Origin of the sequence: Candidimonas sp. SYP-B2681 (genome assembly GCF_003971065.1) — a bacterium.
In the GTDB taxonomy this organism is placed as follows: domain Bacteria; phylum Pseudomonadota; class Gammaproteobacteria; order Burkholderiales; family Burkholderiaceae_B; genus Pollutimonas.
The window spans coordinates 340,573-398,243 of sequence record NZ_RYDV01000001.1; the positions used below are offsets into that span (position 1 = coordinate 340,573).

Consider the following 57,671-nt stretch of genomic DNA (forward strand, 5'->3'; position numbering starts at 1 on the left):
CATACCGGGCCGACCATCACCATCAGCTTCGAGTCCGCGGATGGGCTGGAAGTGGGGCAGACCAAGGTACGATACAAAGACGTCGTTATAGGCTTGGTCACCGACATAAGAGTGGCCTCGGATCGTTCCAGGGTTTTGGTTGACGCAGAGCTTAACCGCGAGGGAGCGACTTATGTAACCCAGGAAGGAGCTCGCTTCTGGGTGGTGCGTCCTCGTCTGGGCATCAGCGGCGTATCGGGTCTGGGCACCTTATTATCGGGCGCCTACATTAGTGTGGATGCGGCCGAATCGAAGAATGGCGATGAACCGGTGTACGAGTTTACCGGCCTGGAGAAACCCCCCGAGATTACCAGCGGGCGTCCTGGAACGCGTTTTACCCTGCTAGCCGCCGATTTGGGTTCCCTGGAAATCGGCTCGCCGGTCTACTACAGGCGTATACAGGTGGGACGCGTCATTGGTTACGATCTTGATGAGGGAGGCAGGGCTGTCGCCATTCAAATTTTCATTGACGGTCCGAACGACAAGTTTGTCACATCGGATACCCGGTTCTGGAACGCGAGCGGCATTAATCTGTCGTTGAACGCTGATGGCTTCAATGTTCAGACGGGTTCGCTTGTGTCCGTCATGGCCGGCGGTATCGCGTTCGCATCGGTGGACGAAGATAACGTTACAGCTGCTGAGCCAGACAGCAGATTCAAGCTCGCTTCTACGCAATCCCAGGCAATGGCCGATCCCGATGGGCCGCCATTTTCCATACAAATGCATTTCCGGCAGTCGATCCGAGGCCTAAAGGTGGGCGCACCTATTGATTTTCGCGGGTTGGAGCTCGGCAGGGTGGTCGATATTGACCTCGAGTTCGATTCGAAAAACAAACAGTTCTATGCGCTGGTCAAAGGCGAGCTTTATCCGATGCGCTTCGGTGCCGCGTACGAAAACCTTGTCAAACAGGACGCGTCTGGGAATACAGGGGCCAGCCTGATGACCATTATGGTCAAGAATGGGCTGCGCGCCCAAATGCGAACTGCGAATCTGCTTACCGGCCAGCAATATGTAGCGCTTGAATTTTTTCCGGATGCCAAACCTGTAGCTTTTAATCGCGACGCCGTGCCACTGATCATGCCGACCATCGCAGGCGACTTTGATCGACTGCAGCAACAGATCAGCAGCATCGTCACGAAAATTGATGCGATCCCGTTCGATGGCATAAGCAATGACCTGCGAGTCAGTCTCAAATCGGTGACCAAACTCGTCGATGGCCTGGATGGAAAGGTAGCCCCGCAAGTGAACGCAATGTTGAAGGCTGCCCAGAAGTCATTAGGTAGCATCGACAAACTGCTTGCCGAAGGCTCGCCTATGAATGACAACATGGATCGTACCCTGCGCGAAATTAGTACCGCGGCAAAATCGTTACGCGCCTTGGCGGACTATTTACAAACCCATCCCACGGCGCTATTACGGGGCCCTTCCCGTGATGTTCTTTCTGTCACCCCTTAGGAAACCCCATGCAGCTTGGCAGGTTTTTTTGTATCGTAACGCTAGGTGGGATCTTGGCGGCCTGCGCCACGGCTCCTGTCCAGTATTACACGCTGGCTACGCCTTCGGCCTCCCAGCCGGTCGCGTTGCACACCAAAGCGGCGCCGCAGTACGCCATCAGCGTTCAACCGGTCGGTCTCCCAGAGCAGGTGGATCGTCCTCAAATCGTGATAAGTGACCCGGCGGCCGCCCAAGTCATCCCTTTGAATGGATCCCTTTGGGCGTCTCCTTTGTCTGACGAAATTCGTAATGCCTTATCAAATGAATTGACTCGTAGCCTAGGCGTTTTGGACATTGCAAGCGGAAGCCCTGACACCCTGCCAGTCTGGAGGGTCGATATGCAGGTTCAACGGTTCGAGTCGCTTTATAATCAGCATGCGGTCTTGGAAGCGACTTGGCGTTTAACGCCGGTTAACCAGGCGAATCAGAAGACCAAGATTTGCCGAGGTCAGACGGAAGTTGCGGTTGAGCCCGGTATGTCGGCCATGGTCGTTGGACACCAATTGGCGCTTCGCCGTCTGGCGACGATAATTGCTGATCAGTTATCTGGCCGGCCCGTTACGAAAGACGTGAATGTTGAAATGAAGGGTTGTACCTTTTAGAGCTCAGAACAGCCAAGGGTTAACCATAGTGCAAAGAAGGGTGCAACCTCTTTAATATCTGTGACCGTGCTTCACACAGACGAAATGGTAGACGCTGCGTTATCCAGCGCGCATTTCCCGAAACGGCTTACAAGGTATCGCGATGGCTACGACTACATTGGGTGTCAAAGTTGACGAGACGCTGCGCGAGCGGCTCAAGGTTGTGGCGAATCAGTTGGGTTGTACGCCCCATTGGTTGCACAAACAAGCGGTTCTCGCCTATGTCGATGCGATCGAGCGGGGGCATTTGCCCGCCGAAATCTCTCACTTCGTCCCTTCGGACGGCGAATCGCCCGCAGAAGACGCTTTCGTGTCCGAGCATGCCTTGCCTTTTTACGATTTTGCGCAAGATATTCAGCCCCAGTCCGTGCTGCGTGCGGCTATTACTTCAGCCTACCGACGGCCCGAGCCGGAATGCGTGCCGATGCTCATCGGTCTTGCACGGACGGCGCAACCGGAAGAAGTGCAAGCGCTGGCGCGCCGTCTCGTGGAAGCCCTTCGCGGAAAGCGCAAAGGCGGTGGCGTTGAAGCCTTGATTCAAGAGTTTTCATTGTCGAGTCAGGAAGGTGTCGCCTTGATGTGTCTCGCCGAGGCTCTGCTACGCATTCCTGATCGCGCGACTCGCGACGCCCTGATACGCGACAAAATTAGTCACGGTGATTGGCGCTCCCACATGGGGGAATCTCCATCTCTGTTCGTTAATGCGGCAACATGGGGGCTGATGCTGACTGGCAAGCTGGTCAGCGTGAACAGCGAACATTCCTTGTCCAAAGCTCTGACGCGTTTGATTGGCAAAGGTGGTGAACCCCTGATCCGCAAAGGCGTGAATATCGCCATGCGCATGATGGGCGAACAGTTCGTCGCCGGGCAGACAATCTCTGCCGCCTTGGCCAACAGCCGCAAGCTTGAAGAGAAAGGCTTTCGGTATTCATACGATATGCTGGGCGAAGCGGCAACTACCGCGGACGACGCCGAGCGATATTACGTCTCTTATGAACAGGCGATTCACGCCATCGGTAAGGCTGCACAAGGCCGTGGCATCTACGAAGGACCGGGAATCTCGATCAAGCTTTCTGCCTTGCATCCTCGCTATTCGCGGGCGCAGCGGGAGCGGGTCATGGCTGAACTTTTGCCACGCATGACGGCCTTGGCCAAATTGGCCCGCCGCTACGACATAGGGTTAAATATCGATGCAGAAGAAGCAGATCGCCTTGAAATTTCACTGGATCTGCTCGAGGCCTTGTGTTTCGATCCTGAGCTTGCGGGCTGGAATGGCATTGGGTTCGTCATTCAGGCCTACCAAAAGCGCGCGCCTTTTGTTATTGACTATGTCATAGATCTCGCTCAGCGCAGTGGACATCGATTAATGGTGCGGCTGGTGAAAGGGGCCTACTGGGATTCCGAGATCAAGCGCGCACAAATTGATGGATTAGAGGGTTATCCCGTCTATACACGCAAGCTTTACACCGATGTTTCGTATCTGGCGAGTGCCCGTAAATTGCTCAACGCAGCCCAAGCGGTGTACCCGCAGTTTGCCACCCATAACGCCCATACGCTCGCCGCTATTTACTATATGGCCGGACATAATTATTACCCGGGCCAGTATGAATTCCAGTGTCTGCACGGTATGGGTGAACCCTTGTACGACGAAGTGACAGGCCCGCTCGCCCAGGGCAAACTGAATCGCCCTTGTCGAATTTATGCCCCAGTGGGTACGCATGAAACGCTGCTCGCCTATCTGGTACGGCGTCTATTGGAAAACGGAGCCAATACGTCGTTCGTAAACCAGATCGGGGACGAAACGATTCCTGTCGATATTTTGATCGCGGATCCGGTTCAGTCCGCTCTTCGTATACAGCCATTGGGAGCGCCCCACGACAAGATTCCCTTGCCACGTCAGCTGTACCAGCAGGTGGACGGCCGTGTAAATTCAGCGGGACTGGATCTCTCCAACGAACACCGCCTAGGCTCTTTATCGGCGGCCCTTCTTAATAGCGTTGACCACGTGTGGCGCGCAGCGCCAATGCTCGGCACGAACGATATCGCCTGGGATGACGTCCGGGCCAAGGCCGTGCGAAACCCAGCTGACCATCGCGACGTGGTGGGGCATGTAATAGAAGCGGACCAGAATGACGTGGAAAATGCCTTGGCAGTGGCGCTGCATGCGGCACCGATCTGGCAAGCCACACCGGTGGCCGAGCGCGCGCAATGTCTTATCCGGGCTGCGCAATTGCTGGAAGACGAAATGCAGCCCTTGTTGGGCTTGATCGTTCGCGAGGCAGGCAAGTCGCTTTCAAACGCCATCGCCGAGGTCCGGGAAGCGGTCGATTTCTTGCGCTATTATGCGGCCCAAATCCAGCAATCATTTTCCAATGACACGCATAGGCCCCTTGGGCCAGTGCTATGTATCAGTCCTTGGAATTTTCCCCTGGCCATTTTTACCGGGCAGGTGGCGGCCGCGCTGGCGGCGGGCAATCCGGTACTCGCCAAACCGGCGGAACAAACCAGTTTGATAGCGGCGGTGGCGGTATCCATTCTGCGCCGTGCTGGTGTGCCTGCGGGGGCGGTTCAGCTACTGCCCGGCCAGGGCGACACGGTAGGCAGGGCCCTCGTAGCCAGTTCGAGCGTGCGTGGGGTGATGTTCACCGGCTCCACCGATGTCGCCCATTCTATCTCGCGAACACTCGCTGAGCGCCTCGATAATGCGGGCCATCCCGTTCCGCTTATCGCCGAAACCGGTGGCCAGAACGCGATGATCGTAGACTCTTCGGCACTGGCCGAGCAAGTGGTATTCGATGTCTTGACCTCGGCCTTCGATTCGGCAGGGCAGCGTTGTTCGGCGCTGCGGCTTCTGTGCGTCCAGGAAGACTGCGCCGATCACATCCTGACCATGTTGCGCGGTGCCATGAAAGAGCTGCGCGTGGGCAGGACCGATATCTTGTCAGCCGATGTCGGACCCGTCATTGATCACGAAGCGCAGGCTAGTATCAGTTCGCATATTCATGCCATGCGCGATGCAGGACATGCAGTTGAGCAGCTTACTCTGGATGGGCACTGTCAGCATGGTTCATTTGTTCCTCCGACGATTATCGAGATTACCGATGCCGCTGCGTTGACCAAAGAAATATTCGGCCCTGTCTTGCATGTGTTGCGCTACCAACGCGACGATCTGGATCGCTTGGTCGATTCGATTAATGCAACGGGCTACGGTTTGACATTCGGCGTTCATACACGCCTGGACGAGACCGTCTCCCGCGTATCGGAACGAATCCATGCAGGCAATATTTATGTGAACCGCAATATTGTGGGTGCGGTCGTCGGAGTGCAGCCATTTGGGGGAGAAGGGCTATCGGGTACCGGCCCGAAGGCCGGGGGACCTTTATATTTGTTGCGCTTGCTGGCCCAACGGCCACCGGGCCTACCAGCTTGGTGCAATACCGATAGTGATCAGACGCCTACGCTGGTACTGCAAGGTCCCACCGGTGAAAGTAACGCCTATCACCTTAAGCCTCGGGGCACCGTGTTATGCATTGCGGCGACTGTAGTGGGCGCCACCGTTCAATATGACGCGTGTCGGCGCACCGGCAATCGCATGACATTGATCGATACACTGGCAGGGCGGGATTTCATCGCCTCGCTTAGTGCCGCTGAGCAAAAAACGATTCAGTTGGCGGGGCCTGATGAAGTGGAGCGGGGCGACTACCAAGCGGTATTGTTCGAGGGCGATAGCGATGCCTTGCGCGACGTAAACCGAGCGGTTGCCGCGCGTCCGGGAGCGATTATTTCGGTACAAGGCTTAAGCAGCGACGAACTGGCTGCCGGTGGCACATATCATCCAGAGCGGCTTTTTCGTGAAGTTTCGGTAAGTGTGAACACGGCAGCCGCAGGCGGGAATGCCAGCTTGATGATGGTCGGCTAAGCTCCTGATAAGAAGACATATTGCGTATCTTTAAGGGTTACAACCAATTAGAATCGGGTTGCACTTTTGGTTTAATTCCGGTGTTACTCGCGCTCGAGGCAATTCGCTTTCTTATATATCGGAGATAGACATGCAGTCCATTAAGGGATTCAAGCTTCTGGCAGCAACGGCCTCCGTCATGGCAGGCTTCGCAGTTGGTGCGGCGCACGCCGCTGAAACGGTCGTTAAGTTGGGTTTTGCCGCGCCGCTAACGGGGCCGCAATCGCATTATGGCGAGGACATGAGAAACGGCCTCACGCTCGCTCTCGAAGAGGCTAACAAACAGAACATTCAGCTAGATGGTAAGACTGCCAAATTTGAACTGATTGCGCGCGACGACCAAGCCGACCCGCGTATTGCTGTGCAAGTCGCACAACAAATTGTCGATGATGGCGTACAAGGTGTACTGGGCCATTTCAATTCGGGCACGACCATCCCGGCATCGAGCGTTTATAACGGCGCTGGACTGCCACAAATTGCCATGGCTACTTCCCCTGAATATACCGCCCAAGGTTACAACACGACGTTTCGCATGATGACCAGCGACACACAACAAGGGGCTGCGGTCGGCGAATTCATGGTCAAGGATCTCGGCGCCAAGACTGTGGCCTTAATCGACGACCGTACCGCCTATGGGCAAGGTCTGGCTGATCAGGTGGCCAAAGCCGTCGAGGCAGCGGGCGGCAAGGTTATCGCACGAGAATACACCACCGACAAGGCCAATGATTTCACCTCGATCCTGACCAATATCAAGGCCAAGGCACCGGCGGCTATTTTCTTCGGCGGCCTCGATGCCCAATCTGGTCCTATGCGCCGACAAATGGCGACGCTGGATATCAAGTCGCCCTTCGTTTCCGGCGAAATGACGCGAAGCGATACGTTTCTGAAACTGGCCGGCGATGCGGCCAACGGCGCATATGCCTCCCTCGCCGGCGTGCCGCTCAAGCAGATGGCAGCCGGCGAAAAATTTGAAGCCGATTACAAGGCGCGCTTCAAGACTAACCCTGGGGTTTATGCACCGTATGCTTATGACGGCGCCTGGAACATGATCACCGCGATGAAACAAGCAGGGTCCGCAAAGCCTGACGCTTATCTGCCCAAACTAGCCTCATTGTCGCGTGCCGGCGCGACCAGCGAGAACATCGCTTATGACAACAAAGGCGACCTGAAGGAAATATCGGTAACGATCTACGAGGTCAAGAATGGTAAATGGGAAATGGTTAAAACCATGATCAGCAAGGCCAACTAAGGAAAACTCATCTTTAGTTTTCCCGGGCCGGCTGTTGCCGGCCCTATCTCTCGAGTCATAGAGCATGGATATCCTCGTACAACAGCTGATCAACGGCATCACGGTGGGAAGCGTCTACGCTTTGGTTGCCCTCGGCTACACCATGGTTTATGGCATCATCGGCCTCATCAACTTTGCTCATGGCGACGTCGTCATGGTTGGGGCGATGGTCGCAACCACCATTGTGGTCACGCTTATCGGCGCAGAGCCGGGCAGTATCTCGGCCTGGCTCGCCATTGTCATTGCCTTGCTCGTTTCGATTCCGGTGTGCATGGTCTTAGGATGGCTGGCCGAACGCTTTGCCTATCGGCCATTGCGCCGTGCGCCCCGCCTGGCGGCGTTGATCACGGCCATTGGTGTTTCGATCATCATCCAGAACATTGCAATGATGGTTTGGGGTCGCAACTATCTCAGTTTTCCCCACATTATTGAGCCCATCATTTTCCCGATAGGTGGTGCGCGCATCAGCCTGCTTCAAGTCATTATTATTCTAACGGCCACTGCGATCATGGCTGGGCTGTTGTTAGTCGTGCACCGCACCCGTCTGGGTACTGCCATGCGCGCCACCGCACAAAACCGCGAAATAGCGGGTTTGATGGGTGTCAATATCAATACTGTCATTGCCGCGGCCTTTCTCATTGGTTCAGCACTTGCCGCAGTCGCGGGAGTCATGGTCACGACCTATTACGGCGTGGCGCAATACACCATGGGCTTCCTGTTGGGACTGAAAGCCTTCACGGCCGCGGTGCTTGGTGGAATCGGTAACCTGGGCGGCGCCATGTTGGGCGGTTTGCTGCTCGGCGTCATCGAATCGCTTGGTGCAGGCTATATCGGCGACCTCACCAATGGTGTTTTTGGCAGCAATTACCAAGACGTCTTCTCGTTTATTGTGTTGATAATGGTGCTGGTGTTCCGCCCATCTGGTTTACTGGGTGAACGGGTAGGAGACCGCGCATGAGCCTTTCCGCTGCTCGCTCTGATGTGTCGTTGAATGTCTGGCTCGGCATCGCCCTTTTCGGGACGGTTCTGGCAGTGCTTCCCTTTGTACTGGGAATGGTCGGGCAAAGCTGGGTGCGCACGATCAATTTTGCCTTGCTCTATGTCATGCTGGCATTGGGGCTGAATATTGTTGTTGGCTTTGCGGGTTTACTCGACCTTGGGTACATCGCATTTTATGCCGTCGGCGCCTACGTATGGGCGCTGTTGGCGTCGCCGCATTTCGGTTTGCATTTGCCATTCTGGGTAGTGTTGCCCGCCGGGGTGATGTTGGCTGCTTTCTTTGGCACGATCCTGGGCGCACCGACCCTTAAATTGCGTGGCGACTACCTTGCCATCGTGACCTTGGGTTTTGGCGAAATTGTACGTATTTTCATGAACAACTTGAATGCGCCCATCAATATCACCAATGGTCCGCAGGGCATCAATCGTATTGACACCTTTTCGGCGGGTGGCTTTTATTTCGGCCGGACCCAGGAAATTCTCGGGTTTCGTATAACCGGCCCCGAGAAATACTATTACCTGCTACTCCTGCTGACGATCATCATCGTTGTTATCTGCGCTCGGCTGCAAAACTCACGCATTGGGCGGGCCTGGGAGGCCGTGCGGGAAGATGAAATCGCCGCCAAGGCGATGGGTATCAATACCCGTAATATCAAGCTGCTGGCCTTCTCCATGGGTGCTAGCTTTGGCGGGGTCGCTGGCGCGATGTTCGCGTCGATGCAAGGCTTCGTCAGCCCTGAAAGCTTCAGCCTGACTGAGTCCATTACGGTGCTATGCATGGTGGTACTCGGAGGCATGGGACACATTCCCGGCGTCATATTGGGCGCTATCCTGCTTTCGGTATTCCCGGAACTTTTGCGCGCCGCAGTAGTGCCCTTGCAAAAAACGTTATTCGGGGACGTTATTCTCGACCCCGAAGGTATACGCATGCTGTTGTTTGGTTTTGCCCTGGTGCTGGTTATGATCTTCCGCCCAGCTGGGCTGTGGCCCTCCGCCGTGCGGCATCGCGAGCTTACCAGTAAGGTCAAGGGGGGGCAGGCATGATTTCCGCCGCGGTAAATTCCGATTCCCGTTCAATGCCGGAACTATTACTGGTAGCCAATAAGCTAAATAAACGCTTTGGTGGCTTGCACGCTTTGTCTGACGTCAGCTTTTCAATTTGCAAAGGCGATATCTACGGTCTTATAGGGCCCAATGGTGCCGGGAAGACAACCCTTTTCAACGTCCTGACCAGCCTGTATGTACCTGAGTCCGGCACATGCAATTTCATGGGCCATCAGCTTACCCGGCTAAAGCCTCATCAAATCGCTATTGTCGGCCTTGCCCGAACATTCCAGAATATTCGATTGTTTACCAATCTTAGTGCGATCGAAAACGTCATGATAGGCCGGCACATACGAACCAAGGCCGGCTTATGGGGCGCTATCACGCGCAATAAACGGACACGTGCTGAAGAAACGTCCATTGAGCAACGGGCGCAAGAACTTCTTGATTATGTCGGCATCGGCCACCGCGCTAACGATGTTGCGCAGTCTTTGCCTTACGGGGATCAGCGCCGCCTTGAAATCGCGCGGGCTTTGGCCACCGACCCAAGGCTGCTGGCCCTGGACGAACCGGCGGCGGGCATGAACGCCTCCGAGACAATGGTGCTGCGCCGCCTGATCGAAAAGATTCGGAATGACGGCGTTACCGTCCTTCTTATCGAGCATGACATGAAGCTGGTCATGGGTTTGTGCAACCGGGTATTGGTGCTGGACTATGGGAAAGTGCTGGCTGAAGGGAAGCCGGCCGACGTGCAACGCAATCCCAAGGTGATAGAGGCCTATCTGGGCGCGGGTGCAGCGGCACAGACCACTGCAAAAGTGCCATCTGGCATGTCGGATCTGAAACCCGGGGAGGTCCAATGAGCACCGGCGACAATTTACTTGAAATACGAAAGCTGGAAGTCACTTACGGCGGCATACGTGCAGTCCGTTCGATCGATTTGGCCGTCGGCCAAGGCGAGCTGGTCAGCTTGATCGGGGCGAACGGCGCTGGAAAAAGCACTACGTTGCGGGCTATTTGCAGTCTTGTCCCGATTGCTGCGGGCGAAATTCTTTATGACGGGAAATCGATCGCCGGTACGCCTTCTTACATGCTCGTGCGCAATGGCCTAGTCATGGTGCCCGAAGGGCGCGGAATTTTTGGCCAGCTGACGATAGAAGAAAATCTTCTGATGGGTGGTTACAGTCGTAAAGACACTGCAGCCATCCAGCAAGATACCGAACACGTCTTCACACTGTTTCCTCGACTGGCAGAGCGGCGCCGTCAGTCGGCAGGTACTTTGTCAGGAGGCGAGCAGCAAATGCTTGCCATGGGTCGCGCCATGATCTCGCGTCCACGTCTCTTGTTGCTCGACGAGCCATCGATGGGGCTAGCTCCGTTAATGGTCGAAAAGGTTTTCGAGGTAATACGCACCGTTGCTTCGCAGGGCGTGACGATTTTGTTGATAGAACAAAATGCCAAGCTGGCGTTGGAAACGAGCAATCGGGGCTATGTGATGGAGTCCGGCCAGCTTATTCTACAAGGGCCGTCGAGTCAGTTGCTCGACGACCCGAAGGTGCGTGCCGCATACCTTGGCGAGGAAGAGGGCGCTTCGGCGTGAATCGCTTTGCTGCGGGGGCCGATAACCTTCGGTCAAGCCCGTCCTGTGCTGCCAAAGCCATTGGCGCCCCGCTCTGTCTGAGTGGAGAACTCGTCGACATAGCGCAGTGCAACCTGAACCACCGGCTGAAACATCAACTGAGCAATTCGGTCACCCGGCTGAACTTCGAAAGGCTCATTTCCGAAATTTGCCAAGATGACACCAATCTCGCCATGGTAGTCCGCGTCCACGACGCCAGGAGCGTTTAAAACGGCCACTTGATGCTTGAGCGCTAACCCCGAACGCGAGGCAACCAGGGCAACCAACGACGGGTCCATCATGTTGATAGCCAGGCCGGTTTTGATGAGGGCGTTCTTGCCAGGAGCGATAGTGATGGGCGCCTCGATACAGGCACGGAGATCCATGGCTGCCGAGCCGGCGGTCGCATAGGTCGGCAAGTCAATCTTGTCGCCCAACAACGGGTTAACGATACGGGTTTCAATGCTACGAAACATGTTTGTTCCTCAAAAAAATGTTAGCTGGAACTCTGTATAGCTTCTGAGAACTTAGCTCTCGACTTCTATTGAAGCCGACGATATAGGCAACGACATCATATGCTTTATCCACAGCTATCTTTTGCTTGACGCTACAACGGCAAGGCCGCATGGACGGACAATTGAGAATCTGAATCGGCCAGACTTTTATAGACAGTTCGTTGCCTCAGAAAAGTGTTGCCGTTCGTAGTTTACCGGCGAAAGGTTCGCGGCATGACCATGCCGACGAATCGGGTTGTAGAACATTTCGTTGTAGTCAAAGATATTCTGGCGTGCCAGCTCCCGGGTTTTATAGATTTGCGTTTAATGCGTTCGCGTTTGAGCAATTGGAAAAAAGCTTTCTGCCACCGCATTGTCATGACAGTTGCCTCGACGGCTCATACTCGGTTGTAAATTATGGGTAGCCAGAAACGCTGCCCATTCGTAGCTCGTAAATTGGCTGCCCTGGTCGGAATGCACCATGACGCTTTGCTTGGGCTTGCGCCGCCACACTGCCGCCAACAAGGCTTGCAAAACCAAGTCTTTGCTCATGCGCGAATCCATCGACCAACCTACGACTTGGCGAGAGAACAAGTCGACAACAACCGCCAAATACAACCAGCCTTCGTACGTGCGGATGTACGTAATATCAGTCACCCAGGCGATGTTAGGTGCGGCGACATCGAATTGACGGTCAAGGATAGTGGCTGCCACGTTATGCGGCGCGCCACCATAAAAGCCCGGTCGACGACGGTACCCGACCTGAGCACGCCAGCCGCGGCTGCGCATCAAACGCGCAACGCGATGACGGCTACAGGATTCGCCGAAGGCGCGTAAATCATGATTGACCTTGCGGTATCCATACACCCGCCCGCTCTCTAGCCAGGAAGGCTTCACCAAGGCCGACAACCGTTGGTCTTCATGATAGCGCTGACTATGAGCGTTACGCCTCAAGGCGTAATAACCGCTGGGGGTGAATTTCCAGAACGTCGCAAAGCCGGCGCACAGGATATTGAGTCGAATATTGCTGGATAAACGCGTACTTTAGCCGGACTCCTTGGCAAAGTACGCGGCGGCCTTTTTTAAGATGTCTCGCTCTTCTGTGAGTCGTTTCACCTCGGACCGCAATCGCCGCAACTCGACGGCTTCGTTCGATTCTTGCTGGCGTTGTTCGGCAGGCTTGCCGTACCGCTTCACCCATGCATACAGGCTGTGGGTCGAAACTCCCTGGCGCGATACTCTAGATTGCAGCAGTCCTCAAATCGGCAGACAATGAAAAATTAATTCTGATAGCGTCTGAGCCAGGATCACGTACCTAACTGCTAAAGAAAATAGTCGCGAGGCCTAAACGGAAATAGTGCTCCTCCTCCTTCCTCCTATTACCTGTATAGCAAAACGCATCGAGGGTTGAACAATAAACTGGCATTTGATTTTTTCGTGTTTGTCCTTGGCAGGCCTAACTGTTGCGATCGCCTTTTTCGCGGTCAGGGAGGGCTACAGGGAACGCGAAGAACCGGTGCGGCCAAAATCGAGATTGAGAAAGCCTATCGCGCTAGACAACTGTAATGGACTGCCTGTGGGGGTCCCATTCAGAGACAATCCGCGGTGCCCAGATAGCAGTAAATTTTCATATCCTCAATTTAGGAGGTTAGTCATGAAAGGACGTGCCACTATTCTCGCCACAATATTAAGCTTGGCGGTCGTTGCCCAAACGGCGGTAGCAGCAGAACCTTTTCTTCCTGCCGGATTCCAGACGCGCATGATCGCAACGCCGGATGGAGCGAATATCTTTGTTCGATCAGGCGGTAAAGGCCCTGCTGTCGTGCTCATCCATGGATTTGGCGATACCGGTGACATGTGGGGGCCACTTGCACAAGAGTTGGCTAAGACACATACCGTGATCGTGCCCGATTTACGAGGAATGGGTAAATCCTCGCAACCGGCCGGGGGGTATGACAAGAAATCACAGGCGGGCGATATACGGGCGGTTATAACTACGCTTGGACAAGACCATTCCGCTGTGGTCGGTCACGACATTGGCACCATGGTGGCCTATGCTTATGCGGTGCAATACCCGGACAAAGTGGATAAGTTGGTTGTGATGGACGCGCCCATCCCCGGTGTTGCACCGTGGGATCAGATTATTCTGAGCCCACCGCTGTGGCACTTTAACTTTGGCGGCCCTAACGCCGAGCGTCTGGTGGCCGGACGGGAGCGTATTTATCTTGACCGCTTCTGGAACGAATTTGCGGGTGATCCTTCCAAGATTGACGAAGCAACGCGGGGCTATTACTCAAAACAATATGCACAGCCAGGTGCTATGCGCGCCGCCTTTGCTCAATTTAACGCAATCGCCATCAAAGATGTTGCGGACAACCGAGTTTCGTCACAGACCAAACTCACCATGCCTGTGCTTGCCATCGGCGGCGAAAAATCCTTTGGCGCAACCATGGCTGTGGTGATGCGAAACGCGGCCACCAGCGTCCAGGAAGCCGTTGTACCTAAGGCGGGTCATTGGCTCATGGAGGAAAGTCCTGATGCGACCATCACCCTCGTCCGAGATTTTCTCGATAGCGGTCAATAGCTGTTAATTAGAGGAGCGCGGTCACATTGAATGACGGCCCTGGATGCTGAACGACACGTTGTGTGCGGTGCCAGCATCTCGCGGATGAAGGCGGTCGTTTGTGGTCCTTTATGGTTGACATGTACTATCCTCGGGTCGGTACTTAACACTATCTAGAAGGTTTGAATCATGGATGATCGTCTGGCCAAGCTTGTGCCGGAACTGCTTGTTACCGATCTATCAGCCAGCCTAAATTTCTGGGTCCGGATCTGCCGCTTCTCCATTCTGTATAGCCGCGAGGAAGACGGGTTTGTTTATCTAGACTTGGCCGGAGCCCAGGTGATGCTTGTGGAGAAGCGTGGAGATAGGTATTGGATAACGGGGCCACTAAGTCAGCCGCTTGGCAGGGGAGTCAATTTCGAGATTAAAGTTTCCTCACTAGATCCGTTTGTTTCAGGCCTTACGAGTGCTAGATGGCCCCTGTTCCGGGAACCCGAAGAGGAGTGGTATCGCAGCAATGATGTCGAAATTGGTGTGCGACAGTTTCTCGTCCAGGATCCAGACGGTTATCTGATTCGTTTCTCTGCGCGGATCGGCGAGCGGCAATACTCAGACTGAGCTACGTCGCGTACGCGGTAGGGTGGGTGCGGTGAGAACCTGCCGAGCGGCACGGCGCGCATCATTCATCGCAGTTAGAGCCCCGGGTATGCCGGGGATTGCCCCAAGCGCGGCCACTGCATCCGGCGCGCTCGGCTGTGCGTTTGGTACCCTACTTTAATGGACGTTTCATGCGAACTTTGGATCAGATCGCATCTGTACTACGCAAGCAACTAAGGTATCGGCGGATTATGTTCCGTAAAGCATCAAGTCGCCAAATGCAGCCTTTATGCTTTATTTCCCAACGTCCGGATGCACATATTCAATAAGTGCAGCCATGGGGCACAATGGGAACACGCGGATGCATTCAATCGCCTGATGCTGGCTTTCCTGGCAGATTGTGGTATGCGGCCAAGCTAAGGCTGTGGGATCCACAAAACGCTCCGACGAGTGCCATGTAGTCTGAGTCACCTTTCTGATCGAACCTAGATTCTTACGCAACTAGGAGTGCCCTCTGCGGTCTAACCTCACTATTCTGGGTTTGACTTCGAATTTGGGGAGAACAGCATGAGTATCGCCACCAAGCCAATTGACTCCTTTACAGACCTGATGACGGCCCTTGCGCAATGCGGGCCATGCAACCTGCAACTACAGACCTCACTCCTGAGTCCTTATTCGATTACCCTGCCGCCGGGCTTTTCGCTCACGGGCAAGGACAAAGACAGTTGCATCTTGAGTTTTGGCCACGGAGATGGCATCGGATTGACTGCCGATAACCGAGTTGAGAGCCTGACGGTCATGACCACTCCGGCAGCCCGCGCCATTTACGCGCAGACGGGCCTCTCCGACATGGGCGACATCACCCTCAGCGATCTGGACATTACCGGGCAGGTGTCCTTCATCATCCGGGGCGGCACCAGCAAGCTGAATCTGGCCGTAGACAAGCTCCATATTGCGGCGTGTGATTGCCGTCACTACAGCGAGCAGCCGCAGAAGTATGGTGTCAATGTCTACCAGGGCGCTCTGACCGTCTACAACTTCAACGGCGACCCAAACTCGGCTATTCATGCTTCCCTGACCAATATCACGGCGGGAAGCCGGAATGCCCCGGTCATCGGCTCGGGGATCTTCGTGAGCGGGTTCAGCGATAACGGCGGGTGGGTTCAGCTCGACAAGCTCACCACTGGCGCGGTCTATTCGAACGGCATGCTGCCATACGGTACGGCCGACATCATCACCGCCGGCATATTCATCGTCTACGGCGTTAAAGCGAAGCTGGTGGAGCACTTCGGAGAAATTGTCACTTACGGCGTAAACGACATGGTTCTGGACACCTGGGGTACGGTGGAGCATTGGCTCGTACATGCGCCGGTCGTCTCTTATGGCCCTAGCGGGATTGGATTCGTGAACTTCGGGACGGTGGAGAACTTTCTGGCGGAGAAGGAAGTCGTCACACATGGTCTGGGAGCGCGGGGATTCAATCAGTACGACGGCACTGTCCGGAGCATCCGCTTCTCTTCCATCGAAACCTTTGGCAATGGCTCCGTCGGCATTCAGGTAAGCAAGCCGGTCGGCACGATCGTGGTTGATAAAGGCATCACCACCCATGGTTCGGTAGGTAACACCTTGGTCAAGGGTGTCAACATGCTGCTTCCGGCCCAAGCCTTCAGCGTCAAGCCGGGCGGAGTGGTCGATAAACTGGTGGTGGGCGGCGACCTGACAACGCATGGTGCCAATGTCACTACTTTTGCAGTAGAAGGTGGAAAGGTCAACGCAGTGGACATCAAGGGGCAGGTTCTGGCTCGCGGACAAGGGTCCAATGCCGTACTGGTCAATAACAAGGGTTCCACGCCCTTGACTAACGTGCGAGCCAGAGCAGAGGCGGGCAAGAACTTGGTCGTTGCTGACGGAGAGGTTACCGACCGCACAGGCTTATCCGCTTAAAGTGGCGATTTCTCAGTAGCTAGGTTCGGGATGGCACGGTTGAGCCGCTCCCAACACCTTCACCACCCGAGCTAGTGCGGTCTCGGTGCTGGCGCGCATGTCCATCGGCTCGACTGCCAGCCAGAGTTGTTCGATACGAATCATCGGCGGTTCCAACCTCATTCCTATGCTGTTCATGTCGACGCGTAGGCCAAAAATTTTATTAATCGTCTCATACTCTATTGATTTAATAAGAAAAATGTTTTTTGGCCTTTTAACGCTTCACTTCTCGCCGTTTAGCCCTTTTATGTTTTATCAGCTTCTGGCGTCAGGCTCGTTTTGCTCGGGGCAGGTGAGTTTTTTGGCACATCGGAGGCCGGCTTACGCCTTATTTGTCGCCACTTTATGTTTAACGGCACAAAGAATTTTCAGTGCGATTTTTCTCATGATCCAAAGCTGCTGTAAAGATCGAACCCTACGGTAAACCCGTGGTGGTCCGCTGTGTTGATAAGGAATAAAACGGGCGTAGCCAGCTTTAGATTGGCTTGTTCGGAAGCCGCGCTGCAATGGCAGCGATGAGTTGGCGGGCGGCATCTATCTTTGGAAGTGCCGGCAGGCTTCTATGCCCCGCATCGTCGAACAAGACCAGTTCAGTACTGTCGGCGTTCATGGCGTGTTGGGCCAAGTTTCCGACCAGCAATGGCACACCTTTGCGTTTGCGCTTGGCTTCGGCATATTCCAGCAGATTTTCCGTTTCAGCCGCGAAACCTACGCACCACGGCCCCGCAGGCATTCGCGCTACTTCGGCCAGAATATCCGGGTTGGGGGCGAATTCGAGTTGTGGTGCGCCGGCCGATGGGGTTTTTTTCAGCTTACTGTCGCTTGCATTAACCACCCTCCAGTCGGCAACTGCCGCCACCGAAACAAACACGTCGGCATTCGCTATTTCAGCCATTACCGCAGCATGCATATCGGCGGCACTCTCAACGTTCACCCGGGTTACGCCGTACGGAGTGGGCAGGGCAGTAGCGCCAGAAATCAGCAGGACGTGTGCCCCTGCTTCGCGGGCTGCTTGCGCAACGGCATACCCCATTTTTCCGGACGAACGATTAGTGATGACTCGTACCGGATCGATTTTTTCCGAGGTAGGGCCTGCGGTGATGATAATGCGTTTACCGGACAGCACTTTGGGCTGGAAGAAGGCAATGAGCTCGGCAAGCAATTCGTGTGGCTCCAGCATGCGGCCGCTGCCCACTTCGCCGCAAGCCTGATCTCCTTCGGCAGGACCGAGCAGGCTTGCGCCGTCTGCCTGAAGCTGTGCTGCGTTACGCTGTGTTGCCGGATGCAGCCACATCTCGCGGTTCATAGCGGGAGCGATCAGCAAAGGGCAGTTGCCCTTGGCTACGCACAGTGTAGAAAGCAAATCGTCAGCCAAGCCGTGGGCCAATTTCGCCATGAAATCGGTGCTGGCCGGGGCGACCAGAATGGCGTCCGCCCCGCGGGTAAGATTGATATGCGCCATATTATTGGGCATACGGTTATCCCATGTATCCAGAAATACCGGCCGACCGGAGAGCGCTTGCATTGTCACAGGCGTAATAAAGCGGGTTGCGGCTTCGGTCATGACGATGTCCAGCACGGCCCCTTCGTCCTGAGCGCGGCGCACGAGCTCAGCGATTTTGTAGCAGGCGATACCCCCGGTAAGCCCCAGGACAATACGTTTTTGTGCAAGTTCTAGCATGGATGAATTGGCTCTAGGTGGTCCCGTTTCTTGGTCGCCGCTCGTTTGCCAGCTTACGAGCGGAAAAGGCATTGCGCGTTATGCAAACCACTTCTATTTTTTGATATACGAAAAGTAGAAATAAGGTCAGATGGATTTTTCGGGTTTGCGCCTGTCACGACGTAAACGCAGCAGTTCGTCTAACACTAGCAGAATAGCGCCACACGTTATGGCAATATCCGCCACATTGAACGCTGGAAAATACCAACTATTCCAATAAAACAGCAAAAAATCAATCACATGTCCGTGTTGTATGCGGTCGATAACATTACCGATGGCACCGCCAAGTATGCACATCAGAGAAGCACAAAACAGCGTCTGAGTCGGGCTGCGGCGCAACAGGTGAATGATCAGCCCAGTGGCGCCAAGAGCAACGGCGGTGAAGAACCAGCGCTGCCAGCCCTCACCGTCTGCCAGAAAACTGAAGGCGGCACCCGGGTTGTATAACAACGTAAAGTCGAAAAATGGCAGTACAGGCCAGCGCTGGCCGTACTGCAACTGGGTATCGAAATAGATTTTGCTAAGCTGATCCAGAACGATGATGACGAACGCGCCCAGGATCCAACCCCAAAAACGAAAGGCGGGCCGGGCCTGAGCGGGTACGGCGGTCTCTGACTTATGCATGCTGGCGCTGTTCGCCTTTGCCGAAAAGATTATCCACACAACGTCCGCAAATGGCTGGATGTTGCGTGTCTATGCCGACGTCCTCTCGATGATGCCAACAGCGATCACATTTTTGGTGAGTCGTAGGGCTGACTTCGATGCGCAGAGCGCCTTCGGCTTTGTGCAGTGTGGCACGTGACACGATCAGGACAAAGCGCAGATCGTCTTCCAGCGTCGCCAGTAGCCTGTGGTCTTCCCTGTTGGCGTACACGTCAAGCTCAGCCGCCAGTGAAGAGCCGATCTCGCCAGCGGTACGAAGCTCTTCTATCTTGCGCATAACCTCTGCACGAATCTCTCGCACTCGGTCCCATTTTTCGCGCAGCAAATCAGCATCGACCTGGTCTGGCAGAGCGTGGAACAGCTCGGTGAAAATGCTGGGCACTTCGCGGCCGATATGCAAGTCTTTCCAGGCTTCTTCGGCGGTGAACGATACGATAGGCGCCAGGAGCTTGATCAGCGCATGCGTAATATGATGGATCGCAGTTTGTGCGGAGCGGCGCGCCACGCTGTCTTTGCCCGCCGTGTATAGGCGGTCTTTCAGCACATCCAGGTAGAAGGCGCCAAGATCCTCGGAACAAAAGATTTGCAGGCGCGACACGATGGGATGGAATTCATAGCGTTTGTAATTCGCCAGAGTTTCGGCTTGCATGGCGGCAGTCATCGCCATGGCATAGCGATCGATCTCGAACATATGCTCCAGTTCAACGGCATCGCTGGCCGGATTGAAGTCTTGCAGATTACCCAGGAGAAATTTCAGCGTATTGCGGATGCGCCGGTAGCCTTCAACGACTCGCTTAAGAATTTCATCCGAAATGGACAGTTCGCCCGAGTAGTCGGTGGCGGCGGTCCACAAGCGCAGGATTTCCGCGCCGAGCGAATCGGATACTTTTTGCGGGGCCATGACGTTGCCAACGGATTTGCTCATTTTGCGGCCTTGGCCATCCACCACAAAGCCGTGTGTCAACAAGGCTTTGTAGGGCGGGCGGCCGTAAAGCATGCAACTGGTCAGAAGGGACGAGTGGAACCAGCCGCGATGCTGGTCTGATCCTTCAAGGTACAAGTCGGCCGGCCATGCGAGGTCGTCGGAGTGTGAGCCTTTTGCCGTGTGGTCCTGGCCACCCAGCACAGTGACGTGCGTTGTACCCGAATCGAACCAGACGTCCAGCGTGTCACGATTTTTTTCGTATTGGTCGGCCTCGTCGCCTAACAATTCCGCAATATCCAACGACTGCCATGCCTCAATACCGTGCTGTTCAATGCGCAAGGCGATCTGTTCCATCAGTTCGACGGTGCGTGGATGAAGTTCGCCGGTTTCCTTATGCACAAAGAAGGCCATGGGTACACCCCATTGGCGTTGGCGGGACAAGGTCCAGTCGGGGCGGTTGGCTATCATCGCATGCAGGCGAGCACGTCCCCAGGCCGGGTAGAAGTCGGTTTTATCTATGCCTTCGAGCGCCGTTTCACGCAGCGTTCGGCCGGTTTCAGGCTGGCGGTCCATTCCGGCGAACCATTGGCTGGTCGCGCGGTAAATCACGGGCGTCTTGTGACGCCAGCAATGCATGTAACTATGCACGTGTTGCTCAGTGTGCAGCAGGCTGCCAACATTATTCAGGGCCTCGACGATAAGCGGGTTGGCCTTCCAGATAACTAATCCGCCGAAAAGGGGCAAGCTCTCGACGTAATGGCCGTCTCCCATGACGGGATTTATGATCTGGTCGTCGGTGAGTCCGTGCGCTTTGCACGAGTTAAAGTCCTCAATGCCGTAGGCGGGCGAGGAGTGCACGACGCCTGTGCCGGTGTCGAGCGTGACGTAATCGCCCAGATAGACCGGAGACATGCGCTGGTAGCCTTCGTGTGCATCGTAGAGCGGGTGCTTGAATTCCAGATTTGTAAGGGCGTCGCCCTTGGCGGTGGCGATGATTTTGCCGCTAAGCTTCCAGTGAGCCAGGCACGATTCCACCAGATCCTTGGCCAATAACAACACTGAACCTGTGCTGCGTGGTTGGTCCAGCCTGACCAATGCATAGTCGATATCGGGATGGACATTCAAGGCCTGGTTGGCGGGCAGAGTCCAGGGAGTCGTGGTCCAGATGACGATGGCACCGTCGTCGACCTTAGGAAGGCCAAAAGCGTGCGCCAATTTTTCCTTGTCGCCAAACCTGAACGCCACATGTACCGAGGGATCTTTGCGATCTGCATATTCGACTTCTGCTTCGGCCAAGGCGGAGCCGCAGTCGAAACACCAGTTCACTGGCTTGAGACCACGAAATACATAACCTTTCTCAAGAATGCGGGCAAGGGCGCGCAACTCGTCGGCCTCATTGCTGAAGTTCATCGTCAGGTAAGGATTTTCCCAATCGGCCAATACGCCAAGCCGCTTAAAATCTTTGCGTTGGCGGTCGATCTGCTCGTGAGCATAGGCCCGCGCCTTGGACTGAACCTCGGCGATAGGCAGATGCTTGCCGTATTTTTTCTCGATCTGAATTTCGATCGGCATGCCGTGGCAATCCCAGCCCGGTACATACACCGCGTCATAGCCGGCCATGGCGCGGCTCTTGACGATAATATCCTTAAGCACCTTGTTGACTGCATGGCCAATATGAATATCGCCGTTGGCATACGGAGGGCCATCATGGAGTATGAATTTTGGGCGGCCTTTGCTGGCCTCGCGTATGGCCGCGTATACCTTTTTTTCTTCCCATTCGGCAATCCAGCCTGGTTCACGTTTGGCAAGGTCTCCTCGCATTGGAAAAGGAGTTTCGGGCAGGTTTAAGGTGTTTCTATAGTCCATGGAGGGCGAAATAGTCGCGAGCGCTTTGTACATCGTTGTCGATGGCAGCGATCATTGTGGGAAGGTCGGGAAATTTTTCTTCTTCCCGCAGATATTCTAGAAATTCAATACATGTGAGTTTACCGTATGCGTTCAGCGCGCAGTTCAGCAGGTGAACTTCCAGCATCAGGCGGCCGCCGTGCGAAATGGTTGGCCTCACGCCCAGGCTGGCAACACCCTTGACCGGGTCGGGGCTTAGGCCGTGGGCTCGCACGACATAAACACCTGAGCGGGCCGCGCACTGCAGCGGTACACGCACGTTGAGCGTGGGATAACCGATCGTGCGCCCCAGTTTCTGACCATGAATCACATGACCACTGATACGGTAACCATGACCCAGCAAATGCTCGGCGCGGCTGAGGTTACCTACGGCCAATGCGGTGCGGACCTCGGAACTTGAAATACGGTGACCGTGCTCATCGGCAACGTCGGCAATGGTTTCAACGTCGAAGCCGTATTGTCGCCCGGCACGCCGCAGAAGTTCAATGTCGCCGCTGCGCTTATGGCCGTAGCGGAAATCCTCTCCCACCAGCAGCCAACGAGTGTTCAGGCCGCGTACCAGCAATTGTTCGATAAAGTCTTCCGCTGACATGTCGGCCAGCGATTGATTGAAGCGCTTGAGCACTACCTGGCTAACCTGATGCTTCCTTAGTGCCTGGACCTTGTCGCGCAGGCTGCTGATCTGGGTCGGGATCAGTTCCGGCCGTTGGCCGCGGCGCGCAAAGTAGGCACGGGGATGGGGGTCAAAGGTCATGACGGTGGTCGCCAGGCCGCGTTCCAAGGCGGTTTTATGCACGCGCGCCAAGATAGCCTGATGCCCGCGATGGACACCGTCAAAGTTGCCAATAGTCACTGCGCTGGGGCATTGAGTATCAAAGCGGGGAAGGGTGCGATAAATTCGTAGAGATGCTTTCACATCCGGGAGTTTACAATTTTGCGTCGACTTACTCAGGAATTAATGTGTTGTGTGCTTCTACTAGCTCTGCTTGCCGCCTTGTCGTGTTGATTTCCGGCCGCGGTTCGAATATGCAGGCGATTGTGAATATGGTGCGTGGTCAGGCGCTACCGGTTGAAATTTGTGCCGTCGTGGCGAACAAGGTCGATGCTGCCGGCCTTGAATGGGCACAATCCCAAGGCATAGAAACGAAATCTGTCGCGCACCGCGACTTTTCGTCCAGGGAGGCGTTCGACGAAGCACTCGCTGCAGCGATCGACGCCTATCAGCCCGACTACGTGTTGCTTGCAGGCTTCATGCGCGTCTTGACACCCGGCTTTGTAGAGCATTTCAATGGGAAACTGATTAATATCCATCCTTCGCTGCTTCCGGCTTTCCCGGGGTTACATACGCACCAGCAGGCATTGGCGATGGGCGTGCAGTGGCATGGTTGCACGGTGCACTTCGTGACGCCGGTGCTGGATCATGGGCCCATCATCGCCCAGGGCGTGGTGCCTGTGCTCTTCGGCGATACACCCAGCACATTAGCAGAGCGCGTATTGCAGGTAGAACATCGCTTGTACGCGGACGTGGTACGCTGGCTGGCCGAAGGCCGCGTTTCGCTGGACACCATGCAACGCGTGCAGGTACATGGCATTGCCAGCCGCTCCTTCGTTCTGACGTCTACGGGCGTCGAGCCATCACAAAGGTAAACATGAATAGTACAGACAAGCCTCGTCGCACTCCGGGCAAGAGACCCGAGTTTGGCAGGCAGCAACACGAACGGGGCGGTGCCCGTTCCGGACACCACGATCGTCGCAGTCCCGCCACCAGTCGCGATCATGGCGCTGCAACAGGCCAGACTGAAGGCAACACCTATGTAAGGCCGCCCTATGTAATGGCGGCAGTTCGCATCGACCAGGTGCGCACCGTGTTAGGCGAGATACTGCAGTGGAAATTTCCTGCCGATGCCGTGTTGTCACGTTGGCTGCGGGCCAATCCGAAGCTCGGTGGCCGCGATCGGGGTGAAGTTGCCGAAGCGGTGTTCGATGTACTGCGTCATCTGCGACGCTATCGTCAGTTTGCCGAGAGTGGCAGCGGTCCGGCTGCGCGCCGTTTAGCCATACTGGGTTTGGCGTCTGTCTTTGATAAATCGGTACTTGATGCCGCGCTGTCAGAAACCGAACAACACTGGCTCGAACATGTCCAGCGTATCGATATAAACAGTTTGGCACGCGCGGTGCGTGACAGCCTGCCCGACTGGCTCGACGAACGCATGGCCAAACTCGACGATCCAGATGCGCTGATACAAGCGTTGAACACAGCAGCTCCGCTCGACCTGCGTGTCAACCCCTTGAAGGCAGATCGGGACGAGATGCTTGCGCTCCTGCGCACTGGCGCCGGCTTGCGCTACGATCCCCAACCTACGCCGTATTCGCCCTGGGGCATACGCATGCAGGGTCGGCCGCCAATAAATCGATGGCCAATGTTCGAGAAGGGCGAAATCGAAGTGCAGGACGAGGGCAGCCAGATACTGGTCGCGCTGGTCGGCCCTAAACGCGGCGAGATGGTGATTGATTATTGCGCCGGAGCAGGTGGAAAAACGCTATTGCTCGGAGCCTTGATGCGTTCCACCGGCCGTCTGTATGCCTTCGATGTATCGGCAGCGCGGCTGGCCCGGGCCAAGCCGCGTTTCGCCCGTAGCGGTTTGTCGAATATTGTGCCCGTCGTGATCAATCCCGATAACGATCAACGCGTGAAGCGCTTACGAGGCAAGGCCCACCGCGTACTGGTCGATGCGCCGTGCAGCGGGCTGGGCACCTTACGGCGTAATCCCGACCTGAAATGGCGCCAGCATCCCGAGTCGCTTCAAGAGCTGTGCGAAATGCAAGCCAGCATTCTGCGCCAAGCCGCTAAATGTGTTGCGCCGGGCGGACGTCTTGTGTATGCAACGTGCAGCGTTCTGCCGGAGGAAAACGAAGACCAGATTTCGGCGTTTTTAGCGGATAATCCAGACTTTACGCTGCTCGATGCCAGCAAGATCGTCGTAGATCGTTGTAAAAATCTGACACTTGACGGCCCTTATCTCAGTATGCGGCCTGATCGGCATGGCACAGATGGCTTTTTTGCCGCAGCAATGGAGCGCAGTAAAGCCACCGCGCCCGATAAGCCAGTAAAGCCAGCTAGAAAAGAGTCCGTTGACGCTGAGCAAACGGCAGATATAGCCGATAACGCCACTGAAATGGGGCAATCGCCGATAGACACCGGGGACGCTCCAGCTGACTGATCGTTAAATTTAGCTGCGCTACCACCCCCGGGGACCGAGCCCTGGGGTGCTGATATTTAAGGTAGGACCACTCGGGAAAGGGCGGTAACGCCTTGTTTATACTTGGTTTGCCTCTAAACTAAATTGAAATTTAGCTGTCATATGAAGTCCAAGTCGGCTACACTTTTCAAGTCTTAACATGAGGCCTTAATTAGGTTTATGGACCATATACTCACTTTCTTATCAGGCGGTTTCCTGCAGCTTTCGTGGTGGCAGGTCGTACTGGTAACGCTTGTTATCACCCACATTACTATTGTGGGCGTCACGGTGTTTCTACACCGTAGCCAAACTCACCGCGGTCTGGATCTCCATCCCGCCGTAATGCATTTCTTTCGTTTCTGGTTGTGGCTTACCACTGGTATGGTCACGAAAGAATGGGTTGCCATACACCGCAAGCACCACGCCCACGTTGAGCGCGAAGGCGATCCCCACTCGCCAATGGTATTCGGTATTGGCAAGGTGTTTTTTCGCGGCGCCGAACTTTATCGCCAGGAAGCAAATATCCCCGACACGCTCAAGCGTTTCGGTCATGGCACGCCCGACGACTGGATCGAACGCAATCTTTACACGCGCCATAGCTTGATGGGCATCCTTATTATGCTGGGTATAGACTTGGCATTATTTGGCGTGCTTGGCCTTACCGTATGGGCAGTGCAGATGGCTTGGATACCTTTCTGGGCTGCCGGTGTGGTCAACGGCCTTGGCCACTTCGTAGGCTATCGTAACTACGCCAGTCCTGATACCAGCACGAATGTATTTCCGTGGGGCATCATCATCGGTGGTGAAGAGCTTCATAACAACCACCATGCTTACGGTACGTCGGCGAAGTTTTCGGCCAAATGGTACGAATTCGATATTGGCTGGGGCTATATCAAGATCCTGAGCTTTTTCCGGCTGGCTACGGTTCGCCGCGTTGCGCCGAAGCTTAAACTTGAAGCGCCAAAAAGCGCCGTTGACGCTAGCACTTTGCAGGGCGTTATTACGCACCGCTATGAAATTCTGAATCGCTACACCGACATGCTCAAGAAAGCCGCCAGCGATGAGCTTGCCAAGCTGAAACCCAGTCGCAAGGCCGACAGTGCCGACTGCCGGTGGGCCTTGCTCAGCAACTGCAAAGACTGGTTAACCCGCAGTCATGACTCCCTCGAGCCCGCCCAGCGTGCTCAGCTGGAAACCGTCCTGGCCGAAAACCAGTCGTTATCCACCTTGGTCCAGATGCGGCTCGAACTGACTCGTTTGTGGGAAAGCTCCAGCGCAAGCAGCGAACAACTGCTGGCCGATTTGCAGGCATGGTGCCAGCGGGCCCAACAAAGCGGCATTGAAGGTCTTGAGCAGTTTGCCAACCGGTTGCGCCGCTACGCGGCATGATCACCAGTCTAAATCCTGAACAGCAAGCTGCAGTAACGCTACCTCCGCAACACGCACTGGTGCTCGCCGGTGCGGGTAGTGGCAAGACTCGAGTCCTTACTACACGCATGGCCTGGCTGATTCAAACCGGCCAGGCCAGTCCATTTGGACTGCTTGCAGTCACCTTCACCAATAAGTCGGCGCGCGAGATGCTCACGCGCTTGTCGGCGTTGCTGCCCATCAACACCCGCGGAATGTGGGTGGGGACATTCCACGGTCTATGTAATCGTTTGCTGCGCGCTCATCATCGCGACGCCGGCTTGATTCAGACCTTCCAAATATTGGATAGCGCCGATCAACTGGCTGCCATCAAACGCCTTATTAAGGGCGCCGGCATTGACGACGAAAAATTTCCGCCCCGAGACGTACAGCGTTTCATCAATGGCGCCAAGGAAGACGGCCAGCGTCCGCAAGATGTCGTGGTCAGTGATCCGCATCGCCGCCGATTGGTCGAAATCTATCAGCTATACCAGGACCAGTGTGAGCGTGAGGGGGTTGTCGACTTCGCTGAATTATTGCTGCGCGCCTACGAGCTGCTGCAGCGTAATGCGCCCGTTCGCGAGCATTATCAACGCCGCTTCCAGCATATTCTCGTCGATGAGTTTCAGGATACCAACACGCTGCAATATCGATGGCTGACCCTGCTCGCAGGGGGCGGCGCATCTATGTTTGCGGTTGGGGATGACGATCAGTCAATTTATGCTTTTCGCGGCGCCAACGTCGGAAATATGGCGGACTTTGAACGCGACTATGCACGAGGCAACGTAATCCGACTCGAGCAAAACTATCGCTCTTACGGTCACATACTGGATGCCGCCAACGCCTTGATTGCCTGCAATACCGAGCGGTTAGGCAAGAACCTATGGACCGAACAAGGCGAAGGCGAGCCAATACGAGTCGTGGAACAGGCGTCAGATTTGCTGGAGGCACGATGGATCGTTGACGAGATCAAGGCACTGATCAACGATGGCCGCATGCGTCATGAAATTGCTGTGCTATATCGTAGCAATGCCCAGTCACGAATTATCGAGCACGCCCTATTTTCCGCCGGTGTTGCGTACAAGGTGTACGGCGGCTTGCGTTTTTTTGAACGTCAGGAAGTCAAACACGCCTTAGCTTACCTGCGCCTGATGGACAATCCGCACGACGATACGTCCTGGCTACGGGTGGTCAACTTCCCGGTACGGGGTATCGGAGCTCGAACGCTCGAACAATTAGCCGATACGGCGCGCCAGTACGGCATCAGCCTGTTTCGGGCGGTGCCTTACATGACGGGAAAAGGCGGCACGAATCTGGCTCGCTTTGCCGAACTCATTCAGCAAATGGCTCACGAGGCGCAGGTATTGTCCTTACCCGAATTGATTGAGCACGTGGTGCATCAAAGCGGTCTGTTAGCACACTATCAAAATGACCGCGAGGGAGCCGACCGCCTCGAGAACCTCCATGAACTCGTCAACGCCGCTGCCGCTTTTGTGGCAGAAGAAAACTTCGAAGGTTTGCCAGCTGGCCGGATTGCTGACGATCGTGATGTCGGAGCCGGCGCAAGTGCCACCCTGGATACCGATACATCTGCAAGTATCGGCCCGATTGATAGTGGCAATACTGATCTATCAGACGAAGCCTTCCCGATTGCAACTACCGTCATGTCGCCCCTGGCGGCTTTCCTGACCCATGCTTCGCTCGAAGCCGGCGACAACCAGGCCCAGGCTGGGCAGGATGCCGTGCAACTTATGACCGTGCATGCTGCCAAGGGCTTGGAGTTCGATTCGGTTTTCATTACGGGCGTCGAAGAGGGATTGTTTCCGCACGAAAACAGTTTGCTTGAAGCTTCCGGTGTGGAAGAAGAGCGGCGACTCATGTATGTGGCCATAACTCGTGCCCGCGAACGCTTATATTTAACGCTTGCGCAAAGCCGTATGCTGCACGGTCAAACCCGTTACGCCATGCGTTCCCGGTTTCTCGAGGAAATCCCCGAGCAGCATCTGAAGTGGCTAACGCCACGTGAAGCACGTCAGGCGATTCGCGAGAACAGCTGGAGCGGTGCTTTCCGGCGAGGTGATTCGTACAACCGTCCAGATGGCGGCAGCACACCGCCAAAAATGCCTCGCAGCCTTTCGACGGGCGTTACGGTGGGCGAGCTACACTTTCGCATCGGCTCCGGCGTGCGGCACGCAAAATTCGGCGAAGGCACGGTGATTGGCCTGAGCGGTATGGGGCAGGATGCCCAGGCCCAGATACAGTTTCGCGATGCCGGAACCAAGACATTGGCTTTAGGCGTAGCCAAACTGGAAATTATCGCCGGCTGATAAGCGTGGTGCCACGACGCTTTTTGCTTCGTGGCACCCCTAAACTTTTGCCAAACCATAACTTTCAAGAAAGTTAATGGTTACTCCTTCATTCTTTGTCCTATACTCGAAAATCAGGTGCTTATCCTTTGTGGATGTTGCATCAGCGGCCAAGCATGCCAACAATGCGGTCGACATAAAAAAACGGGCGGGCCGTCCATCGGCAGACCCTAAAAAGAATTCGAGACATAAGGAGGGCATACATGACCTGGGACTTGCTGCCGCTGGCTTTAGTGGATGGCGTCGCTTATGCCAGTCTTTTATTCCTGGTCTCCATGGGATTGACGCTGGTTTTTGGCGTCATGGGGATTCTGAATGTGGCTCATGGCGCGTTTTACGCCTTTGGAGGCTACGCGGCATCCAGCTTGGTCATGTTTGTCGCGCCCCGGACAGATTCGGCTTTCTTGCTGTTAGCCTCGTTGTTCGTCAGTGCGATTGCCGTCGGCCTGATCCTGGGAAGTATCATGGAATTTGTCCTGATCCGCCGCGCCCAAGGCTACGACCCCATACTGAAACTGCTCATTACGTTCGGCGGATTTCTGATGCTGGAAGATATCCAGCGCCTGATCTGGGGTGCGCAGCCATATAGCGCCAGCGAGGTCGTCAGCCGCCTGGGAAATATTGAGCTCGGCGACATTACCTACACGACCTATCAGCTTGTCATTGTGCCGGTTACGGCTTTACTTGCGTACGGCTTGCTGGAATATTTCCTTCACCATACCAAGCTGGGCAAGCAGACCGTCGCCACTACCCATAACCGAGAAGTCGCCACTTCCTTGGGTATCAACGTCAAGAAAATCAGTCTGGTCACTTTCGTCATCGCCACGATTCTCGGGGTGCTTGGCGGCGCCCTCGCTTCGCCCACGACCTCGCTGGTTCCCGGAGCAGGAACCGACATGATCGTTTTATCGTTTGCAGTGGTTGCCACGGCGGGGCTCGGCCAAATTACGGGTGCTCTTATCGCTGCCCTAATGATAGGCATCATGCGGTCGATTGCCGTCTATGCGGCTCCCGAACTTGAAGTCGCCGTGCCGTACATCATTATGGTCCTGGTTTTGATCATTCGGCCTCACGGTTTATTCACAGTGGCACAAGCGAGAACCATTTAATGAAGGTATATGCGTTAAGTCTGTTGTCTGCCATTATCGCGCTGGTCGTTGGCATCAACGCCGCCTGGACCATCACTCCTATCGTTATCGGACTGACCTACGCGATTGCGGCTCTCGGCGTCTCGGTCATGGTACGTGCCGGACAGGTTTCGTTCGGCCATGCCATGTTTGCTTGTATCTCGGCGTACACCGTTGCGTTTATCGCGCGTGCTTATCCCGGCACGGATGCCTTGTTGTTGATGGTTGCCGGCGTTGCGGCAAGTTTTGTGGCGGCGGCCATCATTGGTTTGTTTGTTGTGCGTTATCGCGGCATTTTTTTCGGAATGTTGAACCTTGCCCTTAGCATGGTGCTGTTTGCCTTGCTTGGCAAACTTTACCACCTGACCGGCGGCACAGATGGCATACGTATTGTTCGACCGACCATCGCCGGCATCGTGCTCGAGCGCGAGGCGTTCGAGCTATGGCTGCTGGTAATGACTTTAGTCTTGTCTCTTTTCCTGGCTTGGTGGGTGCAGCGCTATTTTCGCTCGGGTAGCGGGCAGGCGCTGTCGGCCATCAAAACAAACGAAACCCGCCTGGAATATTTGGGCTTTTCAGCGTACTTCATCATGTGGAAGGGCTATTTGCTTTCTGCTGTGGTGGTGGGGTTTTCGGGTGTGATTCTCGCCTTGATGCAAGGCTTGGTCACGCCTGAAATCGGCGCCTGGCTGCGATCCGGCGAGTTTATTTTCATCACCATCCTTGGCGGAGCTGGACATGCGGCCGGCGCCTTTATGGGCGCAGTCGGGTTTGAGTCCGTCAAGTTGATGTCGGCCGCCTATTTTCCGGGTTTGTGGCAGTTCATTCTTGGCTTTACTTTGGTGGTTGTTATTTTCATGTTTCCCACAGGATTTGTTGGGCAGATCATGAAGCGTGTACGTGCGCAGAACGAGCTCAAGGGCTGATGCAATGGAACCACTAATCAAGACTTCGAACCTGTGCTTGGCCTTTGGTGGCGTGATTGCTGCCGACAATATCAATTTCGAGTTGCACGCGGGCGAACGTCTGGCCGTGATCGGGCAGAATGGCGCGGGCAAGACAACCTTTATTAATATCTGTACGGGATACCTGGCACCTTCCCAGGGCAAGGTCTATTTCGATGGCAAGGACGTCACGGCGATGACTCCCCGGAAGATAGTGCGCCTTGGATTAGGCCGGTCTTTTCAGCTGCCACAATTATTTTCCGAACACAGTGTCCGTGAGTGCATACAGATAGCCGCAGCACGCCGCAATAAAGAGCTGAGCTGGTTCCGGTCGCTCGAAAGTACAGTCGATGCCCGTGAAGTCGACGAGACGCTCGCGCTTGTCGGCCTATCCAGCGAAGCCAATGAGCTGTCGTTCGAGCTGCCTGAAGGCAAGCGCAAGTTGCTGGACGTAGCAATGGCGCTGGCTTTACGTCCAAAATTGCTGATTATGGACGAGCCCACCAGCGGCGTGGCGTCGGAAGACAAACATAGCTTGATGGAAACTGTGATGCATGCACTTGATGAGCGCAAGGTTACAAGCTGGTTCGTCGAGCACGACGTGGATATCGTAGCCCGCTATGCGACCCGGGTCGCTGCGTGGATCGCGGGCAAGGTGGCAGCCGACGGCACACCTGCCGAAGTCTTGAACAATCCGCAAATCAAAAGCGAAGTGCTAGGGACCTGAGTCATGCTAGAGCTATCCAATGTCAATGTGGACCTGGCGGGCCACCGAATTTTGCGAGACGTCAGTGCCAAGTTTGAAAAGGGCCGCACCATTGGGATCGTGGGCCGCAATGGCGCCGGTAAAACCACATTGCTGCGCTCCATCATGGGGTTGATCAAGGTCCGGTCTGGCCAGATTTTTTTTGACGAAATTGAATTAAGTCATTTGCCCGGACACCAAAGAGCGGCACTGAACGTTGGGTATGCGCCAGAAGACCGAGTCATTTTCCCGACCATGTCAGTGCAGGAAAACCTGACCTTGCCGTGCGAGGTGCAGGGCCAGTCCAAAGCCCAGATTAAAGCGCGCATCGATACCGTTTTGAATGTCGTCCCCCAGATCGAACCCATGCTGGCTCGATCCGGGTCCGCTCTGTCGGGAGGGCAGGGCAAAATGGTCGCTCTAGGGCGCGCCGTGATGGTGGGCACGCGACTGTTGATGCTGGATGAACCCTTTCAGGGTCTCGCGCCCAAACTGGCTCGCGAATATACCGAAGCGCTTGGAAGACTGAAAGACATGCAACCTGACATCTGCATCGTCATTACCGAATCGAATATTAAATTGCTGGGCAACATCCCCGACCAAATCTGGACGATCGAACGGGGTTCCATCGCCTTGAACTGAATGCTTAAAGATACGACACGGAGACACCTTTATGACACAAATGATTATCAACGGTAAGCAGGTCGATGCAGTAAACAAGGCAACACTGGACGTCTGGTCGCCTACCGACGGGACGGTATTTACGACGATTCCCCGCGGGCAAGAAGCCGATGTCGACCTTGCCGTTACTGCGGCGCGTCAGGCGCTTAACGGCGCCTGGGGTAAGTTGACAGCCATGGACCGCGGGCGGCTCCTGACTCGTTTAAGCGAAAGTATTCTGGAACACAAAGAAGAATTGGCGCAGCTCGAGTCCAAAGACACTGGGAAACCGCTCTCGACATCGCGCGTTGACATTACCGTGCTGGCACGTTATTTCGAGTTTTACGGCGGCGCAGCCGACAAGGTCCATGGTGAAACCATTCCGTTTCAAACGGACTATGCGGTGCAAGTGATTCGTGAACCCTTAGGCGTCACGGCGCACATCATTCCATGGAATTACCCTGCCCAAATGTTTGGACGCAGTGTGGCGCCCGCTCTGGCAATGGGTAACGCCAGTGTCGTCAAGCCCGCCGAAGATGCATGCCTGTCTATCGTTCGCGTCGCTGAATTGGCACTTGAAGTCGGTTTCCCACCGGGCGCCTTGAATGTCGTCACCGGACTGGGCGAAGAAGCCGGCGCAAGCCTGTCGAAGCATCACGATATCAATTTCGTGACGTTTACGGGTTCGAACGAAGTAGGTGTCCTGATTCAGCAAGCCGCGGCGCTCAATGCCGTGAAGTGTGTGCTGGAATTGGGCGGGAAGTCTGCGCACATTGTTTTTAATGACGCCAATTTCAAGCTTGCGATCCCCGCTATCGTCAAAGGAATCGTCCATAACACCGGGCAAACATGCACGGCAGGAAGCCGTTTGCTGGTGCAAGAAGACATTTATTCCGATTTTGTTTCCGAGCTGGCCCTAGAGTTTTCGAAGGTACGCGCCGGTACGCCAGAAATGGACTTGACTTGCGGTCCGGTCGTCAATAAGGCGCAATTCGATCGCGTCAATCGATACATTAAGAAAGGCTTGGCTGATGGGCTGAAAGTCGTGGCCGAAGGAAGCATCGCAGATGGCGTGCCCAAGGGCGGCTACTTTGTGAAGCCAACGCTCTTCAGTTCCCCCAACCACGATAGCGATTTACTTACTCAGGAAATTTTTGGGCCGGTTCTTGTTGCATTGCCATTCAAAGATGAAGCCGATGCAATCCGTCTTTCCAATGCGACCGATTATGGACTGCTAGGCGCCGTATGGACAGAAAATGGCGGCCGTCAACAGCGCGTTGCCAGGGGCATGAAATGTGGCCAAGTCTACATTAACGGCTTTGGTGCCGGAGGCGGGGTTGAGCTTCCCTTCGGTGGGGTAAAGAAAAGCGGTCATGGCCGTGAAAAGGGCTTTGTTGCCCTCGAGGAAATGAGCACGACAAAAACCATCGTCCAGTATTACGGTGAATAATCAATAAGCATTTGGAGGCAGGCATGGGGCAATTGAAAGATAAGGTCGCAATCGTTACGGGTGCAGGCAGTGGTTTCGGCGAAGGGATCGCAAAACTGTTTGCGAAAGAGGGTGCTAAAGTCGTTATTGCCGACATCAATAAAAAAGCCGCCGATCGCGTTGCCAGCGAAATTGGCAGTGTTGCGCTGGCATTGGAAATCGATGTTTCGAACCGGGAAGACGTCAATAGTCTGATCAAATCGTGCCAGGCCGAATTCGGTTCGGTTGACATCGTCGTCAACAACGCTGCCATCACCCATAAGAATCAGCCCATGCTCGATGTCGACGAAGCGATGTTTGACCGCATGTTCGATGTCAACGTGAAGTCAATCTATTACATGACGCAAGCCGTCGTGCCGGTGATGCGGGCGCAGGGTAAGGGCGTGATTCTGAATATTGGTTCGACCGCCGGAATTCGTCCGCGGCCGGGTTTAAGTTGGTATAACGCGACGAAAGGCGCCGTCAACATACTGTCAAAGTCCATGGCGGTGGAACTTGGACCCGACAATATTCGTGTTAACGCAATTTGTCCTGTCATGGGTATCACTGGAATGTTCGAGCTTTTTATGGGCCTGCCTGACACCCCTGAAAATCGCGCCAAGTTTGTCTCTACTATTCCCCTGGGTCGCTTCTGCATGCCGTCTGATGTGGCTGCGGCAGCGTTGTTTCTTGCAAGCGACGCGGCCGAGTTCATCACCGGTGTCGAGTTCCCGGTGGATGGTGGCCGTACCGTTTAACCCTATTCCTTTGGATGGACGCCCCATGAAGATCAGAGCAGCGCTTCTGCGCGAAATAGGCCTGCCAGCCCCTTACTCCACGTCCCGGCCTTTAAGCATCACCGAAGTCGAGCTGGACCCACCCGGCCCGGGCGAGGTCCTGATAAAAATTTGGGCGGCCGGACTGTGCCATTCCGACCTGTCGGTCATTAATGGAGATCGTCCGCGTGGCGTTCCGATCGTACTGGGGCACGAGTCTTCGGCGGAGGTCATGGAAGTGGGGGCCGGGGTCACGGACCTTAAGGCCGGCGATCATGTTGTGATGGTTTTTGTGCCGGCCTGCGGATATTGCAATCCGTGCATGGAGGCGCGACCTGCCTTGTGCGAACCCGGAGCCCTCGCCAATACCCAGGGCACCTTGCTGGGCGGTGCACGGCGCCTCCACATTGGCGACGAATATCTGAATCATCATACCGGAGTCTCTTGCTTTGCCGACCATGCTGTCGTATCGCGCCGGTCCTGCGTCAAAGTGAATGTCGATATTACCCATCGCGAAGCGGCTCTATTTGGCTGCGCGGTGCTCACCGGGGCCGGAGCGGTCATCAACCGGGCCCGAATCAAGGTGGGCGACACTGCCGCAGTCGTGGGGTTGGGCGGTGTAGGCTTAAGCGCATTGCTCGCTGCCGTGGCCGCTGGCGCTCGCCGTGTCGTGGCCATCGACCTTAGCGACGAGAAACTGCAGCTTGCGCAGGAACTAGGGGCGACCCACGTGGTCAACCCGCGCAATGTAAAAACTGACGATGATCTGTACGATATGGCGGGCGGGCGGGTCGATTATGGCTTCGATATGGCAGGCGCCATCCCGGCGTTCGAAACGGCCTACAAATTGACTCGCCGCGGAGGGGCAACAATCACTTCAGGATTGCCAAACCCCAAGCTGACTTTTCCCTTGTCGCTGTCGCAAATGGTAGGCGAAGAGCGCGAAATTCGTGGCAGCTATCTTGGGTCCGGCGTGCCGGCCATCGACATCAGTCGATACATCGATTTGTACAAGGCAGGCCGGTTGCCCGTGAACCAGCTTATGGGAAGGTCATTCTCCCTGGACCACATCAACGAAGGATTCGATCATCTGGCATCGGGCAGCAGTCTGCGAGACGCCATCATTTTTTAACAGCGGTGAATCTTAGAAAAACCAATGGAGATATAAATGATTAAAAACAGACTGGCGTCTTTGCTAGGAGCCGTGCTTCTGGCGGGTACAAGCGGGCTCTCCCTTGCCGCAGACAAGCCCAAGGAACTCAATATCGGCATCTCGACCTATCTATCGGGCTCGGCTTCCGTCTTTGGCGTGCCGGCCCGTCATGCAGCCGAAATCCTGATTAACGACATGAATGCCAACGGTGGCATCGGTGGGGTCAAGATCGTACCCAGTTATATCGATGAGGGCGGCGGTGGCGAGAAGCTTCTGTCCGAGTATCGCCGTCTAGCCGAGGGCGGAACACGGGTCATGCTTTCGGCCATTTCTAGCGGACACTGCAATATTGTTGCTCCGGTAGCAGAAGACCTCAAAGTCCTGAACGTAATGTGGGACTGCGGCACAGAGAAGGCCCTGGAAGGTAAAAACTATAAGTACGTCGTTCGCACCCAGGCCAATGCGACGACCGAGATGGTCGCCCAGGTGCTGTACCTGATGAAGGTCAAGCCCGATTTCAAGACATTGGCCATCGTAAACCAGGACTACGCATGGGGACGCGATTCGCGCGATATCTTCCTGGCGGCACTGAAGAAGTTCAAGCCTGACGTCAAGGTCGTTGCTGAAATGTTCCCGAAGTTCGGAGCAGCCGATTTCTCGACTGAAATCAGCCGCTTGCAGGCGTTGCGCCCAGACGTAATTCTGTCAACCTCATGGGGCGGCGACCTGGATAACTTCGTGCGCCAAGCCTCGCAGCGCAATCTTTTCAAGAATTCTACCTTTGTGCTGTCGCTGGCAGAAAGTTCTCTGGAACGCTTAGGAAATTCTTTACCTGAAGGCGTAATCGTCGGTGCCCGGGGTGATCACTACTTCCTGCACCCCGAAACGAAAGATGACCCCAAGCACATGGAATTCGTGAAGAAATTTCACGATAAGACGGGCGCCTATCCCATTTACTCTGTCTATCACATGGTTCAGGCCCTAAATGGCCTGAAGGCTGGGTACGAGAAAGCCCTGAAGGACACCGGAGGCGCGTGGCCTACCCCGGAACAGGTGGCCGCGGCGATGCACGATGTCAGTTTCAAAGGGTATGGTCGTGAGGTGAAAATGCATCGGGCCGACGGCCAGGCATTGGAAGCTCAGCTCTTTGGTATTACCAAGAAAAGCGATAAGTATCCCTTCAAGGTCTTGGAAAATATTACGATCATTCCAGCAGAGTTGGTCACGCCCCCGGTGACCGAAACTTCTTTAGGCTGGATCAACGACAGTCTCAAGCCAGAGGTATTGAAGAGCGACCTGATTAAGACCTATAGCAACTAAGCGGCGCGGCATTCCGTTCCAATTGCCGCAATTTGAAAAACGCCCGCATCAGCTTATGGCGAATGCGGGCGTTTTCATGACACCAGAATAGCAATTCAGAATACGAAGGCAGGCCGTGAACTAGTTAGCCATGATGGCTTCCAGTTCTTCTTGCAGCGTTAGCCATTGCTCTTCAAGCTCGCCATGTTTTTTTACGAGTTCGCCATGCTCGCCCAGCACGTTGATGCGTTCGTCCCGACGAGCATCCGTATACAGCTCAGGATCGGCAATTAGCGCATCCAGTTCGCTCATCCGCTTGCTGGCCTTTTCCATGTCGGCTTCAATTTTCTTTAACTTGTTGTCCAGTGGCTTGCGCAAGTCTGATACGCGTTGGCGTTCTTCCGCCTCGAGGCGGCGCTGCATCTTGCGATCGACGCTCGACGCTGCCCCATCGATACATTGAACCTCGTTGCGGGCCTCGCTGCGGGCCGCAGCGGAACGCGCCGCTAGCCATTCTCGATAGTCCTCCAGGTCGCCATCGAACTCGTGCACTTGGCCATCGGCGACTATCCAGAAGCTATCGACGGTGGTGCGCAGCAGATGTCTATCGTGCGACACCAGCAATACGCTACCCGCGAACTCGGCCAGCGCTCTTGCAAGCGCTTCGCGAGTGTCAACGTCCAGGTGATTGCTGGGCTCATCCAGTAACAGCAAGTTGGGTTTCTGCCAAACGATAAGCGACAGGGCAAGGCGTGCTTTTTCTCCGCCGGACATGGGCGCGACTTTGCTGTTGACGGTGTCACCGCTGAACCCGAACCCGCCCAGATAATTGCGCAGTTCTTGTTCGCGCGTTTGTGGCGAGAGCCTCATGAGGTGTTGCAGCGGAGTGGATTCAAGGTCCAGCATATCAAGCTGATGCTGAGCGAAGTAGCCGATCTCCAGCCCTTTTGAGGCTCGGCGTTCTCCCGCCAGCACAGGAAGTTCTTCGGCCAGAGTTTTGATCAATGTACTCTTTCCCGCGCCATTAACCCCGAGCACACCAATACGTCCGCCGCCGCGCACCATCAGCTTTACATTCTTCAGTACCGTTCTGGCATTGTCGTTTGCATCCCTATATCCAGTAGATACATTGTCTAGCACCAAGAGCGGATCCGGCATGCTTGTAGGCGTGGGAATACGTATGTCGATACCTGCCTCAACCTGTAAGGGCGCCAAGACTTCCATCCGCGCGAGTGCCTTGACACGGCTCTGTGCCTGTTTCGCTTTGGTGGCCTTTGCCTTGAAGCGATCAATGAAGCCTTGCAATCGTGCCGTTTCCCGGGTTTGGCGATCTCGCGCCAAATGGGTCTGGCGCAGGCGTTCGGCGCGCTGCGTCAGGAAGTCCTCGTAGCCGCCGCGATATCGCACGAGTTTGCCCTGATCAAAGTGCAGTATGGTTTTCGCCACAGCGTCGAGGAACTCGGTGTCGTGTGAAATCAGCAAGACCGTGCCGTCATAGGCGGCTAGCCAGCGTTCCAGCCACAACATGGCGTCCAGATCCAGGTGGTTGGTGGGTTCATCAAGCAATAGCAATTCGGAGGGCGCCATAAGCGCCCGTGCGAGCGAGAGCCGCATTTGCCAGCCGCCGGAGAAACTTTTTACAGGATTAAGCCACTGATCGGGGGCAAACCCCAAACCTGCCAGTAACTGTTCTGCTCTTGAAGGAGCACTCCATGCGTCGGCCTCTACCAGCGCCGACTCGAGTTCGGCGATACGGTGACCATTATCGTCTGCTATGGTGGCTCGCTCAGCTTGCAGATGCCTTAAATGCGTGTCGCCGTCGATAACGAACTCGCGAGCAGGAAGGTCGATCGCGCTGATTTCCTGTTCGACGCTGGCGATACGCCATCCCGCAGGCAGGAACACGGTTCCGGCATCGCCGTCCAAGCGCCCCTGCAGCAAAGAAAATAAGGTGGACTTTCCCGCTCCATTCTTGCCTACGATGCCCACCCGTTCACCCGGGTTAATGACGAAGTCCGTTTCGTCAAGCAGTACTTTGACGCCCCGACGTAGTGTTAAACCAGTGGCACGAATCACGACGCTAACTGTTCCCGGGTAAGCAACAGGATCTGGTCTTCCGTGTTTTCAGTGCTAAGCCACACAGGGTCCAGATCCGGAAACGCGGCAATGAAGTTTTCGTATTCATTTCCGATTTCGAGTACGAGCAAGCCAGTGGGCGCCATGAAGTCAGGCGCGGCCAGCAACAGGCGTCGAATCAGGTCCATGCCATCTTCACCGCCCGCCAGCGCCATGGTGGGCTCGTGTCGGTATTCGGCAGGCAAGCCTTCCATTGAGTGGTTGTTGACGTAGGGCGGGTTGCAGATAATGACTTGATATTCGCATTGGGGCAACTGATCGAAGAGGTCGCTGCGATGCGTTGTGATGCGGCCATCGAGTCCCGAAAGTTCAATGTTTTCGTCGGCCACTTCAAGGGCATGTTCGGAGAGGTCCACAGCATCGACCTGGGCGTTCTCGAAGGCCAATGCGGCCAGCACGGCCAGACAACCGGACCCGGTGCATAGGTCCAGCACGAAATTGACTTCTGCCGGATCCGCAACCCAAGGACTCAAGCCGTTGGACAATAGCTCTGAAATAGGAGAGCGGGGCACTATGACTCGCTGATCCACTACAAAGCGATGGCCTTGTAGCCACGCTTCGCCGGTCAGGTAGGCCGCGGGCACCCTTTCATTCATGCGCTGTTCCACTAGTTTCAGGAAACGCTCACGCTCTTGGGGCAGCACTCGTGCATCAAGAAAGGGCTCAAGTGTATCCAGGGGCAGATGCAGCGTATGCAGCAGGAGGTAGGCCGCTTCGTCCCAGGCATTGTCGCTGCCATGTCCGAACGAAAGCTTGGAACTGTTGAATTGCGTAATGGCATAACGCAGCAGATCGCGAAGGGTGAATAGCTCTTGGTGGGCGGTGTCGTACATGAGATTTCCAATCAGGCCGTAACAAGCAGAAGATGTTCGAGTGTACGGCGATAGATGTTTTTCAAGGGTTCAAGCGCATCCAGCCTGACGTGCTCATTGAGTTGATGAATGCTCGCGTTGATGGGACCGAACTCAACGACTTGGGGGCAGATCGCCGCAATAAAGCGGCCGTCTGAGGTGCCACCGGTTGTCGATAATTCAGTTGCGATGCCGGTTTCGTCTTGGATGGCCAAAGACAGGGCGGCGCTGAGTTCACCCCGTGGAGTCAGAAAGGGCTTTCCGCCCAGTGTCCATTCCAGATTGTAGTCGAGCTTATGTTTCTCAAGAATATCGCCTACCCGTTTCTTCAAGGACTCGGGAGTGCTCGCCGTCGAGAACCGGAAATTGAAATCCAGCACCGCGGTGCCTGGCACAACGTTAGTGGCTCCGGTGCCCGAGTGCAGATTGGACACCTGGAAAGTCGTCGCGGGAAAATACTCGTTGCCGGCATCCCATTGCTGTCCAGCGAGCTCCACTAGCGCAGGGGCAAGCAAATGTATGGGGTTGCGTGCCAAATGGGGATAGGCAACGTGACCCTGTTTACCTTTGATGGTCAGTCGGCCCGATAAAGAGCCGCGTCTGCCGTTTTTCACGGTATCGCCCAGGGCATCGACCGACGTAGGTTCGCCGACTATGCAGTAGTCGAGCTTTTCTCCTCGTTGAGTCAGTGCTTCGCATACTTTAACGGTGCCGTTGATCGAAGGCCCTTCTTCGTCGGAAGTAATCAGCAAGGCAATAGAGCCCGGATGATTCGGGTGGCTTGCCACGAATTCCTCGGCGGCAACCACGAAAGCGGCGATGGAACTTTTCATGTCGGCCGCGCCACGCCCGTACAGCATGCCATTGCGCTCGGTCGGCGTGAACGGATCAGTGTCCCAACCTTCCAGTGGACCGGTAGGAACCACGTCGGTGTGTCCGGCGAACACCAGCAATGGTTCTGTAGTGCCTCGGCGTGCCCAAAGATTAGTGACGTCGCCAAATACCATGCTTTCACAGACGAATCCAGCGGCCTGGAGCCGAATGGATAAGGCTTGCTGACAGCCGTGGTCGGCCGGTGTCACCGATGGCCTGGCGATAAGGTCTTTGGTGAGTTGGAGAACAGCGGAAACGGACATCAGGCCCTCAGCAAGTCGTTGACGCTGGTTTTGGACCGCGTCTGGGCGTCGACGCGCTTGACAATGACGGCACACGCCAGGCTATGGGAGCCATCGGCAGATGGCAGCGAACCGGGTACGACAACCGATCCCGACGGCACGCGCCCGTACATGACCTTGCCGGTCGCGCGATCGTAAATCTTGGTACTTTGCGATAGGAATACCCCCATAGCCAAGACCGAATTTTCTTCCACGATGACGCCTTCAACGACTTCCGAACGCGCGCCGATGAAGCAATTATCTTCGATGATGGTTGGATTGGCTTGCAAGGGCTCAAGGACGCCGCCTATGCCAACGCCGCCGGACAGGTGAACGTTCTTGCCGATCTGGGCGCATGAGCCGACTGTGGCCCAGGTATCAACCATGGTGCCTTCGTCGACATAGGCGCCGATGTTCACATAGGACGGCATTAAGACGACATTCTTGCCAATGAAGGCACCTTTGCGCGCCACGGCAGGCGGGACCACACGGAACCCGCCGTCCGCAAAGCGTTGAGCATCGTAAGATTCGAACTTAGTGGGCACCTTGTCGTAAAACTGGAGTGGTCCGTGCCCTGAGAGAACATTATTGTCCAGCCGGAAGGACAGTAACACCGCTTTCTTGATCCACTGATGGACTACCCAGTCAGCTGCTATCTTTTCAGCAACGCGCAGTTCGCCAGTATCCAGCGCAGCTAAGGTAGCTTGTACAGCCTCGCGTAGATCGGGGTGTTCCGATGTCGCTGAAAGATGAGCACGGTCTTCCCATGCCTGTTCTATCGTACGTTGCAGATCTATTGTCATAGGCGTTGTCGTTCGTTGTTTGATGCAAGGTTTTGAAAGCCTCAAAGCGGTCTTGCCACTGGCGAAAGGCAAAAGTACGTTTTGTAGCGGTTATAGCGCTGCTTCGTGAATAAGAAAGTCCGCAATTCGTTTTGCTGCCTCTACGCACTGCTCTTTCGGTGCCACCAAGGCGATGCGTATGCGTTCGGCTCCGGGGTTGATGCCACGAGCTTCCCGCGCGAGATAACTGCCTGGTAGGGTAGTGACGCCGGTCGCGCCATACAGGTCGCGCACAAAGTCGGTATCGGCGTAAGGAGTTTGCGCCCACAGATAGAACGAGGCGTCGGGCCAGCCGGTTTGCAAATGCGTGCCCAGTATCGGCAAGACTGCCTCGAACTTTTCCCGATACAGGCGGCGGTTCTCGACCACGTGGGACTCGTCGTTCCAGGCGGCGACGCTCGCTCGCGAAACCACAGGGCTGATCGCGCTGCCATGGTAGGTGCGATAGAGCAAAAATTGGCTGATCAGGCGGGCGTCTCCGGCAACGAATCCCGATCGCAAGCCTGGCACGTTCGATCGCTTTGAAAGGCTGGAAAAGCACACAAGATTTCGAAAGTCATTTCGCCCTAGCTGACTGGCTGCCTGCATGCCGCCCAAAGGCTTATTCATTTCGTCAAAATAGATTTCTGAATAGCATTCGTCAGAGGCGATGACAAAGCCATATTCGTCAGACAAGGAAAAAAGCTTCTTCCAGGTGTCCATTGACATTACGTTGCCCGCCGGGTTGCCCGGCGAGCAAACGAATAGCAGTTGCGTCTTGCGCCACACGTCGGCAGATACCGCGTCCCAGTCATAGCCGAAGTTCAATCCGGCTTCAGCGTTGATGAAATAGGGCTGCGCGCCGGCCAGCAGCGCCGCACCCTCGTATATCTGATAAAAAGGATTAGGGCAGATGACAAGTGCATCGGCATTCGGATCGACCACTGTTTGGGCAAAGGCAAACAGCGCTTCGCGCGATCCCAAGGCGGGCAACACTTGCGTTTCGGGGTCTGGTCGGGCCATATCGTAGCGACGCGCAATCCAGTCTGCAATGGCACCGCGCAATCCAGGATCGCCTTTGGTCGGTGGATATACCGATAGGCCTTCCATGGCGTTTTGCATGGCATCCACGATAAGTCGTGGAGTGGCGTGTTTTGGTTCGCCTATCGACAGATTAATCGGATTCAGATGGCCCGGCGGGGTGTTGGCCTGCGCCAGCAAATGCCGAAGCTTTTCGAACGGATAAGGTTGAAGCGCGCTTAATCTGGGATTCATGGCTGCCGCAGCGACAATAGTAAGCTAGCGATTTTAGCAGGCAGCGTTATGAAGCGCTCGCATGGCGTAAGCGTTGCAACGCACTCGCTGCGCCGTGTACGAATCTACTAATCTACTGATTCCGTATGATTCTACGTTCGACGTCTTATGTATATTTGGTTTTTTATGTGTCTTTTCACCGGCCGATAATGGCACGGTGTTGCGCAATGGCTGCGCAAAAACAATATGTGGTGCGAACGGAGAGACTCGAACTCTCACACCTCTCGGCGCCAGAACCTAAATCTGGTGCGTCTACCAATTCCGCCACGTTCGCATGTAAGGAAGCCCGCTAGTTTAACGCGATTCTTGCCGCAACGCAAGTCGGCAACCCAATGGGGCAAGATCTGTACGATCAGTAGACCGGCGCCTCGCCAGCGGGCCGTCGCTTGAACCGGCGGTGCACCCAATAATATTGCTCTGGAATAAGTCTGATCTGCTTTTCCAGAAATTGGTTCAGTCGCAGTGCGTCCGCCGTGCTATCACCCGACGGAAAGTTTTCGAGGGCTTCAAATATCGACAGTTTATAGCCACGGTAGTTCGGCGCTACCTGCGTCACAAAAGGTACGACCCGGGCGCGACCAAGCTGTGCAAGCCGCGACACGGCGGTAAGGGTGCACGCCTGTACACCGAAAAAAGGCACGAATACAGAGTCTCGAAGGCCAAAGTCCATATCCGTCGCCAGCATGATCGGCTTGCCCGATTTTAGTACCTTCAGAATCTCGCGTGCGCTTCCGTTGCGTGGAATCATTTCGGTGCCGAAACGGCTGCGTTGCGCTCGCGAAATATCGTCGGTAACTTTATCGGACATTGGTGTATAAATGGATGCGACGGGATGCAGAGCCGAGTAATACATGCATCCCGCTTCAATGGCTGCAAAATGGAAGCCCAGGAATATGGTCGGCTGTTCGTATTTGTCTTTTAGTTCGATGGCGCTATCCAGCTGAACCAGATCAAATAAGGTCTGGGCACTGCCATACCACTGGGTTCCGCGTTCAAGATAGCTGCGAATGACCTGACCGAAAGCGGCTCGCCCAAGATGCTGGCGTTCAGTGTCGGTTTTTTCTGGAAAACACAATCGGAGATTGGTCTGCAAAATGCGTTTACGCTTGCCGGGTAATGAATAAAGTCCTGCACCGAGCGCTTCGCCGAATCGGGCCACCAGCTTGTACGGCAGGGCGGATAGAATTCGCAGGAGGCTGGAAGTTAGCGTGTTTTGTATACTGTTTTTCATTAAGTAAGACTCCTTCAGCAAGAAGTCCATGGCGGGATAGTGATTAGTGTTTGCCTAGTAGCGCAACGATCCTAACACGGGGGCCCGAGACTTACGCCGGCCCTTACATAGGGATTTGAATTAGCTTGTTTCAGAATTCAGGCTATAGTTCCAAACAAGAGCGGTTACATCGATATCGTGAGTTTCCGGTAAAATGTCCTGTTTATTGTTCAATTACTCATTTATATAGGTCCCTAATGCAGCCTGTGGTTGAAAAATTGTCCGGCCTGGAGCGCCGCGTTGATCTGGTCGTGTCGATCGCCGACGTCGAGAAAGAAGTCCAGGCGCAACTGAAACGCGTCGCACGCACCGCCAAAGTCCAAGGTTTTCGCCCGGGGAAGGCTCCACTGTCCCTCATCGAGCGTAGCCACGGGCCTGGTATCCGCTACGAGGTCATTAATACCGAAGTGGGACGCTCACTTGATAAAGTCATTGGCGAGACCAAATTGCGGGTTGCAGGTACCCCTAATCTGGAACCAAAGACGGAAGGCGTCGAGGAAGGCAATATGGCCTTTTCCGCCACTTTCGAAGTTTATCCGGAAGTCTCTGTTCCTGATCTGGCCGCACTGCAAGTCAAGCGTGCCAAGGTCGAGGTGGGTGACGCTGAAGTTCAGCGCACGATCGATATCCTACGCAAGCAGCGCGCTACCTACGAGGCTAGTGAAGGCCGTGAAGCTCAAGACGATGACCGTGTCACGCTTGACTTTGTGGGCACTATCGACGGCGTCCCATTTGACGGCGGCACGGCTGAAAAATTCCCCTTCGTTTTGGGTCAGGGCCGCATGTTGCCCGAATTCGAAACGGCCGTACGCGAAATGAAAGCGGGCGAATCGAAAACCTTCCCGCTAAGTTTCCCCGACGAATACGGCAGCAAGGAAGTCGCTGGTAAAACAGCCGAGTTCAACATCACCGTAAGCGAAGTGGCTGCGCCGGTGCTGCCTGAAATGAATTCCGAATTCGCCAAGTCTCTGGGTCAACCGGAAGGCGACGTCGAGAAGCTTCTTGCCGATGTTCGTGCCAATATTGAACGCGAAGTCAAGTCGCGTGCGCAGGCCCGCACAAAAAGCAGCGTAATGGATGCCCTCATCGCGGCATGCTCGTTCGATGTTCCAAAATCGCTGGTTCAGAATGATACGCAAGGCCGTGTTGCCGCCGCTCGCGAAGAGCTCAAGCAACGTGGTGTGCCTAATGCTGAATCCATGCCGATTCCGGCAGAAGCCTTTACCGCCGAATCCGAGCGCCGCGTCCGTTTGGGCCTGCTGGTGTCCGAGCTTGTTCAAAGCGCCGACCTTCAAGCCAGGCCAGAGCAGGTTCGCACACGTATTGAAGAATTTGCCCAGAACTACGAGCAGCCAGCTCAGGTAGTGGCTTATTATCTTTCCGACCGTCAGCGTCGTGCCGAAATCGAAGCGATTGTGCTGGAAGACAACGTGGTGGAATATGTATTGTCCAAGGCTCAGGTTGCGGACGAGGACGTTGCATTCGACGAACTGATGGGGACCAACTAAATGTCACGATTTACCGATTTTTACGCCTCAATGTATGGTGGTGACTCGGTGACCCCTTCGGGGTTGGGCTACGTGCCTATCGTGATTGAACAGTCGGGCCGCGGCGAGCGCTCATACGACATCTATTCGCGGCTGTTGCGCGAGCGGGTCATCTTCTTCGTTGGGCCGGTCAACGACCAGTCTGCTAATCTGGTCGTGGCGCAGCTGCTGTTCCTCGAGTCCGAGAACCCGGACAAAGATATTTCACTGTATATCAACTCGCCCGGCGGGTCGGTATACGCTGGGCTCGCTATTTATGACACGATGCAGTTCGTCAAGCCAGATGTCTCCACTTTATGCACCGGCATCGCTGCCAGCATGGGTGCATTCCTGCTTGCGGCTGGCAAAAAGGGCAAGCGCTACACCCTGCCCAATTCCCGCATCATGATTCACCAGCCCTCGGGCGGAGCCCAGGGGCAGGCATCCGATATCCAAATTCAGGCTCGCGAAATTCTTAGTTTGCGCGAACGCCTGAATACTATTCTGGCTCATAGCACAGGCCAACCCGTCGAACGCATTGCCGAAGACACCGAGCGTGATAATTTCATGTCGGCTGAAGATGCGGTATCGTATGGTTTGGTAGATAAAGTACTGGTCTCGCGCACTGACGAGGCGTAAAAAGGGCCAGCCGGTCGATGAACGCATTGCGCGTTCATCGGTTATTACTCGACAGGGCGACTACCCCTCGCGCTGTCCACTGAACTGAACGAAGAGTTTTATGCCCGAAAAAAAAGGATCGGCGGACGATAAAGTATTGCATTGTTCGTTTTGCAATAAAAGCCAGCACGAGGTTCGCAAGCTGATCGCCGGACCCTCGGTTTTTATCTGCGATGAATGTATCGACCTTTGCAACGATATCATTCTTGAAGAAACACAAGAAGCGGCTCGCGATGCGATCCGTAATGAACTACCCACGCCCCACGAAATCAAGAGTTTCCTTGACGGTTACGTCATAGGGCAAGATACACCGAAGCGGACACTCGCTGTAGCGGTTTACAACCACTATAAACGCATACGCTATGGCGATGTTAAGGGCGACGACGTCGAGCTCTCGAAGAGCAATATTCTGCTTATCGGGCCCACAGGCTCGGGCAAAACGCTGTTGGCTCAAACTTTGGCTCGAATGCTGGATGTTCCTTTTGTCATGGCCGATGCTACGACGCTGACGGAAGCCGGCTACGTGGGCGAAGACGTCGAAAATATTGTTCAGAAGTTGCTCCAGAATTGTAATTACGATGTAGAGAAAGCGCAGCGCGCTATTATCTACATCGATGAAATCGACAAGATCTCCCGCAAGGCCGACAACCCATCCATCACCCGTGACGTGTCCGGCGAAGGCGTGCAGCAAGCGCTACTCAAGCTTATTGAAGGAACGGTCGCGTCCGTTCCTCCACAAGGCGGCCGCAAGCATCCCAATCAGGACTTCGTTCAGGTTGATACGACCAACATCCTGTTCATCGTCGGCGGCGCTTTCGATGGTCTCGATAAGGTCATTCGCGACCGTACAGAGCGTTCAGGCATCGGCTTTTCGGCTTCCGTGCGGGCCAAATCGGAACGTGGCGTGGGCGAGCTTTTTGCTGAAGTCGAACCCGAAGACTTGATCAAATTCGGATTAATCCCCGAGCTGGTAGGCCGTCTGCCGGTTGTGGCCACACTCGAGGAGCTGCAGGAAGACACACTCATTCGGATTCTCACCGAGCCGAAGAATTCCTTGCTCAAGCAGTTTCAGAAGCTGTTTGAAATGGAAGAGGTCGAACTGGATGTACGTCCCGAAGCGCTGGCAGCCATCGCCAAGCGCGCCATCGGGCGGCGTACCGGAGCGCGCGGCTTGCGCTCTATAGTGGAGCAAGCCTTGCTCGGAACGATGTATGAACTTCCATCACAAAAGAACGTCAAACGTGTAGTGGTCGATGAAAACGCCGTCACCGGGAAGGGCGCGCCACTGCTCATATACCAGGACGACGCCGAAGCGACCACCGATAGTCGGCAAGATGCGCCGAAGAAGTTGAAGGATGCTGCCGCCTAAGGATTTCTACAGAATAACCCTAGGCAAAATAGGTATTCGGGGTTGTCGACTTGAAAATTTGGCCATCGTCACTACATACAACTACAGGTAGTACTACAAAAGGGAGGCCTTAGCTTCCCTTTTGTATCTAGAGGTCAATTTTAAGGAAATTACTATGTCTGCGAGCCAGATTCTTTCTTCAGAACCCACGGACTTGCCGCTGTTGCCCTTGCGCGACGTGGTGGTATTTCCGCACATGGTGATTCCTCTGTTTGTTGGACGCCCACGTTCCATCAAGGCGCTTGAATTGGCCATGGAAGCGGGCAACAACATTATGCTGGTCGCGCAGAAGTCGGCCGGTAAAGACGATCCCACCCCCGAAGACCTGTACGAAATCGGTTGCGCTGCAAGCATTCTGCAGATGCTTAAGTTGCCCGATGGCACGGTCAAGGTCTTGGTTGAAGGCCTTCAGCGCGCGCGCATCCAAAAAGTCAGTGATGCCGAGACGCACTTTATGGCCCTGGTTGTGCCGGTCGAGCCAGATTCCACCGAAGGTGCCGAATCCGAGGCCCTGCGCCGCGCCGTGGTCGCGCAATTCGAGCAATACGTCAAACTGAACAAAAAAATTCCTCAAGAGATTCTTACTTCTCTGACCGGAATTGACGATGCCGGCCGCCTGGCTGACACGATCTCTGCGCATCTGCCGCTAAAGCTCGAGCAGAAGCAGCAAATGCTCGAAGTCACTGGCACGGCCGAACGCCTCGAAAGCCTTCTATCGCAACTCGAATCGGAAATCGACATTCTTCAAGTCGAAAAACGCATTCGTGGACGCGTCAAGAAGCAAATGGAAAAAAGCCAACGCGACTACTATCTGAACGAGCAGGTCAAGGCGATTCAGAAAGAGCTCGGCGAAGGTGAAGACGGTGCCGATATCGAGGAACTCGAGAAAAAGATAGCGGCAGCGCAGTTGCCGAAAGAAGCACAAAAGAAAGCCGATTCCGAGCTCAAAAAGCTTAAATTAATGTCGCCGATGTCCGCCGAGGCCACGGTAGTGCGCAACTATATCGATACGCTTATTGCCTTGCCGTGGCGCAAGAAGAATCGTATCAATAACTCCATTTCCAACGCCGAAGCGGTGCTTGACGCCGATCACTACGGACTGGAAAAGGTGAAAGAACGCATTATCGAGTATCTCGCTGTACAGCAGCGTGTAGACAAGCTCAAAGCACCGATCTTGTGCCTGGTTGGCCCTCCGGGCGTCGGCAAGACGTCACTTGGTCAGTCCATAGCTCGCGCCACGAACCGTAAGTTCGTGCGGATGGCGCTGGGCGGTGTGCGCGACGAAGCAGAAATCCGAGGCCATCGCCGCACGTACATTGGTTCCATGCCAGGCAAGATTTTGCAGAACATGACCAAAGTGGCGGTACGCAACCCCTTGTTCCTGCTCGATGAGATCGACAAGATGGGCGCTGATTTCCGTGGCGATCCTTCGTCGGCACTGCTCGAGGTATTGGATCCTGAGCAAAATCATACGTTCCAGGACCACTACATCGAGGTCGATTTCGATCTGTCTGATGTCATGTTTGTGGCAACCAGCAATACGCTGAATATTCCACCAGCGTTGTTGGATCGTATGGAAGTCATTCGTCTGTCGGGCTACACCGAAGATGAAAAGGTGCATATTGCCTTCGATCATCTATTGCCCAAGTTGATGAAAAACAACGGCGTGCAAGAGGGTGAAGTTACGATCGAAGAGTCTGCGGTTCGGGATATTGTTCGTTACTACACTCGCGAAGCCGGGGTCCGGGCACTCGAGCGCGAAATCAGCAAGATATGCCGCAAGGTCGTCAAGAAAATGCTGGCGACGAACCCTGCAATGAAGTCGCGCGGTAAGCTGGTTCACGCAAAGCCGATCGAACGCGTTATCGTCAATTCCGAAAACCTCAGCGATTTCCTGGGCGTACGGCGTTTCAGTTTCGGCATGGCCGAAAAAGAGAACAAAGTGGGTCAGGTCACCGGTTTGGCATGGACGGAAGTGGGTGGCGATTTGCTCACCATAGAAGTTGCCGACATGCCGGGCAAGGGCGCGGTACTGCGTACCGGTTCCTTGGGCGACGTCATGAAAGAATCCGTCGAAGCCGCTCGCACTGTGGTCCGGGCTCGTTCCCAGAAATGGGGAATTCCGAACACGGCATTTGAAAAGCGCGATTTGCACGTTCACTTTCCTGAAGGTGCAACGCCAAAAGATGGCCCATCCGCAGGTATTGCCATTACGACCGCCATGGTCTCGGCGTTGACAGGGATTCCTGTTCGGGCCGATGTGGCAATGACAGGCGAAATAACCTTGCGTGGTGAAGTGCTTGGTATTGGCGGTCTTAAGGAAAAGCTTTTGGCAGCGCATCGCGGCGGTATCAAGCTGGTGATGATTCCCGAGGAAAACGTGAAAGACTTGGCCGAAATTCCGGACAACGTCAAGAACCAACTCGAGATTATTCCGGTACGCTGGATTGACCGTGTATTGGAGGTGGCGTTGCAAAACATGCCAACTCCGTTGTCCGACGAAGAAGTCGCTCGGTTGGCAGCCGAATCGGTGGCCAATGCGAAGCGGTCCGATGACACGTCTGGCGGATTAATGAAGCACTAAAGCAGTGCTTTATGGCCAAGAGTTTTTTGGCTGTCGCTGCTTAGGGACACTCGAGGGAGTGTCCCTAATTCTTTTGCGGGCGTGTATTGTCTTTTGACGTACCGCGAGTACATTAATGCAGGGGCGTAGTTCGAATTAAACCCACTGCTATGCCTTCCAGTGAAAATTCGTCGTCGGGCGACACGATAATGGTTTGAAAATCGGGATTTTCGGGCAGGAGTTCGATACGGTTGCCGATTCTGGACAGGCGTTTTACGGTGACTTCGTCACCAATACGGGCAACGACGATCTGGCCATTGCGGGCGTCAGGGGTTTTTTTGACCGCAAGCAAATCGCCATCGAGAATACCGGCATCGCGCATGCTTAGGCCGCGCACTCGCAGAAGGTAGTCGGGGGTTTGGCCGAATAAGGCAGGTTCGATCCCGATTTCGCGTTCGACATGCTCGGCAGCAAGTATAGGACTGCCGGCGGCAACACGGCCAACCAATGGGATCAATAATTGCGTAAGGGCATTGGCAGCCTGTTCAAGACGGGTGGCGATGCCGTTGCTGCCTTGGGATTCGACCAAGCGTATACCGCGAGAAGCGCCGGCAGTAAGTTCGATTGCCCCTTTTTTGGCCAAGGCTTTCAGGTGATCTTCCGCAGCGTTGGCGGATTTGAACCCGAGGGCGCGCGCAATTTCGGCGCGTGTAGGTGGAAAACCGGTACGCGAGATTTCGCTACGGATGAGGTCCAGTATTTGTTGCTGACGCTCGGTTAGCTTAACGGCCATGGTAATCCAGACTGTGTTTATATACAGTCTGGATTTTGCAACACTTTGGCTAAAAGATCAAGCGTTAAGCCAGAACTTTTGCTATGGATGACGCTACGTAGTCGATATTGCGGCTGTTTAGTGCAGCAACGCAGATACGGCCGCTGCTTACCGCATAAACGCCGAATTCATCCCGCAGTCGATCAACCTGCGGCGCTGTCAGGCCAGAATACGAAAACATACCGCGTTGCTTCAGAACGAAATCGAAGTCCTGCGTGATGCCATGCTCTTTCAGTTTTGCGACAAGCTGGATGCGCATTGCGCGAATTCGCTCGCGCATACCGGTAAGTTCGTCGGCCCACATGGTGTAGAGTTCGGGCGTGTTAAGTACGGTAGAGACTACGGTGCCGCCGTGCGTCGGTGGGTTGGAGTAATTGGTGCGGATGACGCGCTTAAGCTGGCTAAGGACCCGTGCGGATTCATCTTTACTTGACGTAACCAGCGTAAGGGCACCGACCCGCTCGCCATATAGCGAGAAAGACTTCGAGAAGGACGAGCTTACAAGCATGGTAAGGTCGTGAGCTTCGAACAGCCTGACGACTGCTGCATCTTCTTCGAGGCCATCGCCAAAACCTTGATACGCAATATCAAGGAACGGAACCAGGTTTTTATCTGCTACCACCTGAACGATTTGTTGCCACTGTTCAAGCGTGGGATCGACGCCGGTGGGGTTATGGCAGCATGCGTGAAGCACGACCACTGTTTGCTCGGGCAAGGCTTGCAAGCCCGCGAGCATGCCAGCGAAGTCCAGGCCGTGCGTTTTCGAGTCGTAGTAGGGATAGGTATCGACCGTGAATCCGGCACGCTCGAAGAGCGCGCGATGGTTTTCCCAGCTTGGATTGCTGATAACGACTTTAGAGTCGGGCAGCAGCTGTTTAAGAAAATCGGCACCGATTTTAAGGGCGCCAGTACCACCTAATGCTTGCGCGGTAAGGACTCGGCCAGAGCTGATCAGGGGTGAGTCTGCGCCGAAAAGCAAGGTCTGTGCACCGTTGTTGTATCCGGGAATTCCTTCGATAGGCAAGTAACCGCGTGCCGCAGCTGCTTCGATACGTGCAATTTCTGCTTTGCGAACTGCTTGAAGAAGCGGCAGTCGACCCTCATCATCGTAATAAACCCCCACCCCGAGGTTGACCTTGCCCGCACGTGTATCTGCGTTATATTGTTCATTCAGGCCCAGAATAGGGTCGCGCGGGGCGAGTTCGACTGATTCGAATAGTGAGTTCATTTGGATGATTTCAGATGAAAAGGGGACAGTAGAAAATGGAAATGGAGAATGGTATTAATAGTGTGATAATAAGGGGTTTACCCTAAATATGTCCAGCATGATTGCCCCTGCGCCTGGTTTCATCGAATACCCCAATAGCCCATTTCAGCTTTTCAGGCCATATCCGCCGGCGGGGGATCAGCCGGCAGCCATCGACGCCTTGGTCGAAGGCATGTCTGATGGTCTCATGTTCCAGACTCTGTTAGGGGTCACGGGTTCCGGAAAAACCTACACAATGGCCAACGTCATTGCTCGCACCGGAAGACCAGCGATCGTCCTTGCACCGAATAAGACGCTTGCGGCGCAACTTTATGCTGAGATGCGGGACTTTTTCCCGAACAACGCTGTTGAATATTTCGTCTCGTATTACGATTACTATCAACCCGAAGCCTACGTCGCCGCGCGCGATCTGTTCATCGAAAAAGACTCCTCCATCAACGAGCATATCGAACAGATGCGTTTGTCGGCCACCAAAAGCCTGCTCGAGCGACGCGATACCATCATCGTCGGCACGGTTTCATGTATCTACGGAATAGGTAATCCCGGTGATTACCATGCCATGGTTCTTATGCTGCGTTCCGGAGACCGCGTTGGGCGCCAGGAATTATTGGGTCGGCTGGTGGCAATGCAGTACGAACGCAACGATGTCGAGTTCACGCGCGGTACGTTTCGGGCCAGGGGCGAGATCATCGACGTATTCCCCGCTGAGCATGCCGAACTGGCCCTTCGTATAACCTTATTCGACGACGAAGTTGAGTCGCTTGAAATGTTCGATCCGCTTACGGGCAAGATCAAGCAGAAAATCCCGCGTTTTACCGTGTTTCCCAGTTCTCATTATGTGACTCCGCGCGAGACCGTATTGCGTGCAATCGAGACGATCAAACAAGAGCTTCGTGAACGCGTTGCGTTCCTTCTTGCCGATGGCAAGCTCGTGGAGGCGCAGCGTCTCGAGCAGCGCACTCGCTTCGATCTGGAAATGCTTCAGGAACTTGGCTTTTGCAAGGGAATTGAAAATTACTCGCGACATTTATCGGGCGCTGCTCCGGGTGAGCCCCCCCCAACATTGATCGACTATCTGCCCGCCGACGCCCTGATGTTTATCGACGAGAGCCATGTGACCCTGGGGCAGCTCAGCGGCATGTACTTGGGCGATCGCTCGCGCAAGTCCACCTTGGTGCAGTTTGGCTTCCGGCTTCCGTCCGCGATCGATAATCGCCCGTTGAAGCTTGAAGAATTCGAGCGGCGCATGCGCCAGTGTGTATTCGTCTCTGCGACGCCAGCGGCGTACGAGAAAGAACATTCCGACAATGTCGTCGAACAAGTCGTGAGGCCGACGGGCCTGGTGGATCCTGAAGTCGAGGTTCGACCGGCGATCACTCAGGTGGACGACTTGCTTGGCGAGATCAAGAAGTGTGTGGCGGTGAAAGACCGTGTGCTTGTCACAACCCTAACCAAGCGAATGTCCGAAGACCTCACAGATTATCTGGGCGAAAGTGGTGTAAAGGTGCGGTACCTGCACTCGGATATCGACACGGTCGAGCGGGTGGAAATAATTCGCGACTTACGCTTGGGGGTGTTCGATGTATTGGTTGGAATCAACTTGCTACGTGAAGGCCTCGACATTCCGGAGGTATCGCTGGTTGCGATTCTTGATGCGGACAAAGAAGGCTTTCTGCGTTCCGAGCGGAGTTTAATCCAGACCATGGGGCGCGCAGCCCGCAACCTTAACGGTCGCGCTATTCTGTATGCTGATCGCATTACTGATTCTATGCGGCGTGCAATGGACGAAACCGAACGGCGGCGTATCAAGCAGTTGGAATTCAATAAGGTTAACGGGATTACCGCTCGTGGCGTCAGTAAGGCGGTACGAGAAATGATAGATGGGGTTCTGGTGACTCCCATCGAAAAATCCGCCGCAGACGATATTTCGCCTGACGTCCTGCACGACGATAAATCCCTTGCTAAAGAGATTCGGCGGTTGGAAAAGCTCATGATGGATCACGCGAAGAATCTGGAGTTCGAACAGGCAGCCGCAGCACGAGACGCTTTGAACAGGCTGAAACAAATCGCATTGTTCTCGTAACGTAACGGCGCATACTGAGAGAATGGTCGACTGCGTTGAAATAAGGTGTCGCAAAATTACTACAGCAACGTTTTTTTCAACGAATTGTCATAAGCATATACGGAAAAATGGGCGAACTCTTTCGTTTGCGGGTTCGCCCCGCCATTTCTCCTGTCCACTTTATTTTGCCAGGGTAGCCAATTCTTCCCGGCGGGATAGCCGCTTGCCACCGAGTGCCGGCAAACGACTGCGACGCACTCAAGCTAAGGGAAAAGCGTGCTAAGGTACTGGTAAACCTATGTTTTTATTTTTGTCAATGCCCTCCGTGAGTCGAATTTAGCGTTGCAAAAACTCTTGCCTTATTGCGGGTTTTCCCTCACACTCTCTCCTATGATGACTAAGGTACTTTTCGTTTGCATGGGTAATATCTGTCGCTCGCCAAGCGCAGAGGGTGTCTTTCGCCGGTTAATCGACGAGGCAGGACTCTCTGGGGCCGTGGGCGTGGATTCCGCTGGCACCCACAGCTTCCATATTGGCGAGGCCCCCGACGCCCGTGCTCAAGCAGCGGCGCGAAAACGGGGGTACGAGCTCGCGCATTGCGTAGCACGTCAGATTACGGCCGACGACTTCCGTGAGTTCGACCTTATTCTGGCCATGGACTGGGAAAATTTATCGGCTTTGCAGCAGCAATGCCCTAAAATTTATCAGCACAAGCTGATGCTGCTAATGCGCTTCGCCAATGAGTTTGAAGAAGCTACCGTGCCCGACCCCTATTATGGCGGCCCTGAGGGCTTCGGCAAGGTTCTGGATTACCTTGAAGATGCCTGTCAAGGCGTATTGGAGCTGGTGCGTAAACGTGCCACTCAATACCAGGCCGCATAGTTGACTTTCCCAACCCCTAACTGAACCGTGCGGCTAGCACGGTTTTTTTTCGGGCTCGAATTCATTTGGTCAGGTTTGTATACTGCTGATTACCCTAGTAATTTAGTCAACATTTGGCTATACTTGAGTTTATTAGTCGGGTATGCAGATGCTGGCTAACTTCATTCAAGCACGTGGCTTAGGCAAGGAAATCACCATGCGTTTAACGACCAAAGGGCGTTTTGCGGTGACGGCTATGATCGATCTGGCGTTGCGGCAACAAGGCGGTCCCGTTACTCTGGCAGCGATCAGCGATCGTCAGAATATCTCGCTCTCATACCTCGAACAGCTGTTTGGTAAGCTGCGTCGCCACGAACTCGTTGATAGTGTTCGCGGCCCGGGTGGCGGATATACTCTGGCTCGCCTGGCGCGCAACATTACGGTTGCAGATATTATTTTTGCCGTCGACGAGCCGCTCGATGCAACCAGTTGCGGCGGTAAGGAAGATTGCAATATTGGCCGTAATGGCAGTAGCGGCAAATGCATGACACACGAGCTTTGGTCGACGCTCAATCGTAAAATGGTCGACTATCTTGATTCGGTGTCATTGCAGGATCTGGTCGATCAGCAGCGCATGCGTCTTCTTCAGGAAGCCACCCAGGCCCAGGCGGCGATGCGTCTTAACCGGTCTCCCGACGTGGTCATTACGGCCGCAACGTCAGCTTAAAGTACAGGAGTTTTTTTTCGATGTCTTCACGTCCAGTTTATTTCGACTATTCTGCCACTACACCAGTAGATCCGCGGGTGGTCGAGAAAATGGTGCCTTGGTTATACGAAAATTTCGGTAATCCGGCGTCCCGCAGTCATTCTTACGGTTGGGATGCCGAAGAAGCCGTCGAGGCAGCTCGTGGGCAAGTCGCACAACTCGTTAACGCCGATCCTCGAGAAATCGTCTGGACGTCAGGCGCGACCGAATCGAATAACTTGGCTATCAAGGGTGCGGCCGGTTTTTATTCCGGCCGTGGCAAGCATATTGTGACCGTGAAAACCGAGCACAAAGCTGTGCTCGACACCTGCCGCGAACTGGAGCGTCAAGGATTCGAAGTTACTTACCTCGACGTGCAGGATAACGGCCTACTTGATCTGGATGCGTTCACTGCGGCATTAAGGCCCGATACAATCCTGGCGTCCGTTATGTTTGTCAATAACGAGATTGGCGTCGTTCAAGACATCGCTGCTATCGGAGACATCTGCCGCGAAAAAGGCATCATATTCCACGTGGACGCCGCCCAGGCAACGGGAAAGGTCGTTATCGATCTTCAGGCGCTTAAGGTCGACCTGATGTCGTTCTCGGCACATAAGACCTATGGTCCCAAAGGGATTGGTGCCCTGTATATCCGTCGTAAACCTCGTATCCGCCTTGAAGCGCAAATGCATGGCGGCGGTCACGAGCGTGGCTTCCGCTCTGGTACGCTGGCTACCCATCAAATAGTCGGCATGGGCGAAGCATTTCGCCTGGCTGGGCTGGAGATGCCGACCGAGAACGAGCGCATACGCATGTTGCGTGATCGTCTATGGGACGGTCTCTCGAAAATCGAAGAGGTTTATCTGAACGGCGATGTAGGCCGCCGGGTAGCGCATAACCTGAATGTCAGCTTCAACTATGTCGAGGGCGAATCGTTGATCATGGCCATCAAGGAACTCGCGGTATCCAGTGGTTCAGCATGCACGTCAGCCAGCCTCGAGCCATCTTACGTGCTGCGCGCTCTGGGCCGCAACGACGAGCTCGCACACAGCTCCATTCGTTTTACGC

The 57,671-nt window shown here is 54.9% G+C and carries 45 protein-coding genes, 1 tRNA gene and 1 pseudogene (2 of these 47 only partly in view); 31 read left to right on the top strand and 16 right to left on the bottom strand.

What is annotated here, in order from left to right; genetic code table 11:
- From EKL30_RS01715 to EKL30_RS01750, 8 genes are all read left to right on the top strand, one after another.
- Positions 1-1,494: the 3' portion of an intermembrane transport protein PqiB gene (locus EKL30_RS01715; protein ID WP_370246202.1), read on the top strand. It extends 207 nt beyond the left edge of the window; only the last 1,494 of its 1,701 coding nucleotides appear in the window; its start codon lies off the left edge, out of view; it ends in the stop codon at positions 1,492-1,494.
- 8 nt (positions 1,495-1,502) lie between these two features.
- Positions 1,503-2,135, top strand: a complete 633-nt coding sequence (locus tag EKL30_RS01720; RefSeq protein WP_126705458.1) for a membrane integrity-associated transporter subunit PqiC — start codon at positions 1,503-1,505, stop codon at positions 2,133-2,135.
- A 142-nt stretch (positions 2,136-2,277) separates the two neighbouring features.
- Positions 2,278-6,093, top strand: coding sequence for a trifunctional transcriptional regulator/proline dehydrogenase/L-glutamate gamma-semialdehyde dehydrogenase (gene putA / locus EKL30_RS01725; protein WP_126705459.1), 3,816 nt, complete (start codon positions 2,278-2,280; stop codon positions 6,091-6,093).
- A 130-nt stretch (positions 6,094-6,223) separates the two neighbouring features.
- The gene (locus tag EKL30_RS01730; protein ID WP_126705460.1) at positions 6,224-7,381 is read left to right on the top strand and encodes a branched-chain amino acid ABC transporter substrate-binding protein; all 1,158 of its coding nucleotides are present in this window, start codon (positions 6,224-6,226) and stop codon (positions 7,379-7,381) included.
- A gap of 64 nt (positions 7,382-7,445) precedes the next feature.
- A complete protein-coding gene (locus EKL30_RS01735) occupies positions 7,446-8,378 on the top strand; it encodes a branched-chain amino acid ABC transporter permease (RefSeq protein ID WP_126705461.1) in 933 nt (310 codons plus the stop codon).
- The gene (locus EKL30_RS01740; protein ID WP_126705462.1) at positions 8,375-9,463 is read left to right on the top strand and encodes an ABC transporter ATP-binding protein; all 1,089 of its coding nucleotides are present in this window, start codon (positions 8,375-8,377) and stop codon (positions 9,461-9,463) included. The genes EKL30_RS01735 and EKL30_RS01740 overlap by 4 nt, the downstream gene beginning before the upstream one ends.
- Entirely contained in the window at positions 9,460-10,326 is an 867-nt protein-coding gene (locus EKL30_RS01745) for an ABC transporter ATP-binding protein (RefSeq protein ID WP_199748452.1), read from the top strand. Before EKL30_RS01740 ends, EKL30_RS01745 begins: the two co-directional genes overlap by 4 nt.
- Positions 10,323-11,063 (top strand): ABC transporter ATP-binding protein, encoded by a 741-nt coding sequence (locus EKL30_RS01750; RefSeq protein ID WP_126705463.1) that lies wholly within the window; start codon positions 10,323-10,325, stop codon positions 11,061-11,063. Before EKL30_RS01745 ends, EKL30_RS01750 begins: the two co-directional genes overlap by 4 nt.
- 32 nt (positions 11,064-11,095) lie before the next feature.
- On the opposite strand, the gene dut is transcribed toward EKL30_RS01750, so the two are convergent.
- The gene (dut, locus tag EKL30_RS01755; RefSeq protein ID WP_126705464.1) at positions 11,096-11,557 is read right to left on the bottom strand and encodes a dUTP diphosphatase; all 462 of its coding nucleotides are present in this window, start codon (positions 11,555-11,557) and stop codon (positions 11,096-11,098) included.
- A 186-nt stretch (positions 11,558-11,743) separates the two neighbouring features.
- Positions 11,744-12,808, bottom strand: a pseudogene (locus tag EKL30_RS19055) (IS3 family transposase); the annotation flags it as partial.
- A 421-nt stretch (positions 12,809-13,229) separates the two neighbouring features.
- Between EKL30_RS19055 and EKL30_RS01770 the strand changes: the two are divergent.
- The 3 genes from EKL30_RS01770 (at position 13,230) to EKL30_RS01780 (ending at position 16,679) form a co-directional block, all read left to right on the top strand.
- Positions 13,230-14,159, top strand: coding sequence for an alpha/beta fold hydrolase (locus EKL30_RS01770; RefSeq protein WP_126705466.1), 930 nt, complete (start codon positions 13,230-13,232; stop codon positions 14,157-14,159).
- A gap of 168 nt (positions 14,160-14,327) precedes the next feature.
- Positions 14,328-14,756 carry a VOC family protein gene (locus tag EKL30_RS01775; protein WP_126705467.1) on the top strand — a complete coding sequence of 143 codons (429 nt, stop codon included), beginning with the start codon at positions 14,328-14,330 and terminating at the stop codon, positions 14,754-14,756.
- Between the two features lie 546 nt (positions 14,757-15,302).
- Positions 15,303-16,679, top strand: a complete 1,377-nt coding sequence (locus EKL30_RS01780) for a hypothetical protein (RefSeq protein ID WP_199748453.1) — start codon at positions 15,303-15,305, stop codon at positions 16,677-16,679.
- Positions 16,680-16,691: 12 nt separating this feature from the next.
- Here EKL30_RS01780 and EKL30_RS19285 read toward each other — a convergent pair whose 3' ends face one another.
- The 5 genes from EKL30_RS19285 to EKL30_RS01800 form a co-directional block, all read right to left on the bottom strand.
- On the bottom strand, positions 16,692-16,823 hold the full coding sequence (locus EKL30_RS19285; RefSeq protein ID WP_148105825.1) for a transposase: 132 nt from the start codon (positions 16,821-16,823) through the stop codon (positions 16,692-16,694).
- 370 nt (positions 16,824-17,193) lie between these two features.
- Entirely contained in the window at positions 17,194-18,399 is a 1,206-nt protein-coding gene (gene coaBC, locus EKL30_RS01785) for a bifunctional phosphopantothenoylcysteine decarboxylase/phosphopantothenate--cysteine ligase CoaBC (protein ID WP_126705468.1), read from the bottom strand.
- A 126-nt stretch (positions 18,400-18,525) separates the two neighbouring features.
- Positions 18,526-19,062 carry a signal peptidase II gene (gene lspA, locus EKL30_RS01790; RefSeq protein WP_126705469.1) on the bottom strand — a complete coding sequence of 179 codons (537 nt, stop codon included), beginning with the start codon at positions 19,060-19,062 and terminating at the stop codon, positions 18,526-18,528.
- A complete protein-coding gene (gene ileS / locus EKL30_RS01795) occupies positions 19,055-21,892 on the bottom strand; it encodes an isoleucine--tRNA ligase (protein ID WP_126705470.1) in 2,838 nt (945 codons plus the stop codon). Before ileS ends, lspA begins: the two co-directional genes overlap by 8 nt.
- A complete protein-coding gene (locus EKL30_RS01800) occupies positions 21,882-22,847 on the bottom strand; it encodes a bifunctional riboflavin kinase/FAD synthetase (protein ID WP_126705471.1) in 966 nt (321 codons plus the stop codon). The genes ileS and EKL30_RS01800 overlap by 11 nt, the downstream gene beginning before the upstream one ends.
- 47 nt (positions 22,848-22,894) lie before the next feature.
- Between EKL30_RS01800 and purN the strand changes: the two genes are divergently transcribed.
- The 12 genes from purN to EKL30_RS01860 all read left to right on the top strand — a co-directional run bounded on the left by purN (position 22,895) and on the right by EKL30_RS01860 (position 37,136).
- Positions 22,895-23,578: a phosphoribosylglycinamide formyltransferase gene (gene purN / locus EKL30_RS01805; protein WP_255414658.1), complete on the top strand. Its 684-nt coding sequence runs from the start codon at positions 22,895-22,897 to the stop codon at positions 23,576-23,578.
- A 218-nt stretch (positions 23,579-23,796) separates the two neighbouring features.
- Positions 23,797-25,152 carry an RsmB/NOP family class I SAM-dependent RNA methyltransferase gene (locus tag EKL30_RS01810; protein ID WP_126705988.1) on the top strand — a complete coding sequence of 452 codons (1,356 nt, stop codon included), beginning with the start codon at positions 23,797-23,799 and terminating at the stop codon, positions 25,150-25,152.
- Between the two features lie 198 nt (positions 25,153-25,350).
- Positions 25,351-26,559 (top strand): fatty acid desaturase, encoded by a 1,209-nt coding sequence (locus EKL30_RS01815; protein ID WP_126705473.1) that lies wholly within the window; start codon positions 25,351-25,353, stop codon positions 26,557-26,559.
- Positions 26,556-28,904: a UvrD-helicase domain-containing protein gene (locus EKL30_RS01820; protein WP_126705474.1), complete on the top strand. Its 2,349-nt coding sequence runs from the start codon at positions 26,556-26,558 to the stop codon at positions 28,902-28,904. Before EKL30_RS01815 ends, EKL30_RS01820 begins: the two co-directional genes overlap by 4 nt.
- A 242-nt stretch (positions 28,905-29,146) precedes the next feature.
- Positions 29,147-30,052, top strand: a complete 906-nt coding sequence (locus EKL30_RS01825; protein ID WP_126705475.1) for a branched-chain amino acid ABC transporter permease — start codon at positions 29,147-29,149, stop codon at positions 30,050-30,052.
- Positions 30,052-30,996 (top strand): branched-chain amino acid ABC transporter permease, encoded by a 945-nt coding sequence (locus EKL30_RS01830; RefSeq protein ID WP_126705476.1) that lies wholly within the window; start codon positions 30,052-30,054, stop codon positions 30,994-30,996. Before EKL30_RS01825 ends, EKL30_RS01830 begins: the two co-directional genes overlap by 1 nt.
- Before the next feature lie 4 nt (positions 30,997-31,000).
- A complete protein-coding gene (locus EKL30_RS01835; protein WP_126705477.1) occupies positions 31,001-31,741 on the top strand; it encodes an ABC transporter ATP-binding protein in 741 nt (246 codons plus the stop codon).
- A gap of 3 nt (positions 31,742-31,744) precedes the next feature.
- Positions 31,745-32,401 (top strand): ABC transporter ATP-binding protein, encoded by a 657-nt coding sequence (locus EKL30_RS01840; protein ID WP_126705478.1) that lies wholly within the window; start codon positions 31,745-31,747, stop codon positions 32,399-32,401.
- A gap of 31 nt (positions 32,402-32,432) precedes the next feature.
- Complete coding sequence (locus tag EKL30_RS01845; protein ID WP_126705479.1) at positions 32,433-33,869, top strand: aldehyde dehydrogenase family protein; 1,437 nt, start codon at positions 32,433-32,435, stop codon at positions 33,867-33,869.
- A 23-nt stretch (positions 33,870-33,892) separates the two neighbouring features.
- A complete protein-coding gene (locus tag EKL30_RS01850; RefSeq protein WP_126705480.1) occupies positions 33,893-34,645 on the top strand; it encodes a glucose 1-dehydrogenase in 753 nt (250 codons plus the stop codon).
- A 25-nt stretch (positions 34,646-34,670) separates the two neighbouring features.
- A complete protein-coding gene (locus tag EKL30_RS01855; protein ID WP_126705481.1) occupies positions 34,671-35,795 on the top strand; it encodes a zinc-dependent alcohol dehydrogenase family protein in 1,125 nt (374 codons plus the stop codon).
- Positions 35,796-35,831: 36 nt separating this feature from the next.
- On the top strand, positions 35,832-37,136 hold the full coding sequence (locus EKL30_RS01860) for an ABC transporter substrate-binding protein (protein WP_126705482.1): 1,305 nt from the start codon (positions 35,832-35,834) through the stop codon (positions 37,134-37,136).
- Positions 37,137-37,256: 120 nt separating this feature from the next.
- Here EKL30_RS01860 and EKL30_RS01865 read toward each other — a convergent pair whose 3' ends face one another.
- From EKL30_RS01865 to EKL30_RS01895, 7 genes are all read right to left on the bottom strand, one after another.
- A complete protein-coding gene (locus EKL30_RS01865; protein ID WP_126705483.1) occupies positions 37,257-39,191 on the bottom strand; it encodes an ATP-binding cassette domain-containing protein in 1,935 nt (644 codons plus the stop codon).
- Positions 39,188-40,084, bottom strand: a complete 897-nt coding sequence (prmB, locus tag EKL30_RS01870) for a 50S ribosomal protein L3 N(5)-glutamine methyltransferase (RefSeq protein WP_126705484.1) — start codon at positions 40,082-40,084, stop codon at positions 39,188-39,190. Before prmB ends, EKL30_RS01865 begins: the two co-directional genes overlap by 4 nt.
- Positions 40,085-40,095: 11 nt before the next feature.
- Entirely contained in the window at positions 40,096-41,238 is a 1,143-nt protein-coding gene (gene dapE / locus EKL30_RS01875; RefSeq protein WP_126705485.1) for a succinyl-diaminopimelate desuccinylase, read from the bottom strand.
- Entirely contained in the window at positions 41,238-42,059 is an 822-nt protein-coding gene (gene dapD, locus EKL30_RS01880; RefSeq protein ID WP_126705486.1) for a 2,3,4,5-tetrahydropyridine-2,6-dicarboxylate N-succinyltransferase, read from the bottom strand. The genes dapE and dapD overlap by 1 nt, the downstream gene beginning before the upstream one ends.
- 90 nt (positions 42,060-42,149) lie before the next feature.
- Positions 42,150-43,352 carry a succinyldiaminopimelate transaminase gene (dapC, locus tag EKL30_RS01885; protein WP_126705487.1) on the bottom strand — a complete coding sequence of 401 codons (1,203 nt, stop codon included), beginning with the start codon at positions 43,350-43,352 and terminating at the stop codon, positions 42,150-42,152.
- Between the two features lie 228 nt (positions 43,353-43,580).
- A tRNA-Leu gene (locus tag EKL30_RS01890) sits at positions 43,581-43,665 on the bottom strand.
- 78 nt (positions 43,666-43,743) lie between these two features.
- Complete coding sequence (locus tag EKL30_RS01895; RefSeq protein ID WP_126705488.1) at positions 43,744-44,622, bottom strand: lipid A biosynthesis lauroyl acyltransferase; 879 nt, start codon at positions 44,620-44,622, stop codon at positions 43,744-43,746.
- A 236-nt stretch (positions 44,623-44,858) separates the two neighbouring features.
- On the opposite strand from EKL30_RS01895, the gene tig reads away from it, so the two are divergent.
- The 4 genes from tig to lon all read left to right on the top strand — a co-directional run bounded on the left by tig (position 44,859) and on the right by lon (position 50,857).
- The gene (gene tig, locus EKL30_RS01900) at positions 44,859-46,169 is read left to right on the top strand and encodes a trigger factor (protein WP_126705489.1); all 1,311 of its coding nucleotides are present in this window, start codon (positions 44,859-44,861) and stop codon (positions 46,167-46,169) included.
- A complete protein-coding gene (gene clpP, locus EKL30_RS01905) occupies positions 46,170-46,826 on the top strand; it encodes an ATP-dependent Clp endopeptidase proteolytic subunit ClpP (RefSeq protein WP_126705490.1) in 657 nt (218 codons plus the stop codon).
- A 100-nt stretch (positions 46,827-46,926) separates the two neighbouring features.
- Positions 46,927-48,234, top strand: coding sequence for an ATP-dependent Clp protease ATP-binding subunit ClpX (clpX, locus tag EKL30_RS01910; RefSeq protein ID WP_126705491.1), 1,308 nt, complete (start codon positions 46,927-46,929; stop codon positions 48,232-48,234).
- Positions 48,235-48,388: 154 nt separating this feature from the next.
- Entirely contained in the window at positions 48,389-50,857 is a 2,469-nt protein-coding gene (gene lon / locus EKL30_RS01915) for an endopeptidase La (RefSeq protein WP_126705492.1), read from the top strand.
- Between the two features lie 112 nt (positions 50,858-50,969).
- Here lon and lexA read toward each other — a convergent pair whose 3' ends face one another.
- Together lexA and EKL30_RS01925 are read right to left on the bottom strand one after the other, a co-directional pair.
- Positions 50,970-51,629: a transcriptional repressor LexA gene (lexA, locus tag EKL30_RS01920; protein ID WP_126705493.1), complete on the bottom strand. Its 660-nt coding sequence runs from the start codon at positions 51,627-51,629 to the stop codon at positions 50,970-50,972.
- A gap of 64 nt (positions 51,630-51,693) precedes the next feature.
- The gene (locus tag EKL30_RS01925) at positions 51,694-52,896 is read right to left on the bottom strand and encodes an amino acid aminotransferase (protein WP_126705494.1); all 1,203 of its coding nucleotides are present in this window, start codon (positions 52,894-52,896) and stop codon (positions 51,694-51,696) included.
- Between the two features lie 88 nt (positions 52,897-52,984).
- On the opposite strand from EKL30_RS01925, the gene uvrB reads away from it, so the two are divergent.
- From uvrB to EKL30_RS01945, 4 genes are all read left to right on the top strand, one after another.
- On the top strand, positions 52,985-55,018 hold the full coding sequence (uvrB, locus tag EKL30_RS01930) for an excinuclease ABC subunit UvrB (RefSeq protein ID WP_305038213.1): 2,034 nt from the start codon (positions 52,985-52,987) through the stop codon (positions 55,016-55,018).
- Positions 55,019-55,387: 369 nt separating this feature from the next.
- Entirely contained in the window at positions 55,388-55,879 is a 492-nt protein-coding gene (locus EKL30_RS01935; protein ID WP_126705495.1) for a low molecular weight protein-tyrosine-phosphatase, read from the top strand.
- A gap of 196 nt (positions 55,880-56,075) precedes the next feature.
- The gene (gene iscR, locus EKL30_RS01940; RefSeq protein ID WP_126705496.1) at positions 56,076-56,585 is read left to right on the top strand and encodes a Fe-S cluster assembly transcriptional regulator IscR; all 510 of its coding nucleotides are present in this window, start codon (positions 56,076-56,078) and stop codon (positions 56,583-56,585) included.
- A gap of 20 nt (positions 56,586-56,605) precedes the next feature.
- Positions 56,606-57,671, top strand: partial view of an IscS subfamily cysteine desulfurase gene (locus EKL30_RS01945; protein WP_126705497.1) — the 5' portion only. 146 nt of this gene lie beyond the right edge of the window; only the first 1,066 of its 1,212 coding nucleotides appear in the window; it begins with the start codon at positions 56,606-56,608; its stop codon lies beyond the right edge, outside the window.

What these genes read in the sequence shown, in the direction of transcription:
- EKL30_RS01720 (WP_126705458.1), top strand. Translation starts at nt 1,503, where the DNA reads ATGCAGCTTGGCAGGTTTTTTTGTATCGTAACGCTAGGTGGGATCTTG.
- putA (WP_126705459.1), top strand. Translation starts at nt 2,278, where the DNA reads ATGGCTACGACTACATTGGGTGTCAAAGTTGACGAGACGCTGCGCGAG.
- EKL30_RS01730 (WP_126705460.1), top strand. Translation starts at nt 6,224, where the DNA reads ATGCAGTCCATTAAGGGATTCAAGCTTCTGGCAGCAACGGCCTCCGTC.
- EKL30_RS01735 (WP_126705461.1), top strand. Translation starts at nt 7,446, where the DNA reads ATGGATATCCTCGTACAACAGCTGATCAACGGCATCACGGTGGGAAGC.
- EKL30_RS01740 (WP_126705462.1), top strand. Translation starts at nt 8,375, where the DNA reads ATGAGCCTTTCCGCTGCTCGCTCTGATGTGTCGTTGAATGTCTGGCTC.
- EKL30_RS01745 (WP_199748452.1), top strand. Translation starts at nt 9,460, where the DNA reads ATGATTTCCGCCGCGGTAAATTCCGATTCCCGTTCAATGCCGGAACTA.
- EKL30_RS01750 (WP_126705463.1), top strand. Translation starts at nt 10,323, where the DNA reads ATGAGCACCGGCGACAATTTACTTGAAATACGAAAGCTGGAAGTCACT.
- dut (WP_126705464.1), bottom strand. Translation starts at nt 11,557, where the DNA reads ATGTTTCGTAGCATTGAAACCCGTATCGTTAACCCGTTGTTGGGCGAC.
- EKL30_RS01770 (WP_126705466.1), top strand. Translation starts at nt 13,230, where the DNA reads ATGAAAGGACGTGCCACTATTCTCGCCACAATATTAAGCTTGGCGGTC.
- EKL30_RS01775 (WP_126705467.1), top strand. Translation starts at nt 14,328, where the DNA reads ATGGATGATCGTCTGGCCAAGCTTGTGCCGGAACTGCTTGTTACCGAT.
- EKL30_RS01780 (WP_199748453.1), top strand. Translation starts at nt 15,303, where the DNA reads ATGAGTATCGCCACCAAGCCAATTGACTCCTTTACAGACCTGATGACG.
- EKL30_RS19285 (WP_148105825.1), bottom strand. Translation starts at nt 16,823, where the DNA reads ATGATTCGTATCGAACAACTCTGGCTGGCAGTCGAGCCGATGGACATG.
- coaBC (WP_126705468.1), bottom strand. Translation starts at nt 18,399, where the DNA reads ATGCTAGAACTTGCACAAAAACGTATTGTCCTGGGGCTTACCGGGGGT.
- lspA (WP_126705469.1), bottom strand. Translation starts at nt 19,062, where the DNA reads ATGCATAAGTCAGAGACCGCCGTACCCGCTCAGGCCCGGCCCGCCTTT.
- ileS (WP_126705470.1), bottom strand. Translation starts at nt 21,892, where the DNA reads ATGGACTATAGAAACACCTTAAACCTGCCCGAAACTCCTTTTCCAATG.
- EKL30_RS01815 (WP_126705473.1), top strand. Translation starts at nt 25,351, where the DNA reads ATGGACCATATACTCACTTTCTTATCAGGCGGTTTCCTGCAGCTTTCG.
- EKL30_RS01820 (WP_126705474.1), top strand. Translation starts at nt 26,556, where the DNA reads ATGATCACCAGTCTAAATCCTGAACAGCAAGCTGCAGTAACGCTACCT.
- EKL30_RS01825 (WP_126705475.1), top strand. Translation starts at nt 29,147, where the DNA reads ATGACCTGGGACTTGCTGCCGCTGGCTTTAGTGGATGGCGTCGCTTAT.
- EKL30_RS01830 (WP_126705476.1), top strand. Translation starts at nt 30,052, where the DNA reads ATGAAGGTATATGCGTTAAGTCTGTTGTCTGCCATTATCGCGCTGGTC.
- EKL30_RS01835 (WP_126705477.1), top strand. Translation starts at nt 31,001, where the DNA reads ATGGAACCACTAATCAAGACTTCGAACCTGTGCTTGGCCTTTGGTGGC.
- EKL30_RS01840 (WP_126705478.1), top strand. Translation starts at nt 31,745, where the DNA reads ATGCTAGAGCTATCCAATGTCAATGTGGACCTGGCGGGCCACCGAATT.
- EKL30_RS01845 (WP_126705479.1), top strand. Translation starts at nt 32,433, where the DNA reads ATGACACAAATGATTATCAACGGTAAGCAGGTCGATGCAGTAAACAAG.
- EKL30_RS01850 (WP_126705480.1), top strand. Translation starts at nt 33,893, where the DNA reads ATGGGGCAATTGAAAGATAAGGTCGCAATCGTTACGGGTGCAGGCAGT.
- EKL30_RS01855 (WP_126705481.1), top strand. Translation starts at nt 34,671, where the DNA reads ATGAAGATCAGAGCAGCGCTTCTGCGCGAAATAGGCCTGCCAGCCCCT.
- EKL30_RS01860 (WP_126705482.1), top strand. Translation starts at nt 35,832, where the DNA reads ATGATTAAAAACAGACTGGCGTCTTTGCTAGGAGCCGTGCTTCTGGCG.
- prmB (WP_126705484.1), bottom strand. Translation starts at nt 40,084, where the DNA reads ATGTACGACACCGCCCACCAAGAGCTATTCACCCTTCGCGATCTGCTG.
- dapE (WP_126705485.1), bottom strand. Translation starts at nt 41,238, where the DNA reads ATGTCCGTTTCCGCTGTTCTCCAACTCACCAAAGACCTTATCGCCAGG.
- dapD (WP_126705486.1), bottom strand. Translation starts at nt 42,059, where the DNA reads ATGACAATAGATCTGCAACGTACGATAGAACAGGCATGGGAAGACCGT.
- dapC (WP_126705487.1), bottom strand. Translation starts at nt 43,352, where the DNA reads ATGAATCCCAGATTAAGCGCGCTTCAACCTTATCCGTTCGAAAAGCTT.
- EKL30_RS01895 (WP_126705488.1), bottom strand. Translation starts at nt 44,622, where the DNA reads ATGAAAAACAGTATACAAAACACGCTAACTTCCAGCCTCCTGCGAATT.
- tig (WP_126705489.1), top strand. Translation starts at nt 44,859, where the DNA reads ATGCAGCCTGTGGTTGAAAAATTGTCCGGCCTGGAGCGCCGCGTTGAT.
- clpP (WP_126705490.1), top strand. Translation starts at nt 46,170, where the DNA reads ATGTCACGATTTACCGATTTTTACGCCTCAATGTATGGTGGTGACTCG.
- clpX (WP_126705491.1), top strand. Translation starts at nt 46,927, where the DNA reads ATGCCCGAAAAAAAAGGATCGGCGGACGATAAAGTATTGCATTGTTCG.
- lon (WP_126705492.1), top strand. Translation starts at nt 48,389, where the DNA reads ATGTCTGCGAGCCAGATTCTTTCTTCAGAACCCACGGACTTGCCGCTG.
- lexA (WP_126705493.1), bottom strand. Translation starts at nt 51,629, where the DNA reads ATGGCCGTTAAGCTAACCGAGCGTCAGCAACAAATACTGGACCTCATC.
- EKL30_RS01925 (WP_126705494.1), bottom strand. Translation starts at nt 52,896, where the DNA reads ATGAACTCACTATTCGAATCAGTCGAACTCGCCCCGCGCGACCCTATT.
- uvrB (WP_305038213.1), top strand. Translation starts at nt 52,985, where the DNA reads ATGTCCAGCATGATTGCCCCTGCGCCTGGTTTCATCGAATACCCCAAT.
- EKL30_RS01935 (WP_126705495.1), top strand. Translation starts at nt 55,388, where the DNA reads ATGATGACTAAGGTACTTTTCGTTTGCATGGGTAATATCTGTCGCTCG.
- iscR (WP_126705496.1), top strand. Translation starts at nt 56,076, where the DNA reads ATGCGTTTAACGACCAAAGGGCGTTTTGCGGTGACGGCTATGATCGAT.